Source organism: Pseudomonas sp. UBA4194 (assembly GCF_002379585.1).
Lineage (GTDB): Bacteria > Pseudomonadota > Gammaproteobacteria > Pseudomonadales > Pseudomonadaceae > Aquipseudomonas.
Map to the genome: position 1 here is coordinate 1 of NZ_DFUE01000009.1, position 41,345 is coordinate 41,345.

Below are 41,345 nucleotides of genomic sequence, written 5' to 3' on the forward strand. Positions count from 1 at the left end.
GTCCGGCACGTGGATGTCCTGCACGCTGTCGGCAGCAGGCGCGGCGGCCGGCTGTTCAGCGGGCTTCTGGGCAGCGGCCGGAGCCGGTGCTTGAGCTGCCGGAGCGGCCGGCGCAGCGGCGCCTTCGACCTTGAGCTTGAGAATCAGGTCACCGGTACCGACTTCGTCGTTCAGGTTGACGCTGATGCTTTCCACCACGCCGGCAGCCGGCGAAGGGATTTCCATGCTGGCCTTGTCCGACTCCAGCGTGATCAGGGACTGATCAGCCGTCACGGTGTCACCGACCTTCACCGAAATCTCGATGATCTGCGCCTTGCCCGACGAGCCGATGTCCGGCACGTGGATGTCCTGGCTCGAAGCAGCGGCCGCCGGAGCCGCCGGAGCAGCGGCAGGCGCGGCCTCGGCTTTCTCTTCCAGCTTGGGTGCAGCCGCAGGCTCTTCAGCCTTGGGCGCTTCTTCAGCGCCTTCGACTTCCAGCTCCAGCAGTTCGTCGCCTTCTTTCAGACGGTCGCCCAGCTTGACCTTGATGCTCTTGACCACGCCAGCCTTGGGGGCCGGCACTTCCATGCTGGCCTTGTCGGATTCGAGCGTCAGCAGGCTTTGTTCAGCCTCGATGCGGTCGCCGACCTTGACCAGCAATTCAATGACTTCACCTTCACCGCTGCCGATGTCAGGTACGCGAATGAGTTCGCTCACGAAAAATCTCCTCAGCAGTCCAGTGGGTTGCGTTTATCGGGGTCGATACCGAACTTGGCGATGGCCTCGGCCACCACCTTCGCTTCGATGTCGCCACGATCTGCCAAGGCTTCCAGGGCAGCCAGCACCACGAAGTTGCGGTCCACTTCGAAGAAGTGACGCAGCTTCTTGCGGCTGTCGCTGCGACCGAAACCATCGGTACCCAGGACCTTGAATTCCTTGGAAGGAACCCACTGACGGATCTGCTCTGCGAACAACTTCATGTAGTCGGTGGAGGCGATGACCGGGCCTTTACGGCCGCTCAGGCACTCTTCGACGTAGGTGGTCTGCGGCTTCTGCCCCGGATGCAGGCGGTTGGCACGCTCGACGGCCAGGCCGTCGCGACGCAGTTCGTTGAAGCTGGTGACGCTCCACACGTCGGCGCCGATGTTGAACTCTTCGCGCAGGATCTTCGCCGCTTCGCGGACTTCACGCAGGATGGTGCCCGAGCCCAGCAACTGGACGTGGTGCGCCGCTTCCTTGGTGTCTTCCTCGAGCAGGTACATGCCCTTGATGATGCCTTCCTCGGCGCCGGCCGGAATGGCTGGCTGGGTGTAGGCTTCGTTCATCACGGTGATGTAGTAGAAGATGTCCTGTTGCTCTTCGGTCATCTTCTTCATGCCGTCCTGAATGATCACCGCCAGCTCGTAGCCGTAGGTAGGGTCATAGGTGCGGCAGTTCGGAATGGTCGCAGCCAGCAGATGGCTGTGGCCGTCTTCGTGCTGCAGGCCTTCACCGTTCAGGGTGGTACGGCCGGCGGTGCCGCCGATCAGGAAGCCACGGGTACGGCTGTCGCCAGCGGCCCAGGCCAGGTCGCCGATACGCTGGAAACCGAACATCGAGTAGAAGATGTAGAACGGCAGCATCGGCTGGTTGTGGTTGCTGTACGAAGTACCGGCAGCGATGAACGACGACATGGCGCCGGCTTCGTTGATGCCTTCCTCGAGGATCTGGCCCTTCTTGTCCTCGCGGTAGAACATCACCTGGTCCTTGTCGACCGGATCGTACAGCTGGCCGACCGAGGAGTAGATACCCAGCTGGCGGAACATGCCTTCCATACCGAAGGTACGGGCTTCGTCCGGGATGATCGGGACGATGCGGTGGCCGATCTCCTTGTCCTTGACCAACTGCGACAGGATGCGCACGAACGCCATGGTGGTGGAGATTTCACGGTCGCCCGAGCCATCCAGGATGGCCTTCAGGGTTTCCAGTGGTGGCGTCGGGACGCTGAAGCTCTTGGCCCGGCGCTGCGGCACGAAACCACCCAGGGCGGCACGACGCTCGCTCAGGTAACGGGCCTCGGCACTGCCTTCTTCAGGCTTGAAGAACGGCAGGTTTTCCAGCTCGTCGTCCTTGACCGGGATGTCGAAGCGGTCGCGGAATTTGCGCAGGCTGTCGACGTCGACCTTCTTGGTGTTGTGCGCGGTGTTCTTCGCCTCGCCAGCACCGGTACCGTAGCCTTTGATGGTCTTGGCCAGGATGACGGTCGGCTGATCCTTGTGGTTCACAGCCTGGTGGTAGGCCGCATAGACCTTGTACGGGTCGTGGCCACCACGGTTGAGCTTCCAGATCTCGTCGTCGGACAGGTCGGCGACCATGGCCTTGAGTTCCGGGGTGTTGAAGAAGTGCTCACGGACGAACGCGCCGTCCTTGGCCTTGTAGTTCTGGTACTCGCCGTCGATGACTTCGTCCATGCGCCGCTGCAGGATGCCGTCGACGTCCTTGGCCAGCAGTGGGTCCCAGAAACGGCCCCACACCACCTTGTTGACGTTCCAGCCACCGCCACGGAACACGCCTTCGAGTTCCTGGATGATCTTGCCGTTGCCGCGCACCGGGCCGTCGAGGCGCTGCAGGTTGCAGTTGATGACGAAGATCAGGTTGTCCAGCTTCTCGCGGCCCGCCAGGGAGATCGCGCCCAGGGATTCGGGCTCGTCGCACTCGCCGTCGCCCATGAAGCACCAGATCTTCTGCTTGCCGGCAGGAATGTAGCCGCGCGCTTCCAGGTACTTCATGAAGCGTGCCTGGTAGATGGCCTGGATCGGGCCCAGGCCCATGGAAACGGTCGGGAACTGCCAGAAGTCAGGCATCAGCCACGGGTGCGGATACGAGGACAGGCCCTTGCCGTCCACTTCCTGGCGGAAGTTGTTCATCTGGTCTTCGCTGATGCGACCTTCCATGAAGGCGCGTGCGTAGACGCCAGGCGAAGCGTGGCCCTGGAAGTAGATCAGGTCGCCGCCGTGCTCGTCGGTCGGTGCCTGGAAGAAGTAGTTGAAGCCGATGTCGTACAGGGTCGCGCTGGAGGCGAAGCTGGAAATGTGGCCGCCCAGGTCTGGGTCGCGCAGGTTGGTGCGCACCACCATCGCCAGCGCGTTCCAACGCACCAACGAGCGAATGCGGCGTTCCATGAACAGGTCGCCAGGCATGCGTGCTTCGTGGGTGACGGGGATGGTGTTGCGGTACGGCGTGGTGATGGCGTAGGGAAGTTGTGAACCACTGCGGGTGGCCAACTCGCCCATGCGGGTCATCAGGTAGTGAGCGCGGTCTTCGCCTTCTTTGTCGAGGACCGACTCCAGGGCATCCAGCCATTCCTGGGTTTCGACGGGATCGAGGTCTTGCATGGCTTGCTCCAGGGCGGAAAGGCTTCCAGAATCGAAGCCTGAGTTTGCGACTGGCCTTGTGGGCAGACGATATTGAATTCTTGGATGACCGGTGAGTTTCCGGCGTCGTGTAGTTTTACTACAAATCATTGCCCTTTTCATGCCCTCGCAGGTGGCGGGCCGGGGCAAAAGCACAGGATACAGGCTTTTGGCCTCTTGTCAGGTTGTGAGATAGATCGGTACCAGAGGTTAAAAATAATTCCTTCGGGGTTGACCGTAGATGATTTCTGCCAAATTTAATCGTGATACAGCTATTAATCGCCTTTGTTCGACATTTTATGGACAGATGCACCTGTCTATACAGGCCTCTACTGGGCCTGTCACGCCGCACAAGGATAGACCATGAATCTGCCTTTGCTGGTCGAAATACCGGCCGCTCTGCTGCCTCTGGTGGCCCGCAACCGGGAGTCGTTGAGGGCGGCTGTGGGGGCGATTCAGTCTGAGAGTGAGGGTGCTGCTGCCGGCCTCATCGCGGGTAGAACCCGCTCCCACAATTCCCAGACCGACCACCCCACCCCCCCATTTGCCACCCCCCAATCCCCTGTGGGAGCGGGTTCTACCCGCGATGAGGCCCTCCCAGTCCCCACACAACCCGACTGGTCCCCCGACCGCTGGCTGCAATGGGACCGGGTCACTGCCGCCAGCGACTTCGTGCTCCAGCAGGCCACCCAGAACCCCGTCCTGCTTCTGGACCTGGCCGCCAGCGGCGATCTGGACCGCGCCTTCGCCCCCGGCGAACTCTGCGCCCAGATCGCCGCCGCCGTGTCCCAGGCTGCCACTGAAGACGAACTCGCCCGCGCCCTGCGCCGCCAACGCGCTCGCCATCAAATCCGCATCATCTGGCGCGACCTCACCCGCCAGGCCGACCTGATCCAGACCTGCCGCGACCTCTCCGACATGGCCGATGCCTGCATCGACCAGGCCTACCAATGGCTCTACCTGCGGCACTGCCAGCAGTTCGGCACGCCCATGGGCCGTCGCAGCGGGCAGCCCCAGCACATGGTGGTGCTGGGTATGGGCAAGCTCGGCGCGGTGGAGCTGAACCTGTCATCGGACATCGACCTGATTTTCGCCTACCCCGAAGGCGGCGAAACCGAAGGGGCGAAACGTCCGCTGGACAACCAGGAGTTCTTCATCCGCCTGGGCCAACGCCTGATCAAGGCCCTGGACCCGATCACCGTCGACGGCTTCGTGTTCCGTGTCGACATGCGCCTGCGTCCCTACGGTTCATCCGGGGCGCTGGTGCTGAGCTTCAACGCCCTGGAGCAGTACTACCAGGACCAGGGCCGCGACTGGGAACGCTACGCCATGATCAAGGCCCGGGTAGTCGCCGGTGATCAGCAAGCCGGTGCCCAGTTGCTCGACATGCTGCGCCCGTTCGTCTATCGCCGGTACCTGGACTTCTCCGCCATCGAAGCGCTGCGCACCATGAAGCAGCTGATCCAGCAGGAAGTGCGGCGCAAGGGCATGGCCGACAATATCAAGCTGGGTTCGGGTGGCATTCGCGAGGTGGAGTTCATCGCCCAGGCCTTCCAACTGATCCACGGCGGGCGCGACCTGAGCCTGCAGCAGCGGCCGTTGCTCAAGGTGCTGGCCACCCTGGAAGGGCAGGGCTACCTGCCCGCAGCGGTGATCGCCGAACTGCGCGACGGTTATGAATTCTTGCGCTACACCGAACATGCCATCCAGGCCATCGCCGACCGCCAGACGCAGATGCTCCCGGACGGTGATCAGGACCGCGCCCGCATCGCCTTCATGATGGGCTTCACCGACTGGGCCTCCTTCCATCAACGACTGATGCAATGGCGCGAGCGCACCGCCTGGCACTTCGGCGAATTGATTGCCGATCCGGATGAAGAAGCCGACGTGCCCAAGGAAGAAATAGTGGGCGGCGAATGGCTGCCGCTCTGGGAAGACAGCCAGGATCAGGACGTGGCGTGCCGCCAGCTGTATACCGCCGGTTTCAATGACCCGGCCAAGGCCCTCAAGCGCCTTGAAGACCTACGCGCCAGCCCACAGTTGCGCGCCATGCAGCGCCTGGGGCGAGAGCGATTGGACGCCTTCATTCCCCGGTTGCTGGCCCAGGCCGTGGAACACGTCGACCCGGACCTGGTGCTCGAACGTGTACTGCCGCTGGTGGAGGCGGTAGCCAGACGCTCCGCCTATCTGGTGCTGCTGACCGAAAACCCCGACGCCCTGCGCCGTCTGCTGACCCTGTGCGCGGCCAGCCCGTGGATCGCCGAACAGATCGCGCGCTTTCCTCTGCTGCTCGACGAATTGCTCAACGAAGCACGGCTGTTCAACCCGCCGCTGGCACCCGAGTTGGCCGCCGAATTGCGCGAGCGGCTGACACGCATCCCCGAGGACGACCTGGAACAGCAGATGGAGGCGCTGCGCCACTTCAAGCTGGCACACAATCTGCGCGTGGCAGCCTCGGAAATCGTCGGGGCGTTGCCCTTGATGAAAGTCAGCGACTACCTGACCTGGCTGGCCGAAGCCATCCTCGAGCAGGTATTGGCCCTGGCCTGGCGCCAGACCGTGGCGCGCCATGGCGTGCCCAAGCGCCCGGACGGTTCGGACTGCGACCCCGGTTTCGTCATCGTCGGCTACGGCAAGGTGGGCGGCATCGAGTTGGGTCATGGCTCGGACCTGGACCTGGTGTTCATCCACGACGGCGACCCCAACGCCGAAACCGACGGTGCCAAGCCGATCGACAGCGCGCAGTTCTTCACCCGCCTGGGCCAGCGCATCATTCACCTGCTCACTGCGCAGACCAACTCGGGCCAGCTGTATGACGTAGACATGCGCCTGCGGCCCTCGGGCGCGGCGGGGCTGCTGGTGAGTTCGGTGGCGGCATTTGCCCGCTATCAGGAAAACGAGGCCTGGACCTGGGAGCACCAGGCGCTGGTGCGCGCCCGGGTGCTGGTGGGCTGTCGCCAGACCGGTGCCGCGTTCGAGCAGGTGCGGGCGCAGGTGCTGGGCCGCACGCGGGACCTGGACAAGCTGCGCGCGGAGGTCAGCGAGATGCGCGCCAAGATGCGCGACAACCTGGGCACCCGCCTGACCACGGCCGGCCTGGGCGCCAATGCCTTCGACGCGGGCGTGCCCTTCGACGTCAAGCAGGACGCCGGAGGTATCGTCGATATCGAATTTATGGTGCAATACGCGGCTCTGGCGTGGTCGGACAAACACCCGGCCTTGCTGCAATACACCGATAACATTCGCATTCTGGAAGGCCTGGAACAGGCCGGCCTGTTGCCCGCCGCCGATGCCGGATTGCTGCGCGAAGCCTACAAGGCCTACCGCTCCGCCGCCCACCGCCAGGCGCTGCAGAAACAGGCCGGAGTCATCGCCGGCGATCAGTTCAGCGCCGAGCGCCGCGAAGTGATGCGGATATGGCAAAGTTTGGGACTCAGCACCCCCCCTGTAGGCGCGGCGTAAAAGCCGCGAAGACGTCCACCCAGACGCCACAAGCTCCAAGCTGCAAAGGTGCCCAACCGACGCCTGCGCCGCCGACCGCCGCCCACAGCCCCCTGTAGGAGCGGCGTAAAAGCCGCGAAAGCGTCCTACCAGGCACCACAAGATCCAAGGTTCAATTTCTGGAAAACTATGAGAATTCTGATCATTGGGCCCAGCTGGGTCGGTGACATGGTAATGGCACAAACCCTGTTCCAGTGCCTGAAACAGCGTCACCCCGCGTGCCTGATCGACGTCCTGGCCCCCGAATGGAGCCGGCCGATCCTGGAACGCATGCCCGAAGTCCGTCAGGCCTTGAGCTTTCCGCTCGGCCACGGCGCGCTGGAGCTGGCGACCCGCAGGCGTATCGGCAAAAGCCTCAAGGGCCAATACGATCAAGCCATCCTGCTGCCCAACTCGCTGAAATCGGCCCTGGTCCCGTTCTTCGCCGGTATCCCCACACGCACCGGCTGGCGCGGCGAATTCCGCTACGGCCTGCTCAACGACGTGCGCGCGCTGGACAAAGACCGCTACCCGCTGATGATCGAACGCTTCATGGCCCTGGCCTTCGAGCCCGGCGCCACGCTGCCCCAGCCGTACCCACGGCCGGAACTGCGCATTGACCCCGCCAGCCGCGACGCCGCCCTGGTCAAGTTCGGCCTGGCCCTGGATCGCCCCGTGCTCGCCCTGTGCCCCGGTGCCGAGTTCGGTGAAGCCAAGCGTTGGCCCTCCGAGCACTACGCCGAAGTGGCCGAGATCAAGATCCGCGAAGGCTGGCAGGTATGGCTGTTCGGCTCCAGGAAAGACTTTCCCGTCGGCGAGGCCATCCGCGACCGCCTGATCCCGGGCCTGCGCGAAGAAGCCTATAACCTCAGTGGCGAAACCGCCCTGGCCGAGGCCATCGACCTGATGTCCTGCGCTGACGCCGTGGTGTCCAACGACTCCGGCCTGATGCACGTCGCCGCCGCGCTCAACCGCCCCCTGGTGGCGGTGTACGGCTCCACATCCCCCGGTTTTACCCCGCCGCTGGCGGAAAAGGTCGAAGTGGTGCGCCTGGGCCTGGATTGCAGCCCATGTTTCGACCGCACCTGCCGCTTTGGCCACTACAATTGCCTGCGCCTGCTGGAACCCCAGCGGGTTGCCGACGCCCTCCAGCACATGGAAGGCCCGGCCACGGTCGAACTGACAGTCAAGGCGGAATGAATTGCGGGTATTGCTGATCAAGACCTCGTCCATGGGCGACGTCATCCATACCCTCCCGGCGCTCACCGACGCAGCGCGGGCCATCCCCGGCATTCGCTTCGACTGGGTGGTGGAGGAGGGCTTCGCCGAGCTGCCCAAATGGCACCCGGCGGTGGACAACGTGATTCCCGTGGCCATCCGCCGCTGGCGCAAGAACCTCTGGGAAACCATCAAGAGCGGCGAGCTCAAACGCTTGCGCCAGCGTCTGCGAGCGCAACGCTACGACCTGGTGATCGACGCCCAGGGCCTGCTCAAAAGCGCCTGGCTGACCAAGCTGGTGAGCGCGCCAGTGGCTGGCCTGGACAAGGGCTCGGCCCGCGAAGGCCTGGCCAGCCGCTTCTACGACAGACGTCTGGCGGTGGGCCGTGGTCAACACGCGGTGGAGCGGGTGCGCCAACTGTTCGCCCTGGCCCTGGGCTATGACCTGCCCAAAGGCCTGGGCGACTACGGCCTGAACCGCCTGCAATGGCGCGACCTGGTCCCCGGCCCGGCATTCGTGGTGTTCCTGCATGGCACCACCTGGGACACCAAGCACTGGCCGGAAATCTACTGGCGTGAACTGGCCGAGCGTCTGGCCGCCGCGCACATTCAAGTACGCCTGCCGTGGGGCAATGCCGCCGAGCAGGCTCGCGCCCAGCGCATTGCCGCCGGCTTGAAAAACTGCGTGGTACTGCCCAAATTGAACCTGGCAGGGGTGGCACAGACGTTGGCCGAAGCCCGCGCCTGCGTCGCGGTGGACACTGGCCTGGGCCACCTGGCCGCCGCGCTGGACGTGCCGACCCTTTCACTGTTCGGCCCCACCAACGTCGGGCTCACCGGTGCCTACGGCAAGGGCCAGATCCACCTGGCCAGCGACTTCCCCCCGTGCGCACCGTGCATGCAAAAGAAATGTACCTATCAGCCGACGCCGGAAGACCAGCGTCGGTTCGATCTCAAACGCGAGTGGCCGCTGTGTTTCACCCGGCTCAATCCCGAGCGCGTGGCAAGCCGACTGAGCGCCGTGTTACTGGCCGAGGATCTTCGTTGATGCAACTGGCATTCGTGCTCTACAAATACTTTCCCTTCGGTGGCCTGCAGCGCGACTTCATGCGCATCGCCCTGGAGTGTCAGCAACGCGGCCACAGCATCCGCGTCTATACGCTGATCTGGGAAGGCGAGGTACCGCCGGGCTTCGAAGTGCTGGTGGCCCCGGTCAAGGCCTTCTTCAACCACAGGCGCAACGAAAAGCTGCTGAGCTGGATGCAGGCCGACCTGGCCAAGCGTCCGGTCGACCGCCTGGTGGGCTTCAACAAGATGCCTGGCCTGGACGTCTACTACGCTGCCGACGGCTGCTACGAAGACAAGGCGCAGAACCTGCGGCACTCGCTGTACCGTTACTGGGGGCGCTACAAGCACTTCGCCGACTACGAGCGCGCGGTGTTCGCCCGCGATGCCAGGACCGAAGTGCTGATGATTTCCGAAGTGCAGCAACCGCTGTTCATCAAGCACTACGACACGCCCCTGGAACGCTTCCACCTGCTGCCCCCCGGCATCTCCCACGACCGCCGCGCACCGCCGAACGCCGCCTTGATCCGCGCCGAATTCCGGGGCGAGTTCATGCTTGAAGACGATGAACTGCTGCTGGTGCAGATTGGCTCCGGGTTCAAGACCAAGGGCGTGGACCGCACCCTCAAAGCCGTGGCGGCCTTGCCCAGCGGCCTGCGCAAACGGGTGCGGTTGATGGTCATCGGTCAGGACGATCCCAAATTGTTCCAGGTGCAGAGCGCGGCCCTGGGCCTGGGCGACCGGGTACAGTTCCTCAAGGGCCGCAGCGACATTCCCCGATTCCTGCTCGGGGCCGACCTGCTGATTCACCCGGCCTACAACGAGAACACCGGCACGGTGCTGCTCGAAGCCCTGGTGGCAGGCTTGCCGGTGCTGGTGTCGGCGGTGTGCGGCTATGCCCATTACATCGCCGAAGCCGACGGCGGCCTGGTGCTCAGCGAACCGTTCGAGCAGGAAGAACTCAACCGCTACCTGCAACGCATGCTCGAAGACGACAGTGCACGCGCGGCCTGGGCCGCCAATGGCCTGCTGTTCGCCGACAGCGCCGACATCTACAGCATGCCGCAGCACGCGGCCGACGTGATTCTGGAGCCGCGTTCATGAAAGTGATCCTGGCCGAGCCTTTCCAGAGCCTGTGGGCCGGGCGCGACCCGTTCCAGGCCGTGGAAGCCTTGCAAGGCGTGGTCTACCGCGAGCTCGAAGCACGCCGTACCCTGCGCACCGAGGTCGACGGGCGTGGCTACTTCGTCAAGATCCACCGCGGCATCGGCTGGGCCGAAATTGCCAAGAACCTGCTCACCGCCAAACTGCCGGTGTTGGGCGCCGGCCAGGAGTGGCAGGCGATCCAGCGTCTGACCGAGGCCGGCGTGCCCACCATGACTGCGGTGGCCTACGGCGAGCGCGGCAGCAACCCGGCCGACCAGCACTCGTTCATCATCACGGAAGAGCTGGCGCCCACCACCGATCTGGAAGTCCTGAGCCTGGACTGGGCCCGACAACCGCCCGAGCCACGGCTCAAGCGCGCGCTGATCGCCGAGGTGGCGCGCATGGTCGGCATGATGCACCGCGCCGGGGTCAACCACCGCGATTGCTACATCTGCCACTTCCTGCTGCACACCGAAAAACCGGTCACGGCAGACGACTTCAAACTGTCGGTGATCGATCTGCACCGCGCCCAGGTGCGCCCGCAGATCACCCGCCGCTGGCGCAACAAGGACCTGGCGGCGCTGTATTTCTCGGCGCTGGACATCGGTCTGACCCGCCGCGACAAGCTGCGCTTCGTGCGCGATTATTTTCAGCAGCCCCTGCGCAGCGTGCTCAAGCAAGAAGCCGCGCTGCTCGGCTGGCTCGACGGCAAGGCGAACAAATTGTACGAGCGCAAGCAACGCTACGGGGACGCCCTCTGATGGCGGGTTGGAACCTGGAACCGGGTTACGAGCACCTGCACGCCGATTTCGGCAGCCTGGACGCGGTGTTCGCCCTGACCGGCGAGCGCCTGACCCGCGATCCGCTGTCCGAGGTGGTGCGGGTGGAGCGGGGCGGGGTCAACTATTACGTCAAGCGCTACGTCGGTGCCGGCAAGGGCTTGCGCGCGCACCTGGGCAAGCCACGGGTGAAGTCCGAATGGCAGAACCTCAAGCGCTTCGCCAAGTGGGGCATCCCCACCGCCGAAGTGGTGGCCTGGGGGCTGGAGCGCAACGGCGCCAGCTACGACCGCGGCGCCCTGATCACTCGCGAGCTGCCCAACACCGAAGACCTGCATCACTTGGCCCTGACCGGCGACCCCCGGCTGAAGAATCGCGCCTGGGTCGATCACATCAGCCGCCAGCTGGCTCAGCACACGCGAACGCTGCACGACAACCACTTCACCCACAACGACCTGAAGTGGCGCAACCTGCTGGTAGACGACCACGACGTGCTGTATTTCATCGATTGCCCCAACGGCGCGTTCTGGTGGAGCTTCATGCTGCGCTACCGCATCATCAAGGACCTGGCCTGCCTGGACAAACTGGGCAAACGCGAGCTGTCCAACACCCAGCGCCTGCGCTTCTACCTGCAATACCGCCGCCGCGACCGCCTCAACCCCTCGGACAAGGCCCGCGTACGCAAAATCGTCAAATTCTTCGAGGGCCGAGAATGACCCGCTCCCTCCACCCCTCCACGCACTCCGCTTCTAACTCCCTCTCCCCCAGGGAGAGGGCCGGGGTGAGGGGACCATTCCCCCCAAATCCCGCTCCTGGCCCCCGCTCCCCCACGCAACCCGCTTCTAGCCCCCTCTCCCTCAGGGAGAGGGCTGGGGTGAGGGGACCATTCACCCCAAATCCCGTCGAGGCCCACCCATGACCGACTTCATCGCTCCCGAAGATCGGCCCCTGCTCGAACGCCACAACCTGGCCAATTTCGACGCCCTCTGGCACCTGCAACTCGACGCCGTCGACGAACCCAACACCGGCCGCGGCGGCTGGAGCAGCGTCTTCCGCCTGGAACTGGAAGGCCGCGGTTTCTACCTCAAGCGCCAGAGCAACTACCTGACCCGCACCTTGGCCAAGCCCTTCGGCGAGCCCACGTTCGCCCGGGAGTTTCGCAACATCAGCCGCTACCGCAAGCTTGGTATTCCAGCGCTGCAGGCAGTGTTCTACGGCCAACGCCAGGTTCAGGGCGACACCCACGCCATGCTCATGACCCGCGCCCTGGACGGCTGGGCCGACCTCGATACGCTGCTGCAACAATGGCCCAGCCTGTCGACCCAGAACCGCCACGCCATTCTGGTGGCCTGCGGCGAACTGGGCCGCATCCTGCACTCGGCCGGTCAGGTGCACGGCTGCTTCTACCCCAAACACATCTTCCTGCGCGCCACGGCCAGTGGGTATCAGGCGCAGTTGATCGACCTGGAGAAAACCCGTCCGCTGCTGTTCGGCCAACGCGACCGCGCCAAGGACCTCGAACCCCTGCTGCGTCGCGCGCCGCGCTGGCAGACCGCCGACATTCGCGTGCTGCTGGGCGCCTACCTGGCCCAACCCGACACCAGCCCCCAGGTCGACACCTGGCTGCAACGCCTGAGCCGCCGCCGCAGCCACAAGGAAACCCGGTAGATGTGTGTCGCCCATGCCGGCCCCTTCGCGGCTGCACGCCGCTCCTACAGGGGGTTTGCGTTATCTCCAGGATCAGATGTGGAATGCACCGGCCCCATCGCGGGCAGAGCCCGCTCCCACAGGGGATTGTGGGACGCCTGTGGGGTTTGTGGGGCGGCGGCCGGCCCCATCGCGGCTGCACGCCGCTCCTACAGGGGATCTATGGTGCACGATAAACCCCCTGTAGGAGCGGCGTGCAGCCGCGAAGGCGCCGGCAAGGGCGACACCATATCGACAGCTGTACCCCAATCCCCTGTGGGAGCGGGCTCTGCCCGCGATGGCGCCCGCGCAAACACCGCCACACCTACGGCCACCCCCCACCAGGAGCCCCAATGATGCGCCTGTCCGAACTCACCCAGGCCGGCCGCGCCCCGGCGCTGCCGCTGAACATCCAGCTCGCCGATGCCGCCGGCCCGGCCGAGCTGCAACTGTTCACCCTGCTGCGCGTGCTGCCGGGCCAACGCTACGTCGGCGCCGGCGTCTGGCGTGGTCGCACGGTGCTGGCCAAACTGCTGGTAGGCGGCAAGGCCCCACGCCATTTCCAGCGCGAACTCAACGGCGTGCGCCTGCTCGCCGAACAAGGCCTGACCACCCCGCAACTGCTCGCCGACGGCCTGCAGGAAGGCGAGGGCGGCTGGCTGCTGTTCGAATACCTGGAAGGCGCCCGCAGCCTGGCCGATGACTGGGCCGACGTCGAATCCCTGCCACCCCTGGCCGACGAACAAACCGCCGTACTCGGCCAAGCCCTGGGCGCCATCGCCCACATGCACGCCAAGGGCCTGTGGCAGGAAGACCTGCACCTGGACAACCTGCTGCAATACGCCAACCGCCTGTACCTGATCGACGGCGCCGGCATCCAGGCCGAACAGGCCGGACGGCCCCTGTCGCGAAACAAGGTGCTGGAAAACCTCGGCGTCTTCTTCGCCCAGCTGCCCAGCAACCTGGCCCCGTTCACCGAAGAACTGCTGGTCCACTACCTGCTGGCCAACGGCGAGCATGGCCTGCCCATGGAAGCGCTGCAAAAACAGATCGACAAGGTCCGCGCCTGGCGTCTGCGCGACTACCTGGCCAAGGTGGGCCGCGAGTGCAGCCTGTTCTGCGTCCAGCGCGGCGCATCGCAATTGCGCGCCGTGCGCCGTGACGAAACCCCAGGCTTGCAAGGAGCGCTGGACAACGCCGACGCCTTGCTCGACCAGGGCCATGTCTACAAGACCGGCGGCGCCGCCACCGTCGGCCGGGTGCAACTGGACGGCCGCGACCTGCTGATCAAACGCTACAACATCAAGAATTTCCTGCACGCCTGCAAACGCTTCTGGCGCCCCAGCCGCGCCTGGCATTCCTGGGTAGAGGGCAACCGCCTGCTGTTTCTCGGCATCGCCACGCCCAAACCCCTCGCAGTACTGGAAAAGCGCGTGCTATGGCTGCGCCGCGAAGCCTATCTGGTCACCGAACACCTGAACGCGCCCGACCTGATCGAAAGCTTCGCCCCCTACGTCGACAGCGGCGAAGTCCCGGAAGAGCAGTTGCAGACCTTGGAGCACCTGTTCGCGCGGCTGGTGGCCGAACGCATCAGCCACGGTGATCTCAAGGGCCACAACCTGTTCTGGCACGCCGGCCAGTGGGCGCTGATCGACCTGGACGCCATGCAACAGCACGGCAGCGACGCCAGCTTTGCTGCCGCCCATCAGCGAGACCGCGAACGGCTGTTGCGGAACTGGCCAGAGGGCAGCGGGTTGCGTGCAGTGCTGGAGGCGCGGTTGGGGTGATGGTTGTGGGGTCCGGGGCGAAAGGGCGCCTCACCCCCGCCCTCAAAAGCCATACTCGACCCCAACCCCCGCATACCACGCCCGCCCCGGCGCGGCCTCGTAATACCGGTTGTTGCCATCCCCCACAATCACCGACCCCACATACTGCCGGTCCAGCAGGTTATCCAGCCGCAGCGTCTGATGGAACGTCCAATGTTCCACCCGCTGCTCGAACCGCGCCCGCCAGTTGAACACCGCATAGGCCGGTGCCGGCTTCGCCGCGTTGGTGTCCTCAACGAACACTTCGCTGCGATACATGCCTTCCAGCGCGGTACTCACCCAGTCGCGCGGCTGCCACTTCAGCTCACCAAACAGCGTGGTGCGCGGCACCCCCGGCAGATAGTTGCCCTTGTCCACCGCCTTGGCCGTCGCGCCGCTGCCACTGACGAAGTCATCGTCATAACGCGCCTGCAACCAGGTGTAGGCCAGCTGCGTGCTCCATTGCTCGCTCAACTGGCTCTGCACACCCAACTCGAAACCGCGGCGCAAGGTGCGCCCGGCATTCTGATAACTGGTGCGCCCGCCATTGGATTCCGCCACCACCAACTCATCCTCGGTGACGATCTGAAACAGCGCCGCATTGACCCGGGTCCCTTCGCCCAGCAGCGCCTTGACGCCCACCTCGATCTGCTTGCTGGTGGACGGATCCAGCGCAAAGTTGAACCCCTCGACACTCCCCGGCGCATACGCCAGTTCCGCCTGAGTCGGCGTTTCGAATCCGCTGCCCATGCTCACATAGCCATTCAGCGTCGGCGTGAAGGCATACATCGCGCTCACCGAGGGCGTGGTCTTCTGGTAGGTCTTGTCACCACTGGCGTCGCCGTTGCTCAGGAACTTGTCGTCCACGTCCAGCTTCATGCTGCTGTGGCGCACGCCCGCCTGGAAGGTCCAGTTCCCCAGCAGCCAGTTGGCCTGCACGAAGGGATCGAGGCTGGTCGCGGTGTCGATTTCATCCCGCTGCAACGAGCCCTTCACCCCCAGGGTGTCGCCCACGAAGTTCTGATAACCATGGCGGTCATCCTGGCTCTGGTCGTAATCCAGCCCGGCGATCATCGTCAGTTCGCCCGGCGCGCTGCTGATCGGCTGCAACCAACGCACACTGCCGCCGTAGAACTGCCGATCGAAGTCCACCACGCCGCCACCGCGGGCATTGGCCGGGGTGCCCTTGGGGATCGACAGGTACTGAATCACACTACGTCGCCCGCCATAGGCATTGACCTGCAAGGTGGCCTCGCCGACAGAGCGCTCGTAGTTCATGCCCAGTTGCTGATGGTCAATGCTCTTGCGGGTGTTGTAGGTCAAGGCGTTGCTGGCCACCCAGCGCGGGTCGTCCTTGTACGCCTGCCAGGTCTGGCCCAATGGGTCCTGGGTACCGTTCTGCTCCAGGCTGCTGTAGATCAGCGCCAGCTTGCTGTCGTCGTCGGGCTTGAGGTTGACCTTGGCAAAGGTCTGGTCACGCCGCGCGGCGCTGTGGTCGCGGTAACCGTCGGTGTCCATGCGCGAGGCATCCAGCACGAAACCTGCGCCCTCCACCGCACCCTCGGCGGTCAGGTGGTTCTTGCTCATGCCGTCACTGCCGATCAAGGTTTCGGCGCCCACACGCGGCGCGCCCTCGCCGTCGCGGGAGAACATCTGGATCACCCCGCCGGCATTGCTGCCATACAGCGTCGCCGCCGGCCCGCGCAGCACCTCGATACGCTCGGCGGTGTCCAGGTTGAACGTCGCCGCCTGGCCCTGGCCGTCCGGCGTGCTGGCCGGAATACCGTCGGCGATCAGCTTGATGCCCCGCACCCCGAAGGCCGACCGGGCGCCAAAACCACGGGAGGAAATCTGCAGGTCCTGGGCGTAGTTCTGGCGGTTCTGCACCACCAGCCCCGGTACCCGTTGCAGCACTTCGGAGGCGTTGATACCCAGTTGTCCGTCGCTGATCTGCTCGCGGCTGATGCTGTCGACGGAGAAGGGCAGGTCGAAGGTTTCACTGGCACTGCGCGAGCCGCTGACCACGCTGGAATCGAGCACGATCACCGGCGTATCGGCAACAGCCAATCGCACACTGGCAACACTGGCAACACTGGCCAGCGCCAGCAAGGTAAGACAAGAAGGTGGACGCACGCAGGCTTTCCCAGGCAAAACAAACATGCCCCAGTGTATCCAACCCCGGCACCCTGCGGGAGCAAGCTTTCGCGGGAGCGAGCTCCTGTGTGAACAGGCTCTTGTGTGAACTGGCTCTTGTGGGAGCGGGCTCTGCCCGCGATAGCGTCCGAATCGACACCACCATTTTCAGATCATGCAAGGCACCCAATGAAGCTTTCGCGGGCAGAGCCCGCTCCCACAGAGACTACACCCTACCTGCGCAACAACGCCTCCACCACCGCCTGCGCCCCCTCGATGCAATGCACCGTCACCCCCACCAACTGCCGATCCGGTAACGCCGCATCACACAACTCTACCGCCGAGGCCTGCGCGCACCTCAACAAATGCGCCAACTGCCACAACGCATCCTCCACCGGAATCTCCGGATTCACCCTGAACAACGGCTGCTCCTGGGCCTCTCCATCACCCACCAACACCTTATGCGTCTCGAAACTCTTCACCATGCTCAAACTCCTTGTATTCACACTCAGAAACGCGAGCGGTCATACCGCTCGCGCGGTACGTCCTCAGCCTCTACGCCAGCATTGCCACCAGCGTCGCGGCGGCGCCAGCCATCGCTGGGCATTGCGCCGGGCCTGCGCCATTTCCCAGCGATGCCGATCAAAACGCTCGGCCAGCTCGGTGCCGTCGGTGATCGACAGGTCGTGGGGGAAATGGAATAGCGGGGGATCGGGCGGAAGGTTGATGATGGGTGGATCGGGGGTCGGCTTGACCATGGCGGAGCTCCCTAACGTAAGTGAAGCCGCCACATCTCGTGACCAAACGATAGGTGGCAGCTGTACGCAGGTTGGTCAACCGGGACGTTAGGCACCCGGCGCATCCGAAGATGCCCCGCGCACAGCCGCCATAGAGCATCGCGCAGACGTAAAAAAACGCCCGCATGATCCATGGTGGCGCTGTGCGCCTAAACGTAATCGGGTGACCAAACCCGGCCGCTGATTTGGCAGCGGCTCGGGTAGGTTAGCTCACCATTCTGACCACGGCAATGTCATTGCCGTTGCTGTGTCGTCACCGTCGATGCTCATAGACCAGTTTCGGCAGCAGCCAGAATCGAGCTTTTACTTCACTGGAAGCTTCCCTGCCTCCAGTAGCCACATCCAACTCAAGGATTCACCAGCCTCACACGCAGGTCATCAATACTGTAGTCGTTCCCACTGTTTGAAGGGTTTCTGTTCGCCAATTGAACCGTCATTTGTCGAGCCTCTGCGCGAAACGTTCCGCTTATAGGGGTCCACGTGTTCGGCTGGGTGATAGTAGCGGTCAATATCTCCCTCCCGGACGGTAAGACTTTCGCATAAATTTTTGAGGCATAGATTCCAAGGGTTAGATCCTTCATTCTGAACGAAAAAGTGTAATCGTGGCCCACGCGCAAATTATTAAAGGTCTTGTACAACACCACGCCTGCTGAATTATTTGTGGCTGTGACATTGTACCAATATCGGTTTCCGTTACTTTCTTGCGGTATTCCCTGGTCATGAGGATGCTGTGCGGCAGGGCCAAATATCCAACCATTGAAAGTCCCATCCTGGAAGTCCGTCAAGTCTTCTTCCAAGTAGTCCTCTCTTAGAAAAGTCCTATTCTGTGAAACGAGTCCGCTTCCGTATTTCGCTACTGCCGTTAGAGAATGTGAGCCGTAGTTTAGGCCGGAGACAACACCCTGCCAGTCACCATTCGCATTGGTCAAAACTTCACCTTTATAGCCGCTGCCATTGTCATAAAGTTCCAGCTTCTGCCCTGCCGTTCTTATGGCTGTCCCTTTTACGGTAACGCTACTGTCAAGGGTGGATCCTCCCTCTGGAACGACACGGCGCGAATCCCTGATCTCGGAAATTACAGGCCTAGTATCTGCTACGCCCCTCACACTGAAGCTCCTTGCCTGCGAACTCTGGTTAGCGCCGTACATTCCTACGGCCTCAATCACATGGTCGCCATCTGTCAATGCGCTGACCACATAGCTCCACGTGCCATTGCTAGCGACCCGGGCTGTACCTAAGCCACGATAGTTGTCGTATATCTCCACCATCTCACTGGCCTTGGCGATACCGATCACCGTCACCTGGGTGTCCGACGTTTGGCCCCCCTCGGGCACGCTGCCCCTGGAATCGCGCACGTCACTGATGACTGGGCGCTCACCAACCATCACGCCGAAAGTCCTCGGCGTCGACTCTTTTTCACTGCCGTACACCGCCTTGGCCGTGATCGAATGAATCCCGCCTGTCAATGCGCTCACCACACGGCTCCACGTGCCATCGCTGCCGACTTGGGCCGTACCTTGGTCAAAGCCGTTGTCGAATAACCGCACTGTGGAGTTGGCCTGGGCCGTCCCGTTCACCGTCACCTGAGTGTCCGACGTTTCGCCCCCCTCGGGCACGCTGCCTTTGGAATCGCGCACGTCACTGATTGTTGGGCGAGCATCGGCCCCCCTAAGGAAAGTCCACGGCGTCGACACCAATTGATTCCCATACAGCGCCTTGGCCGTGATCGAATGATTCCGGCCCGTCCCTGCCAATGCGCTCACCACATGGGTCCACGTGCCATCGCTAGCGACCTGGGCCGTACCTTTTGACACGGATCCGTTGTCGAATAGCTGCACCTGTTGATTAGCGGCGGCCGTACCCTTCACCGTCACCTGGTTGTCCGATGTTTCGCCACCCTCAGGGACGATTCCTTCGGAGTCGCGCACTTCACTGATGGCTGGGCGCACGTCAGCCGTAACGTTGAAAGCCCTCGGCGTCGACACCAGTTGACTCCCATACAGCGCCTTGGCCGTGATCGAATGGTTCGACACTGTCAATGCGCTTACCACATGGCTCCACGTGCCATCGCTAGCGACCTGTGCCGTACCTTTGACAGACCCGTTATCGAGTATCTGCACCTGTTGGCTGGCCGCTGCCGTGCCTTTCACCGTCACTTGGGTAAACACAGTGCTGCCACCCTCAGGCACAACGCCATTAGAGTCGCGCACTTCACTAATTGCCGGCCGGGTATCCGCCGCCGATTTGACGGTATAGGTATTGACCGGAAATTCAGTCGTCTGGCCATCCGTTCCAAAAGCCACTTTCAATTTCAATGTCAGTGGCGACCCATCTTTCAATTCTCGCAGCCGAGCCAGTGCAATCGTTTTTTGTATGCCTGCCACGCCTCCGACGGCCTCATTGCTCCCCAGATCAAGGGTCGTTGTTCCGCCTGCCGTCAGCGTTCCCGTGGCCTCCAACCAGAAATGCTGAGCAGCATGGATCAGTGGCCAGGCCGCCACTTTGACTTCCGCATCGGCTGTCAGCGCACTCACGTCCAGCGTGCCTGGATTTCCCTCCGTGGCTTTCGTTATTTTTGCCGCCGGCAACACCCCCGCCGGAAACGGCGACACCACCAAATCCAGCACTGCCGACGCAGGTCCTGGCAGGTTGTTTCTCAGCACTGCATAGGAAACTTGTACGGTTTTGCCTACCGAGGCGGCCAGCACCGTGACAGGAATGGCAGCCTGCGCCTCGCCGTCGACGGTGACGCGTATCCAGCTGATAGCCAGATCCTGTCCCCCGGGTAAGCGCCAAAAAGGGGCTACAACGTCGTTGATCTTCAGCCGCGCATCACGCAACACGAAGTTGGCCGAGTTGGCACCGGGCGACCCTGGTCTCACCGGAATCCACGGGTTCACCGGGCCGCCACTGGCATCGTGCACCTCGGGCGCCGGCCATGGTTGGCTGCTGGCATTGCTGACGTTCACCAGCACGGTTTGCGAGGACGCCCGTTCACCTGTGTCCTTCACCAGGTCGTACCAGACCTGCACCGCCTTATCCAGGTTGGGGTCCACAAACTGCGCCTTATCCACCCAGAACCGCCGTTCACCTGTTGTCGTAACGGGCAACTCCAGCGGCGGTGTGATACTTGCCCCGGTCCCGAGCCAGTGCAGCACGGCTTTACCCGGTACGTATTGGGTAGAAAGCACTTTTACGATGACGTTGATGCCGCCGGTGGTCAGGCTGTCTGGGTCCAGCACATCGCCTGCTGCCAACTCGGGGTCGAACTCTGGCGGTGGCAGGGCAGCACTGCTGCCGACGACATTCAGCGACAGGTGCGGTGCAGGCAGCACCGCGCCGTCGGCCAGGGTGAGGGTGTAGTAGAGGTCCAGGGTGCTGCCGATCAGCTTGGTGGCTTTTTCCTTGGGCACTCGAAAGCTGACCGGGCCACCGGCGCTGGCGCTGTCGATGCTACGGCTGTCGGTGTGATAGACGGTGCCGTCCACGCCAACACCGGTCCATGTCAGTGTCACGGTAGTGCCGGGTGCCAGCAGCACATTGGCTGGCACGACGACTTCAATGGTTGCTTCACTGATATTTTCCGGATTGAGCGCACCGCCGCTGGCTCTGGGCACTTGCGGCGCTTTGAGCTCGTTGCGCGTGCCGATCACGCCGAAGGTGGCGCCGGCGGAAAGCTTCGTGGCTCCTCCGCCGGCGGGGGCTACGGCGTAATACACATAAGCTTGGCTGTCGATCAGCACCTGGGCGATGTCCACAGGGATCTGGAAGACCAGGTAGCGATCTGTGCCGATCTGTAGGGGGCCTACAGTGAAATCCTGGAAGTCTCCGGCAACGGGGCGTCCGGTCCAGTGCAGGGTGACGTTGTCGGCTTGGCCGATTTCAGCATGACGGTTGACGTGCACTTCCACCAGGCCATCGGTGATCTGATCGATGTGCAGGTCGCCGCTGGCTGTGCCTTCAACGGTCGGCTCCGGCAGGCTACCGGCTGCGTACACCGTGGTCAGCACGCTGGGGCTGTAGCGCGAATAGTTTTGCACGCGGTCGCGAATGCTGTAGCGCACCACCAGGTCCATCCCCGGCCGGGCTACCAGGGTGGCATTGGGCACCACGATGCGCACATCCCGATTCAGGTCGGCGGTGACCAGCGGGCCGTATTGAAACACTTCGCCCGCCCAGAACAGGCTGATCACGTCGCCTTCTTCCATGTTGGCGTACTGAAGCACCAACACTTCCAGGTCGCCGGCGCTGGCGGCGTTGGGGATAAGGGGCGGTATGTTGTGGGGCGGTTGCAGGTTCGGGTTGAGGCTAGGGTCGGCAGGGTCCGGCGGTTCGGGCGGATTACCGGGTACGGTGAGCTTGATGACCACATTGGTGGAATACGACACGCGCTCGTTACCGGCCAGGTCTTTGGTGTGGTAGTGCACCTGGGCGGAGGTGGCATCCAGAGGGATGTAGAAGCTGTCCACGGTCATGGGGAAAGAGACGGTCTCATCAACGATGATGCCGTAGTCGATGTACTCGTTGTTCCAGTACAGCGTGACATTGTCGTCGGCGGCCATGCCGAGATACACCGGAATGCTCACTAGCACGCTGCCACGGTTGTAGTCGGTCTTGTTGATGCCACCGTGGGCATCGGCGGCGGGCAGGGTGGGGGCGTAGGTGTTGGGATCAGGGCTTTGGCCGGGGTGGCGGGCATCGTGGGACGTGTGGGCCTGGCCGTAGAGCGCTTTGCGAATGGCGCGCGTGAGGGCAATGGGTGGGTTTTTCACGGTGGATCACCTCGTGGGTTGAAGGCGTCGCGGTGAGGGGGTAGTGTGAACTTTTATTGCAGGTGTTGAGAGGATTAAGTTAGTGGAGGTGACAGGAAGTTGCAAATGAATGCGGAGGTGAGTTGTTGGTTTTAATTAAGAGTGTAGGAGGTTGATTTATAGGGGAATTTTGGGAATATCGATGTAATAGAATTACAGTTGTCTAGTTAGTATATTTTTGTTCATTAGTTGGGGTGGTGAATATTAATTATCACAGGGGTGGGATGAAAATATATGTTCATACTTGGTAAGTCGGGAATGATGAACATATACGGGCTGAACGGCGATGCATGGTTTGGAGTGTGTGGGGGATGTGAGGGCCTCTTCGCGGGCAGAGCCCGCTCCCACAGAGTTCGCTCTCACAGAGTCCACTGCCACAGAGTCCACTGCCACAGAGTTCGCTCTCACAGAGTCGACTGCCACAGAGCCCGCCCCTGAGGGGGCGAGCTGGGCGGTCAGGGTGGGTTAGAAGCTGTAGCGCAGGCCGGCGTTGATGCCCCAGGGTTGTTCCATGTTGCGGCCCTTGGCGTAGTCGAACTCGGTGTGCAGTTGCAGGCGATCGGTGACTTGGGCCGCCAGGCCGATGCCGAATTCGCCGCGGGTGCCGGAGAGGTCGTTGGTGAAGCGGTTACCGTTGACCTTGACGTTGTTGCTGTTGGCGAACTCATGGGCCAGGGCAGCCTTGGCGTAGTAGTCCAGGGTGCCGCCACTGTCCAGTTTCACGGTGTGGCTGACCTTGGCCCCGGCCTTGGCCAGCAGGGAATCGGCGTGGTTGCTGCTGGCTTTCATGCCGTTGTCCAGGCTGTAGCCTTCACCTTGAACCTTCAGGACCGACAGTTGGGTGAAAGGGGTGACGGCCACAGTCTTGCTCACTGCAATGCGCTTGCCGGCCTCGACCGAAGCGCCGATGCCGTGGTTGGCGTAGTCTCCGGTGCTTTTGGTGCCGTCGCTCATGCGCACGTCGGAGCTGTTCTGGAAGCGGTTGAGCTTGGCCAGGGCGTCCACGTAGTAGCCGCTGTCACTCAGCCAGGTGCCGTACAGGCCCAGGTAGTAGCTGTCCACCTCACCCGAGGTGCCGGCTTGCAGGTCCAGGTTGGAGCGGCTGTAACCCACCATGGCACCTACCAGGGCGGTGCCATCGGCGACCGCTACCGGCAGGTCGGCGCCCAGACTGAAGCCGCTTTGCTGCTGCTGGTAAGCCACGCCGGCGCCAGCCGAGAGGTTGAGCTTGTTACCATAGGCGCGGGTCCACAGGCCGCCTTGGGTCTTGCCCATGCGCAATTCACCCATGCGGCTACGCAGGGAAGTGAGTTCGCCATACCACACGCTGGGAGCGGCACTGAACAGGCCCAGTACCGAACGGGTACCTGGAGTTACCACCTCGCCGGGGCGCTGCACCAGTTGCCAGTCGTTGCCTACCTGCTTGAGGTCGTAGACGAAGGTGCCCAGGTCGACTTGGCCGCCCAGTACGCCGAATTTCCCGGTGCCGCCGCCGGTTTGCACCACGGTGAGGGGGTCCTGACCTTCGGCGACATCGGTGCCGGTGTTCTGCAAGGCCAGCAGGTGGTCGCCGCTGACGTCACCCTTCACCACAAGCAGGTCACCCTGGCCTGCGGCCAGGTCGGTGCCCAGGCCAAAGGTGCCGCTGCCGGCCAGGCTGTCCAGGGTCAACTCACGGAAGGCGCCGGAGGTGCCGCCCAGATCGATGCGACCGCCGTTCATGCTCACGGCGCCGACGCTGGCGTTCTGGGTCATGCGCCACAGTGCGCTGCTGTCCACGGCCAGGGTGGAGACGCCGGTCATGTTGCCCGTCAACGTGGCATTGTCTTGCAGGGTGATGGCCGTCGCCGAACCTGCGTCGATCTGGATATCGCCGCTCAGATCGGTATTGGCAGCAGTGAAGTCCACCGTGGTATTGGCACCGGCCTGGAGAATGACGCCGTCGCCGCCCACCAGCGTCGCGCCATTGCGCACGATGATCGAGGCGTCGACGGGCGACGTATTGCGGGTCTGCACCGCGATTGCCGCGCCGGTCTGGCCCTCGACGCGGGAGTTGTCCACGATCAGGTTGTTGGCCCGTGGTACGGGAACGAACGTGTCCATGCTCAGCAGGGCGCCATGCTTTTCACCGACCACGTTACTGCCTTGGGTGACATTGATGTCGCCACTGAGCAGCCGAATCCCATTACCGCCGTTCAGCGCGTTGCTGCTGGCCGCGCTGCCCAGCACCTGGGTGTTGATCAACGTAATGGCATTGTTGTAGTTGGCGCCAGCACCGGTACCACTGCCTATGAGCACGCTGTCGGTGACGGTGATCCGGGCGCCTGTGGTTTCACTGCCGTTGCTGCCGAGCAATGCGGTGCTGCCGGTGCTGACTACCATGCTGCCGGTGATGTTGGCAGTGCTTTCACTTACCCTGATCCCCACACCCGATCCGCCATTGATCTGAGCGTTCTCCGCGGTTAGAGAAGAACCTCCGTCCACCTGGATGCCCAGGGTGTCAGCCCCGTTGACGTAGAGCGAGGCGCCTTCGCGCAGGCGCCAATCGGTGACCGCGGCACCGGCGTGGATTACCAGGTCATTTCCTGGCCCGACCAGATCGCGCGCCGCAGCCACCTGGTTGCCGTCCAATATGAAAAGCCCTGCAGCCAAGCTACCGGGCACGATGAAGCGTGAAACGAACCTGCTCATGTATGAAAACCTTGCGAGACGACCATGGAATTTGCCGAGGGGCAAAACTGGGTCGCAATCTTAGGTCCATGCACTCTTCTTATCTGTAGGACGCGTCTGAATCACACGTAGGGCTCATCTACCCTACAATCACATCCCTACCAGGCATAACGTACGCCGAGGCTTGCGCCCCAAGGCTGCTCGATGTGTTCGCCATTGCTGTAGTCGAAGTCGGCATGCAGTTGCAGGCTGTCGGATATCTGCGCGATGACCCCGGCGCCAAGCTCGCCGCGCGTGCCGGAAAGATCGTTGGCAAACGAGTTGTCGTTGACTTTGACGCGGTTGCCATTGGCAAACTCGTGGGCTGCCGCCACCTTGATGTAGGGCTGTACCACGCCGCCCCCGGCTAACGGGAAATTACGCCCCAGGTGCGTACCTACCTTGCCCAGCCACGAGTCGGCGCCATTGCTGCGCGCCTGCATGCCGTTGTCCAGCGCGTAGTGGTCACCCTGCACCCATAACGCAGACAGCTGGGCGAAGGGCTCCAGGTACCAGTTGTCGGCGAGCTTGATGTGCTTGCCCACTTCCAGCGAGGCGCCCACGCCGTAGTTGTCGTAATCGCCGCCGGTACGGCTGCCATCGCTGACGCGTACATCGGACTGGTTCTGGAACCGGTTGAGCTTGACCACCGCGTCCACGTAGTAACCACCTTCGGACAACCAGGTGCTGTACAGCCCCATGTAGTAGCTGTCGACGTCGCCGGAAGTGCCTGCCTCAAGGTCCAGATCGGAGCGGCTGTAGCCGCCCATCAGGCCCACCAGCCACTGACCATTGCTGGCCGGCAGCGGGGCATCGACGCCAAAGGTCACGCCGTGCTGGCGCTGCTGATAGGCCACTCCACCACCGGCCGACAGGTCGTAGCGGCCACCGTAGGTGCGCACCCAGGCGCCACTGATGCCGCGCCCCAGGCGCAACTCGCCCATGCGACTGCGCAGCGTGGTGAGTTCGCCGTACCACACGGTAGGCGCGGCGCTGAACAGGCCGATGACCGAGCGCGCACCGGGGGTGACGACCGGGCCGCCGCCGTCGCCTGGGTCCACGGGGTCTACCGGATCGATCGGGTTTACCGGATCGACTGGGTCAACCGGATCAACCGGATCAACCGGATCGACGGCGCCTCGCTGGACCAGCAACCAGTCCTGCCCCTGCTTGCGCAGGTCGTAGACGTAGGTGCCGGCATCGACCTGGCCGCCCAGCACGGCGAAAGTGCCTGGGCTACTGCCGGTCTGTACCACGGTCAGGGCAGTGCCCGGCGCCGGATCGACCCCGCTGCTGGCGTTGTGGATGGCCAGCACATGACTGCCGGCGGCTTCGCCTGTCACCACCAGACGATCCCCCTGTACAGTGCCCAGATCAGTGCTCAGGTCGAACACGCCGCTGCCGCTTAAACTGCCTGTCTGCAAGGTCCGATAGGCGCCGCTGCTGCCGCCCAACGCTACCCTGCTGCCGTTCATCGCCAGGCTGGCGACTTGCGAGTCGCCGGTCATGGTCCACAGTGAGCCGTCAGCCAGGCTAACGTTGCCCGCCTGGCTCAGTTGGCCATTGAACGTGGAGGCCTGGGCCAGATTCAGATTGAGCGGGCCCGTGCCGTTGCCTGCCCACGTGCTCGCGCTCAGGGTCATGTCTGCCGTGGCGGTATCGTTGACAATGACGCTGCCGACCAAGCTGCTGTCGCCCAGGTTCAGCTGTGCCTGCGAGGCTTCGCTGACGTTCGTATCGCCAACCCAACGACTCGCCTGCAGGGTTAGATCGAGCCGCGAACCACCGGCCAGCAGGGCATTGCCGGTCAGCGTACTGGCGTCGCGGGCAGCCAGGGTCAGCGCGCTGGCACCACTGAGCAGCAGGTCGCCGGTCACGCTGCTGCCTTGGGTCAGCTCGCCGGTGACCTGCGAGGCCTCCGTCAGGGTAAGGCCACCGTTCAGCGTGCTGGCAGATACTTGCATGTCAAGGGTCGAGGCTTGCGTCACCTCCACCGCAACGCCATTGCCTCCGGTCACGCTGGAGCCATTGGCCAGGCTCAGGCTGCCGGCGGTGGCCAGCGGATACAAGGTCGCCCCCACCAACACGGCGCTCCCGCGGGTGCTCTGCAAGCTTGAGCCATCGAGCGTCAGTTGGGTGGCCGCACGGGGGGTGCCGCCACCACCGCCGTTTGCAATCAGTGTGGCAGCGTGGTTGGCCCCGCTGGCGCTGCTGCGTACCAGGTTCATGTCCGATGACAGCACCGACAGCCCTACTCCCCCCAAATACGGCTGCGTGCGGCCGTCATCGATGCCGGATATCTGCGAGCCAGTGATGTTCACCACGGCCCCGGTACTGCTCTGGATGCCTCGCCCGAAGCCGGTCACGGCACTGTTGGTCAGGGTGAGCACGGCAGAGGTCTCGGCCACCAGGAAGATACCGTTAGCCGACGGTGCGCTGAGTGCGCTATTGGCCACCGTGGCCGTGGAGGCGTCCAGAAGCAACGCCTCCGCGAAGTTGCGTGCGTTGACGGCCGCGCCGTCCAGTTCAGCCGTACTCCCGCTGCGTACTCCGATATCCAGGGTCGCACCGCCCGGGTCGACGATCAGGGTGCCGCCACGCACTACCGACCACTCTTCGATCGCGGAGCCTGGGCCAACCCTGACGCGGGCGAAAGGGCCATCTACCACGGCTGCTGCCGCGACACCAGGCAGTGTCAATACCGCGGCACCCAGCAACGCGGTCCAGCGCACAGGGCCGTGAATAATATTATTCATGACGAACTCCTTTGAATAAACTTTTTTGAAAGTTAAAAGGATGCTTCAACTCGAGTTGTTATAGTAGCTAGGGTTTATAGCGCGTCTAGTTGAATTTTAATTTTCACGCATATTTTGTTTTTATCATTGCAGTCGCTGTGAGCGGTGCTAGCGTTGAATAACGCGCCGGATCATTTCGGCTCGCCAAACCGTTTCCCGAACTTGCAGTGCGTCAAATTATTTTCACGCGCTGCTGTCGTGAAAATAATAAGTGGTATCGAATGCTGAATTTAACTTTCATTCGTATTGGAGATTCAGAATGGCAACTTACAAATCATCGTCTCCCGCCCCGACTGCGCCCGTGGCCGGTACATCGGCGAGGGTATACAAGGTCCAAAAGATCATGCCGCCTGGGTTGGCTCGCTCGACGCCGAGCTCAACCGTACGCGACGCTTCCGGCAGAGCAACGGTAGACGGTGGACCGGCGACAGTGCCTGAGGCCATTCCGGGCCACCCACAAAACCTGATTCCCGCCAGCAAGAACAATGCGCCCTTCAAGATTGCCATTCCGTTCCATACCAGTATGTCCGATGGTGATGCGATTCAGCTGATGCTCGACGATGCGCCGGTCAATGTCCCGCCTTTGGAAGTAGCCGAGCTGGGCGGAGAATTTGTGCGCGAGTTCCCGGCAGACCTGGCTCACGGTATATACAACGTGACGTATGAAGTGAAGGATCCCGGCGGCAACGTGGTAGCAGGCACTCCGCAGATAAAGTTGCGCATCGACCGCGTAGCGCCAGGTGGAACGCGCATGCCAACATTGGTGTTTGCGCCCGAGGTAATCGCGCAGGGCATCACGCGGGACAAGCTTGTGCCGAATGCTTCAGGCGACCCTGTGCTCAAGGTGACACTGCCGGACTACTTCGGTATGGAAGATTTCGACGAGGTCAAACCCCACTACAGAGCGACGTCAGGAGGCGCCGAGTTGATCATCGCGGGGGCACAGAAAATCGTTCCTGCTGGCGGGGCGGGCACGGACCTGGAGCTTGAGATCCCCTTGGCGGGGCTGCAAGCCATGAACGACGGTGTGCGCTGGTTCGGCTACACGCTCACCGATCTGGCAGGCAATATCAGTAGCGGGCGCGCCGACGAGGTTGAGCTGGCTGTTGTGATCAGCGATGCACCCGTGGACGCCGATCTGGCGCTGCCCGACATCGCGTTGTTCAGCGATGACGGCCTGATCAGCGAGGCTGACGCTCGCACACCAGTGCGCGTGAGAATTCCGCAAATCCCCAAAGCGCTCGGTGGCGACGAGGTGATTTTCTACCTTGGCACTTCCAGCACCAGCAGGCTGCGCATTGACACCGCCGACCTTGCCAAGCCCTTCGTGCTGGAGTTCGATCTGCCATACGACTTCGTTGCCAATGGCGGCGGTACGGGCTCACCCCAGCGGTACACCGACGAGGGGTACTACGAGATCTACCGCGGCGTCACGCATATGGCCTCCTCTGGCGCCAACCCGGTAGCGGTGGACATCACCGTGGCCCCCGGCCCAGACCCTAACCCGGGCACCCCGGAAAATGAGCTGTTAAGGGTGCTGACGGTGGTGGCAGACAGTGGTGCTACCGATATCATTGATAGTACCGACTTGGAGAAGGACGCCAAGGTCATCATTCCCTTCTTTGCCGACACTGCCACGCCGCCGGGTGATAACGACTACCTGCGGGAACGCGACGTCATCACTGTCTATTGGAACGGTGTAGCCCTTGCGGACAGATATACGATAGCCGCCGGCGATGAACTCGCCAAACTAGATCTGCAAGTCACCGCAACGTCAGCGGAAATGAAGGCAGGCAGGCCAGGTATGAGACCCGTCCACTACACCGTGACTCGGGCCGTCTCCACCACACCGCCGGTGAACAACGTAGCCTTGGCGTTCGCCAAGGATGTACAGGTTATTTCCATGGATTTGCTGCCCGGTGGGCCAGGTGGATTGCCGGCGGCAGAATTTACCGAGCGCACCCCAGCGAGCAATTCGTTGAACAAGGCACAGTTGGAGGACGGCACACCATTCCGGGTACTTCTTGACTACGCCAACGTGGCCGTGGGCGACAAGATCAAACTCACGCTTCAGGGCTATTATGGTATGACCGGTTCGGGGACCCCAACGCCCAACACCACGCTCGTGCTGGATTACGACCTGACGGAGGACGATATGCAGCACCTGCCGGGTGGCCCGGTCAAGGTCCACGACTTCGATATCGCGGTCTCGTACTTCTCCAAGAAATGGGTCCTTGAGCCCGTTGGCCGGGGATCAGTAACGGCCGTCTATTCCATTGATGGTGAATACGGCGAAGGGGGTCCCTCTACTTCGATATTCGTGCGGATCTACGCGGTTGATTTGTAGAAAGTAAAGGCTTCACCGCCAGAAAACTGTGCTGATGCCCATCGTCGGCCATGGAGACGCTCGACAGGATGGGCAAGGTGCAGGCTCCCTGCAGGAGCGGGCTCGCCCGCGAAAAGGCCCGGCGCACGCCATTACAGCGTGCGCCGGGCCGCGCCCCACTGCTGCTGATCCGGAGCAAGAATGCGCTCCATGAGGTGCTGCGCGGTCAGCATGCCAGGCCCTGGGCTTTGATAGAGTTGCACGCCGATATCGATGGCCAGGCGATCAGCGGCATCGACCCCGCGCTGCAATGCGTGCTCCATGGTCGTGACAGGCTTGTAGGGGGCGTTGATGGGGCCAAGGATGGCCGCCAGGTCCAGTTGATCACCGTCCAGCAGCGCCCCAGCGCTGAACCCCGCTGCCATGCCCACGTACCCATAGTGGATGCCTACCCAGATGCGTTGGTGAAACTGGTACGCGTCATTTTCAAGCCACGGGCTCCCACTGCGTCGAGCCAGCTGGGCGGCGTAGTTCCAATTCGAGTCGCTGCCAAAGCATTCATTCCACAGCTTCAACGCCGCCGCTTGGTGCTGCCGTGCCAGGACTCGAGGGTGCCGCGTCCAGCATTTGGCAAACCATGGCCGGGCGATGTAGCGGCTGGTTTCTGCGCTGAGGTCGTAACTGTTTAAAAGCGCCAGCCGCCGTACGCGCGCATCGCGTACGTTGTTGTTCATCTGGCCGGCCATGTAGGCGGCAATCCAGCGCATCTGGTGCGGTTTGCGAGGCTTGGCCGCCAGCCCCCGGTCTGCGGTGCGCGAAGGCGAGCACTTTTGAGGGTGGGCCGAGTGGTAGTGAATGTTGAGGAATGAAGGAATCAGGCGTGCACCGCAGGGGCAATCGCTGCGGCTGTCCATGCTGCCCGCAACGCGCCGACCGCCGCTTTTCAAGTGGACGATTCCCCCGCGGATAGGGTACGCCGCGTACGTGACGCCGCATGACACCAGGTCCCCCTCGCGAGCGCGAAACAGGCTACCCAACGTCACCTCGCGCTCGCCCTCCAGCACGCTGCCGCCACAGGTTGTCTTATCGCCCACCCGAATGAAGTAACCCACCGCCATAGCCTTGCCTCTTCATGAAATGCAAAGCCTCGAGGGCCGCAAAGGGTGTGTAGTCTCAATAGAACATGGCGCTATGTCTGTAGGGCAATTCCCAAAGTGAGCTAGGACGGCTCGCTATTGGCTCGGCCCCTGATGCCCGCCATGCGCATGTTGATTTCGCGGTGTGACCGCTCGCGTTTCTGAGCCGGTTCGGACGCCATCGCGGGCAGAGCCCGCTCCCACAGGGGGTGTGCGTTGGGCCGTTGGGGGTTGGTCGGAAAAGTCCTACGTTGTTATAGGAAACGCCTTGCATAGATTGTTGGCCGGGTTGGGGAGAATTCGCGGTCATTCTTTATGTAGGAAGGTGCTCCCTCAAGAAGGGGTGCGCCGGGGCAGCATTTGACGATCACTACTTCTATTTCTTCAGCAGCCGACGGTGCCGACGGTTTGCTTGCGTGTGTGCGCTTGTTGTGCGCGCACCATGGTCGTGGGCAGTTGGTGACGGCGTCACGCACGGGGGAGCGATTGACATCGGCGCGGGCGTTGCAGCTGCTGACCCAGGCGGGTTTTTGCGCCGGTTTGGTGCGCCGGCCACTGGCGCAGTTGCCCGAGGTGTTGCTGCCGGCCATCTTGCTGGGCAAAGGCCAGATGTCGATGTTGCTGGTGGCGCGCAGCGGCCATCCGCAGGCGCCGCAGTACAGCGTGGTGGTGCCGGGTCGAGGTGAGGCGCCGGTGCAGTTGTCAGCCCAGGAGCTGGCCGAGTTGTACGTGGGCCAGGCCATTCTGGCCCGGCCCGAGCTGGACAAGCCACCAGGAGGCGGCCGGGTGCCGGTGCAGCCGGGGCATTGGCTGGCGGCGACCTTGTGGCGCTATCGGGGCAGCTACTGCAGCGCTGCGGTCAGTGCGGTATTGATCAACCTGCTGGCGCTGGCCGGTGTGTTCTTCACGTTGAGCGTCTACGACCGGGTGGTCCCGCACCGGGCCTACGGGACGCTGTGGTCGCTGGCGGCAGGGGTCGGCCTGGCCATGCTGCTCGAAGCGCTGGCGCGCTGGGCCCGTAGCCGGATTCTGGAGACGGCCGGGCGCCAGGTCGACCTGGTGGTGGGTGCCGCGCTGTTTCGCCAGGCGCTGGCGGTGCGCATGGAGCATAAGCCGGCGTCCAGCGGTGCCTTTGCGCATCAGGTGCGGGAGGTGGAGGCGGTACGCGAATTCATCACGTCAGCCACCTTGGCGACGCTCTCGGATCTCCCGTTCTGCGTGCTGTTCATTGGCGTGATCTTCGCCGTGGGTGGTGCCTTGGGCTGGGTGCCGCTGATCAGCGCAATGCTGATTCTGCTCGTCAGCGCCGCCTTGCAATGGCCGCTGGCCGAGTGGCTGAAGCGGCATCAGCACGAAACCTCTTACCAGCACGGTGTGCTGATCGAGGCCATGGACGGGCTGGAAACGATCAAGGCGCTGGGCGGCGAAGCGGTGTTGCAGAACCGCTGGGAAACGCTGAGTGCGCTGGCCTCGCGTTCCGGGTTGCAGGCGCGCGGCCTGGCGGCGGTGGCCAGTGGTGCAGCCGGGCTGGTGCAGCAGTTGCAGACGGTGGCGCTGGTGGTGCTGGGGGTGTATCTGATCGACGCCGGGGCGTTGGGCCTTGGGGCCTTGGTGGCCACGGTAATGCTGGCTGGGCGCGCCACGGCGCCGCTGGGCCAGGTGGTGGGCCTGGCGGTGCGTTGGCAGCAGATGCGCGCGGCCCTCACTGCGCTGAATCGCTTGATGGCATTGCCCGTAGAGCGCCCGGCGACGCGTGAGTATCAACTGGCGCCGCCCTTGAGCGGGCAGTTGAGTGTCGTGGGGCTAAGGTTCGCCTACCCGCTACCGGGGGAGCCGCGTGCGCCGCAGGTGTTGCAAGACGTGAGCCTGGACATTCGGGTCGGTGAGCGGGTGGCGATCATTGGTGCGGTGGGCTGCGGCAAGTCGACATTGCTGCGTGTGCTGGCGCGCCTGTATCAGCCGCTGGAGGGCCGCCTGAGCGCCGACGGCGTGGATGTGCAGCAGATCGATCCGGCCGATTGGCGTGCTGCGGTGTGCTACGTGGGACAGCAAGGGCAGCTGTTTCAGGGGACGCTGCGCGACAACCTGTTGCTGGGCAAGCCGGAGGCCACTGCGGCCGAGCTGCTGGAGGCCATGCGCCTGTGTGGCGTGGACAAGTTGGCCGCGCGCCATCCCCTGGGTATCAACCTGCCAGTGGGCGAGCAAGGTGAAGGCTTGTCGGGCGGTGAACGGCAGTTGGTGTGTCTGGCCCGCGGCTTGTTGAAGAAGCCTCGGGTGCTGCTGCTCGATGAGCCCACCAGCACCATGGACACCCAGACCGAGCGGGTTTTTCTGCGTCATCTGCGCAACGCCAGCGCCGGGCAGACCCTGGTGCTGGCCACTCACCGGCCGGCGGCGCTGGCGTTGGTGGACCGGGTGATTGTGTTGCAGCACGGCCGGGTGATTGCCGACGGCCCGCGAGACCAGGTACTGGCCAATGCGGCGGGGAGCAAGCAATGAAGGGGCGTGATTGGACCCAATGCTCGATGGGGCGCAACGTCGGCCGTGTCATTCGGATGCAGCGCTCATCCAGGGGGCGCTGGGCGTTTTATCTGCTAGCAGCGGTGTTGGGCCTGGCGGTGCTCTGGGCCAGTACGCGGGCAGCCGAGCCGCTGGCGCATGGGCCTGTGCGCGGGGCCGGCGCGGTGCAGCCCAGCGTGTTGCACGCTATGCCTGCCGTGGGGCCGCCAATGGCCGCCGGCGGGCACCCGGCGTTCAGGCACCGCCATCGGCAATGGCCGGCGAGCCTTGGGCCGCTGAGCCGGCGCCTGCAGGTGACCCTCAAGCAGATCCAGCAGACCTTGCTTCTGGTGCGCATGGGGGTGGTGGAGCCAAGCGAGCTGCAACGTCTGCGGCAGGTGGCGGGAAAACTGCGCCAGCAGATCGAGCAGCGCCGCGCCCGCTACCGGACTCAGTCGCGCCCGGCGCGGGTGAAGCATGGGCGGCTCAACCGCTGCTGATATCGTCCAGGAGCGTCGAGCAGTCCCATGCAGGCAAGCTCACCGAGGCTGGGGCCGTGCAAAAATGGCTGGGCGGCGACGGCGTCTGCAGCGAGGCGTGCAGGTTGGCCCACTGCTGGCTGTCCGGTTCGACCTCTGGCGGTGCGGCAAACAAGGGCTCGTGGCCGGCCAGCAGCATGGGCTCATTGCTTTCCTCTACCAACAGTTCGAAGGGGTCGCTGCTTTGACCATTGGCTTTGGCCAATAGCCGATGAGGGCCCGGTTGCAGCGAGGGGATGTATTGCCAGTGGCCCAGAGGGTCGGCCGTGGCGGTACCCAGCAGGCCGCCGTTGTCGTACAGGCTTACTGTAGCGTTGGGGCTGGCGTTGCCCCACAGCTGGGGTGTGGCATCGTCGGTACGTGCGCCATTGGCCAGCACACCGGTGTCGGCGCCACGGTTATCGCAGACGTGGGTCAGGGTAGGGCCGTAGCCGGCGTGGCCGCTGTGCTCGGGGGGCAAGACCAGGTCGATTTGCAGGGCGGCGAATGTGTCCGTCAGTGCCGATGGGGGAGTGAATGTGCTGTGTTTCATGATGATCCTGAGGTGCGGTCAAACGATGTGATTCATGGCGAACCGGGAAATATCCAGCATTTGCCTGCGAACAGGCATGGGACGACACCGATCCAGCTTGTGGGAATCTTCCTACTCTGCTCTATCGCCAGGGTCTGTAGGGGCGGTGTTGGGTGGTGGGTTATTACGCTATAATCCCCGCCTTTCGCCGTCTGCCGCTATCGCTGGCCGCGCGCGCACCTATTCCGTTCAAAGAGGCTAGACCCTTGGCATTGACGATTCTTGGCCTGTCCGGCGCCCTTAGCCATGACCCTTCCGCGGCCCTGTACATCGACGGCAAGCTGATTGCCGCCGCCGAAGAAGAGCGCTTCGTGCGCGACAAACATGCAAAGAACCGCATGCCCTACGAATCGGCCAAGTTCTGCCTGGAACACGCCGGCATCAAACCTTCGGACGTCGACGTGGTGGCCATTCCCTTCGCCCCCATCAGCCTGTTCGGCAAGGCCCGCTGGCATTACGCCAAGCGCTACTGGTACGCCCCGGATCGCGCTCTGGACGCGTTGCTGATGGGCAACCGCCGCTACAAGCGCTACCGCAACAAGATCGTCTGGTGCCTGGAGCAACTGGGCTTCGATCCGAAGAAAATCAAGATCGAACCCGTGGAGCATCACCTGGCTCACGCCTCCAGCGCCTACCACTGCTCGGGCTTCCAGGAAAAAACCGCGATCCTGGGCATCGACGGCAAGGGTGAGTACGCCACCACCTTCTTCGGCTACGGCGAGAACGGCAAGATCCACAAGATCAAGGAGTTCTTCGATCCGGACTCGTTGGGTGGCCTGTATGGCGCTATCACCGAGTTCCTCGGCTTCGAAATGCTCGATGGCGAATTCAAGGTCATGGGCATGGCCCCCTACGGCGACGCCAGCAAGTACGATTTCTCGCGCCTGGCCTCGTTCGAGAACGGCGAGCTGGTCATCAACACCGACTACGCCAATGTCATCGGCCTGCGCCGCTATAAAGAGAAGGGCAAGGGTTTCTACTTCTCGCCCAAGCTGATCGAGTGGCTGGGGCCCAAGCGCGAAGGCGACATTGCCGACGAGCCGTACATCCACTACGCGGCCAGCATGCAGGCATTGTTCGAAAAGCTCGCCCTGCAGATGATCGACCACTACCTGGGCGACGTGCTCAAGCAAACCGGCAAGCTGGCCTTCGCTGGCGGCTGCGCGCTGAACGTCAAGCTGAACCAGAAAATCATCGCCCGCCCGGACGTCAAGGAGCTGTTCGTGCAGCCGGCCTCCGGCGATGCCGGCACGGCGGTCGGTGCGGCGGCCTATGTGTCCCATGCCCGCGGCGTGCCCGTGGAGAAGATGGAGCACGTGTACCTGGGCCCGGCGTACAGCAACGAAGACGTGATCGCCGCCTGCGCCCGCCATCCGAACAAGCCCAAGGGCCGCAAGCTGGCCAACATGCCCAAGCAGATCGCCCAGATCATGGTGGACGGCAACCCGGTGGCCTGGTTCCAGGGCCGCATGGAATTCGGCCCGCGCGCCCTGGGTGGCCGCTCGATCATCGGCTGCCCGAGCGTGCCGGGCGTGGCTGACCGCATCAACCACCAGATCAAGTTCCGCGAGCGCTGGAGGCCGTTCTGCCCGTCGATGCTCGACACCGTGGCGCCGCAGATGATCAAGATCGACCATCCAGCGCCCTTCATGACCTTCACCTTCGAAGTGGCCGAAGAATGGAAAACCCGTGTGCCGGAGGTGGTGCACGAAGACGGCACGTCCCGTGCCCAGGTGCTCAAGCGCGAGTACAACCCGCGCTACTACGACATGATGAAGGCCCTGGAAGAACTGACCGGCAATGGCGTGTCGCTGAACACCTCGCTCAACCGCCGCGGCGAACCGATGATTTGCTCGCCGACCGATGCGCTGAACATGTTCTACGGCTCGGACCTGCAATACCTGATCATGGAAGACATTCTGGTGGTCAAAGAAGGCGCGAACGCTTATGACACGCTCGGCTGAGCGGCATGTCCTGCAGTTCTGCCACGGCTATGACGGGCCTTTCCTCGATTGCGCCCGTCAGTACGCCAGCCTGTTTGCGTACCGCGGTTATCGGGTGACCACGGTGTTTCTGACCGGCAAGGCCAACCCGGAAGTGGCCGCCGGCTGCGCCAGCGATGAAGTGCTGTTCATGGAATTCAGCTCCAGGGCCATCCGTGGCCTGAAGCTGGGCGCCATTGGGGCGCTGCGCAAGATAGCCGCGTCGCGGGACTTCCAGTTCTGCATTGCCCATCGTTTCAAGCCGATCTATATCGCGCTGCTGGCGACCTCGTTGCCGGTGATTGGCGTGCACCATGCCTTCGGCGATTACCAGCGGCGTTCGCGCCGGCTGTTCGCGGGCATTTTTCGCAAGCGTTTGAGTGTGCTCGGGGTGTCCAATGCCGTGCGCGATGACATCCGCAGCTGCCTGCCGAACTGGGCGCCGGAGCGTATCGAAACGTTGTACAACCGCATAGACACCTTCAGCCTGCAGCGCCAGCAGCTGCCACGCTTCCAGGCTCGCGAGGCGTTGGGCCTGCCGGCCGACGCCTGGATCATCGGCAACGTCGGCCGCCTGCACCCGGACAAAGACCAGGCCACGCTGCTGCGCGGCTTCGCCTTGGTGGGCAAGGATTACAAACAAGGGCATCTGGTGATCGTGGGTTCGGGTCGCCTGGAGCAAAGCCTGAAGGCCCTGGCGGTGGAGCTGGGCGTTGCCGAACGGGTCAGTTTTCTCGGCCAGGTGCCCGACGCGCGGCGTTATTTCCGTGCCTTCGACGCGTTCGTCCTGAGCTCGGACCACGAGCCGTTCGGCATGGTGTTGCTGGAGGCCATGGCCGCTGGTGTGCCGCTGCTGGCCACGGCCTGTGGGGGGGCGCCGGAGATCGTCGAAGGCGTGGGCCTGCTGTTTCCATTGGGTGACGCCGAGGCTCTGGCCCGTGGTCTGGAACAGCTGACGTGGATGAACATCTACGAGCGCGCCCAGTGCGAAACGCTGATGGCCGAGCGCTTGCAGGCGCGTTTCTGTGACCGGGCGGTGGGCGAAGTGTTCTGGGCGCTGCCGATGGTCACCGCGCTGACGGCGGAGGCCTGATGCTCAACCGATTGCAAAGTGTGCGCGAGCGCGGGTGGCGGGCAGTCGATGCCCACACCTATGCCCAGGCCTGGCAGCAGTTTGGCGGCAGCGTGGCGACGCACCCGTTGGTGGTGGAACGCCTGGCCGCGTTGGCTGGAATTCCGGTGCGCTACCTGGCGTGGGAGCAGCAGGGCGACATCAAGGCGGCGATTCCTACCTGGGGCCGCTACCTGGCGCTGTCCAAGGACGTGCTCAAGCAGGCGGGCAAGAAGGGCCTGTTCGACCTGGGCAACGCCGAGCTGATTCTGCCGGGGGCCGCCGATGCCCAGGCGCCGCTGCGCCATCATGGCCGCTACCTGTCCGAGCTGAACCAGGGCCGCTTCAGTGGCCTGAAGCCGCAGACCGAAAGCCTGGCGATGGCGCGGACACCGGAAGACCTGTCGAAGAAATTTCGCTACAACCAGCGCCGCGAACTGCGCTTGCTGGAAGAGGCCGGTGGCGTGGTCAAGCCGGTGGGCGAGTTCAGCAGCACCGAACTGGCTGCCATCTACTGCGACCTGTTCCAGCGGCGCTGGGGCTTTGCGGCCACGGGCGCCGAACGCATGGCTGAAGTCATCGAGCTGTTGCGCGAGCTGCTGATGGGCTCGGTACTGTTGCTCAACGATGCGCCCATCGCCATTCAATTGGTGTACCGCGTGGAAGCACCGCAGTGGGTCAGCGTGGAGTACGTCAACGGTGGCGTCGACCCGCAAACCCGGGCCTTCAGCCCAGGCAGCGTGCTGAGCTTTCTCAACACCCAGGCCGCCTGGGAGCAGGCCCGTCTGTTGAACAAGCCGCTGCGCTTCTCGTTCGGCCGTGCCGATCGCGAGTACAAGGACCGTTGGTGCAACCCCGTGCCGGTGTTCCAGGCATGAGCCGCAAGCAGGCGTTGCTCAGGCAGCACCGACGCAACAAGCGGCGAGTGCTGCTGGTTGGGCTGGTGCTGCTGGTGGCGCTGGGCGTGCTGGTGGCGTGGTGGCTGCCCTTGCCGTTGTTGCTGCTGGCCTGGGTGGCTCACGAGGCGTGGTTTGCCGATCACCTGTTCTATTCGCCGGGTGACGATTACCAGTATCGGTTCAGCCCGGATGCCGAACTCACCGGGGTCACGCTGCAGGGCGACCGCCTGGTGCTGCCTGAGGGCCATGGCTTGGGCGCCGATGAAACGGTGGTGCTGGCCGTGGGCGTGAAGGCGTCCTGGCTGGGGCGTTTCTTCGATCCGCTGGTGGTGATCGGCGGGAGTGATCAACAGACTTTCGAACGCGGTGCCAATGGCCTGCGCTACCTGAACCTGAGCGGTTGCGCTGAACTGCTGGCGCAGGGCGCGGTGTCGCTGCGTGGCCGCTATTGCACGCTGGTGGGCGAAGTGCGGCTGTGGCGCTTTCGCCATCCCGATTTCGCCACCCAGAACGTCATGGTTATCGCCCCCCATGCCGACGATGCCGAGCTAGCCGCCTATGGCCTCTATAGCCGCGCCCAAAAGCCGTGGATCGTGACCCTGACGGCGGGCGAGATCGAGGCCGAGCATTATCAGGCCATGGGCCTGGGCCGTGCCGACGCCGCACGCCTGAAAGGTCGCCTGCGCGCGTGGGACAGCCTGGCCGTGCCGCGCTGGGCCGGGGTGCCCGCCGAGCGCTGTGTGCAACTGGGCTACTTCTGTCTGCAATTGCCGGCAATGCAGGCTGCGCCCGATCAACCGTGCGGCTCGCGCGAGGCGGACATGAGCGATATCCGTCCGTTTCGCCAGCTCAACCCATTTACGTTGCCGGCCGATGCCGACGGCGCGCCGACCTGGAACAACTTGCTGGCCGACCTGCGCGCCTTGCTGGAGCGGGCGCGGCCCGATGTGCTGGTGATGCCCCACGCCCGTATCGACCCGCACCCGGACCACATCAGTGCCCAGGCGGCGGTGCTGGAAGCCTTGCAGGGCCTGGCTCATCAACCGCGCTACGTGCTGGGCTACGCCAACCACCTGCACGACAACGACCGTTGGCCCATGGGCGAAGCGGGCGAGGGCGTGGCGCTGCCGCCGTTCTTCGATGCCGAGCAGGTGCTGGTGCCGTGCAGCCTGCCGGTGAGCGCCCAGGTGCAACTGGACAAGGCCATGGCGCTGGGCATGATGCACGACCTGCAACCGCCCGCGCCGTTCAAGCGGCGCCTGCGCCGTTGGTTGCAGCAGGTACTGGCGCGGCGTCGCTGGCCGGCCACGGGTGACAACGAATTCTTCCGCAAGGCGGTGCGCCGCCATGAACTGTTCTGGCGAAAAGACTTATAAGGTGCCGTGAGCCCGATGATGAAAGTTCTGTTTCTGGTACAGAAAGAGCAGCGCGCCATTCTTGATCGCCTGTACGACGGCATCGCCGCGCACTGTGACTGTGACCTGCGGTGGCTGGACAGCGCCGAACAGCGCAACCTGAGCAAATATTTCAAGCAGCACGTGGACGTGACGAAGTACGACCGCATCCTGTTTTTCCTGCGTTTCAAGCAGGAGATTCGGCAGGTGGCGTTCATTCGCTCGGTGCCCAATCTGGTGATACTGGAACACGACGCCTACCAGAACTACATCCCCTGCAAGTACACCGGCAAGTTCAGCGCGCACTACCGGCAATTGCCTTGGGTGCGTGTTATCAGCTCGGGGTTCATGGTCAGCGAGCGGTTGCGCGGCGAAGGCTTCGACGCGCATTTCGTGCCCAAGGGCTACGACCAGGCACTGCTGACCCCGCAGGTGCGCGAGCGGGATATCGAACTGGCGTTCGTGGGCAGCACCAAGAGCGTGGCCTACAGCGGGCGCAAGCAGATGCTCGATGCCATCGGCGAAGTCGAGCCCTTGCTGGTGACCCGCACCAACAGTGGCCAGGAATACAGCGACACGCTCAATCGCATCCGTTTCTTCGTCAGTGCCGATGTGGGCATGGGCGAATACATGATCAAGAACTTCGAGGCCATGGCGTGCGGCTGCGTGTTGTTCACCTACGACCAGGGCGAAGCGGAGAACCGTGCGCTGGGGTTTGTGGACATGCAGACGGTGGTGTTGTACAGCAGCGTGGACAGCCTGCAAACCAAGCTGGCCCAGCTGCGCCGCGAACCGGCCCTGGCCGAGCGCATCGCGGCGGCGGGGCAGGCGTTGGTGCTGGGCGAGTACGGGTTCGACCGGATCGGCCAGCGCATTGTGCAGGCCATGGCGGAGCCGTTGCGGCAACAGCCGGCGTTGGGATGGTGGGCGCGGATGAGGTCGAGGTTGGGGGGTTAACGGTGGTGGTGGGGGGCGGGATTATGCGGTGAATGGTCCCCTCACCCCAGCCCTCTCCCTGAGGGAGAGGGAGCCGTACGGAGGCGTTGCGGCTATATGCGGTTCGCTTTTAGCTCCCTCTCCCCTAGGGAGAGGG

26 protein-coding genes are annotated in these 41,345 nt (G+C 63.4%); 16 read left to right on the forward strand and 10 right to left on the reverse strand.

Annotated features, from left to right (window positions below):
* Positions 1-696 (reverse strand): biotin/lipoyl-containing protein (locus B3397_RS01330; protein WP_296246556.1); only part of this gene is annotated, 696 nt, incomplete at its 3' end.
* A gap of 11 nt (positions 697-707) precedes the next feature.
* Complete coding sequence (aceE, locus tag B3397_RS01335) at positions 708-3,353, reverse strand: pyruvate dehydrogenase (acetyl-transferring), homodimeric type (protein WP_296246557.1); 2,646 nt, start codon at positions 3,351-3,353, stop codon at positions 708-710.
* A 381-nt stretch (positions 3,354-3,734) separates the two neighbouring features.
* On the opposite strand from aceE, the gene glnE reads away from it, so the two are divergent.
* The 8 genes from glnE to B3397_RS01375 all read left to right on the forward strand — a co-directional run bounded on the left by glnE (position 3,735) and on the right by B3397_RS01375 (position 14,532).
* Positions 3,735-6,833 (forward strand): bifunctional [glutamate--ammonia ligase]-adenylyl-L-tyrosine phosphorylase/[glutamate--ammonia-ligase] adenylyltransferase, encoded by a 3,099-nt coding sequence (glnE, locus tag B3397_RS01340; RefSeq protein ID WP_296246559.1) that lies wholly within the window; start codon positions 3,735-3,737, stop codon positions 6,831-6,833.
* A gap of 168 nt (positions 6,834-7,001) precedes the next feature.
* A complete protein-coding gene (gene waaF, locus B3397_RS01345) occupies positions 7,002-8,051 on the forward strand; it encodes a lipopolysaccharide heptosyltransferase II (protein WP_296246562.1) in 1,050 nt (349 codons plus the stop codon).
* 1 nt (position 8,052) lies between these two features.
* Positions 8,053-9,117 carry a lipopolysaccharide heptosyltransferase I gene (waaC, locus tag B3397_RS01350; protein ID WP_296246564.1) on the forward strand — a complete coding sequence of 355 codons (1,065 nt, stop codon included), beginning with the start codon at positions 8,053-8,055 and terminating at the stop codon, positions 9,115-9,117.
* The gene (locus tag B3397_RS01355; protein WP_296246566.1) at positions 9,117-10,238 is read left to right on the forward strand and encodes a glycosyltransferase family 4 protein; all 1,122 of its coding nucleotides are present in this window, start codon (positions 9,117-9,119) and stop codon (positions 10,236-10,238) included. Before waaC ends, B3397_RS01355 begins: the two co-directional genes overlap by 1 nt.
* Positions 10,235-11,041, forward strand: a complete 807-nt coding sequence (rfaP, locus tag B3397_RS01360; protein ID WP_296246567.1) for a lipopolysaccharide core heptose(I) kinase RfaP — start codon at positions 10,235-10,237, stop codon at positions 11,039-11,041. Before B3397_RS01355 ends, rfaP begins: the two co-directional genes overlap by 4 nt.
* The gene (locus B3397_RS01365; RefSeq protein ID WP_296246570.1) at positions 11,041-11,775 is read left to right on the forward strand and encodes a lipopolysaccharide kinase InaA family protein; all 735 of its coding nucleotides are present in this window, start codon (positions 11,041-11,043) and stop codon (positions 11,773-11,775) included. Before rfaP ends, B3397_RS01365 begins: the two co-directional genes overlap by 1 nt.
* A 199-nt stretch (positions 11,776-11,974) precedes the next feature.
* Complete coding sequence (locus tag B3397_RS01370; RefSeq protein WP_296246572.1) at positions 11,975-12,727, forward strand: lipopolysaccharide kinase InaA family protein; 753 nt, start codon at positions 11,975-11,977, stop codon at positions 12,725-12,727.
* Positions 12,728-13,101: 374 nt separating this feature from the next.
* Entirely contained in the window at positions 13,102-14,532 is a 1,431-nt protein-coding gene (locus tag B3397_RS01375) for a lipopolysaccharide kinase InaA family protein (RefSeq protein WP_296246598.1), read from the forward strand.
* A gap of 42 nt (positions 14,533-14,574) precedes the next feature.
* On the opposite strand, the gene B3397_RS01380 is transcribed toward B3397_RS01375, so the two are convergent.
* The 6 genes from B3397_RS01380 to B3397_RS01405 all read right to left on the reverse strand — a co-directional run bounded on the left by B3397_RS01380 (position 14,575) and on the right by B3397_RS01405 (position 27,756).
* Positions 14,575-16,623: a TonB-dependent receptor family protein gene (locus B3397_RS01380; protein WP_296246599.1), complete on the reverse strand. Its 2,049-nt coding sequence runs from the start codon at positions 16,621-16,623 to the stop codon at positions 14,575-14,577.
* Between the two features lie 293 nt (positions 16,624-16,916).
* Positions 16,917-17,168, reverse strand: coding sequence for a DUF3077 domain-containing protein (locus B3397_RS01385; RefSeq protein WP_296246575.1), 252 nt, complete (start codon positions 17,166-17,168; stop codon positions 16,917-16,919).
* Between the two features lie 63 nt (positions 17,169-17,231).
* Positions 17,232-17,441 (reverse strand): hypothetical protein, encoded by a 210-nt coding sequence (locus B3397_RS01390; protein WP_296246577.1) that lies wholly within the window; start codon positions 17,439-17,441, stop codon positions 17,232-17,234.
* A gap of 386 nt (positions 17,442-17,827) precedes the next feature.
* Entirely contained in the window at positions 17,828-22,252 is a 4,425-nt protein-coding gene (locus B3397_RS01395) for a hypothetical protein (RefSeq protein WP_296246579.1), read from the reverse strand.
* A 504-nt stretch (positions 22,253-22,756) separates the two neighbouring features.
* Positions 22,757-24,982 carry an autotransporter outer membrane beta-barrel domain-containing protein gene (locus B3397_RS01400; RefSeq protein WP_296246581.1) on the reverse strand — a complete coding sequence of 742 codons (2,226 nt, stop codon included), beginning with the start codon at positions 24,980-24,982 and terminating at the stop codon, positions 22,757-22,759.
* A 137-nt stretch (positions 24,983-25,119) separates the two neighbouring features.
* Positions 25,120-27,756 carry an autotransporter outer membrane beta-barrel domain-containing protein gene (locus tag B3397_RS01405; RefSeq protein ID WP_296246582.1) on the reverse strand — a complete coding sequence of 879 codons (2,637 nt, stop codon included), beginning with the start codon at positions 27,754-27,756 and terminating at the stop codon, positions 25,120-25,122.
* A 469-nt stretch (positions 27,757-28,225) separates the two neighbouring features.
* Here B3397_RS01405 and B3397_RS01410 point away from each other — a divergent pair, with 469 nt between their 5' ends.
* The gene (locus B3397_RS01410; protein WP_296246583.1) at positions 28,226-30,142 is read left to right on the forward strand and encodes a hypothetical protein; all 1,917 of its coding nucleotides are present in this window, start codon (positions 28,226-28,228) and stop codon (positions 30,140-30,142) included.
* Positions 30,143-30,273: 131 nt separating this feature from the next.
* On the opposite strand, the gene B3397_RS01415 is transcribed toward B3397_RS01410, so the two are convergent.
* Positions 30,274-31,239, reverse strand: coding sequence for a PAAR domain-containing protein (locus B3397_RS01415; protein WP_296246584.1), 966 nt, complete (start codon positions 31,237-31,239; stop codon positions 30,274-30,276).
* A gap of 438 nt (positions 31,240-31,677) precedes the next feature.
* Here B3397_RS01415 and B3397_RS01420 point away from each other — a divergent pair, with 438 nt between their 5' ends.
* Positions 31,678-33,756 carry a type I secretion system permease/ATPase gene (locus B3397_RS01420; RefSeq protein ID WP_296246600.1) on the forward strand — a complete coding sequence of 693 codons (2,079 nt, stop codon included), beginning with the start codon at positions 31,678-31,680 and terminating at the stop codon, positions 33,754-33,756.
* On the forward strand, positions 33,753-34,256 hold the full coding sequence (locus B3397_RS01425; RefSeq protein ID WP_296246585.1) for a hypothetical protein: 504 nt from the start codon (positions 33,753-33,755) through the stop codon (positions 34,254-34,256). Before B3397_RS01420 ends, B3397_RS01425 begins: the two co-directional genes overlap by 4 nt.
* Here the strand turns inward: B3397_RS01425 and B3397_RS01430 are convergent.
* Positions 34,243-34,827 carry an Ig-like domain-containing protein gene (locus B3397_RS01430; protein WP_296246587.1) on the reverse strand — a complete coding sequence of 195 codons (585 nt, stop codon included), beginning with the start codon at positions 34,825-34,827 and terminating at the stop codon, positions 34,243-34,245. The two genes, B3397_RS01425 and B3397_RS01430, sit on opposite strands and share 14 nt — an antisense overlap.
* 245 nt (positions 34,828-35,072) lie before the next feature.
* Between B3397_RS01430 and B3397_RS01435 the strand changes: the two genes are divergently transcribed.
* The 5 genes from B3397_RS01435 to B3397_RS01455 are packed head-to-tail and all read left to right on the forward strand — an operon-like array spanning position 35,073 to position 41,209.
* Positions 35,073-36,830, forward strand: coding sequence for a carbamoyltransferase family protein (locus tag B3397_RS01435; RefSeq protein WP_296246590.1), 1,758 nt, complete (start codon positions 35,073-35,075; stop codon positions 36,828-36,830).
* Entirely contained in the window at positions 36,814-37,941 is a 1,128-nt protein-coding gene (locus tag B3397_RS01440) for a glycosyltransferase (protein WP_296246591.1), read from the forward strand. The genes B3397_RS01435 and B3397_RS01440 overlap by 17 nt, the downstream gene beginning before the upstream one ends.
* On the forward strand, positions 37,941-38,837 hold the full coding sequence (locus tag B3397_RS01445; RefSeq protein ID WP_296246593.1) for an antimicrobial resistance protein Mig-14: 897 nt from the start codon (positions 37,941-37,943) through the stop codon (positions 38,835-38,837). Before B3397_RS01440 ends, B3397_RS01445 begins: the two co-directional genes overlap by 1 nt.
* On the forward strand, positions 38,834-40,234 hold the full coding sequence (locus tag B3397_RS01450; RefSeq protein ID WP_296246595.1) for a PIG-L deacetylase family protein: 1,401 nt from the start codon (positions 38,834-38,836) through the stop codon (positions 40,232-40,234). The genes B3397_RS01445 and B3397_RS01450 overlap by 4 nt, the downstream gene beginning before the upstream one ends.
* An 18-nt stretch (positions 40,235-40,252) precedes the next feature.
* Positions 40,253-41,209 carry a glycosyltransferase family protein gene (locus tag B3397_RS01455; RefSeq protein ID WP_296246597.1) on the forward strand — a complete coding sequence of 319 codons (957 nt, stop codon included), beginning with the start codon at positions 40,253-40,255 and terminating at the stop codon, positions 41,207-41,209.
* Positions 41,210-41,345 lie beyond the last annotated feature (136 nt).

Excerpts from the sequence above, each read along its gene's own strand:
- aceE (WP_296246557.1), bottom strand. The coding sequence starts at position 3,353 with ATGCAAGACCTCGATCCCGTCGAAACCCAGGAATGGCTGGATGCCCTG.
- glnE (WP_296246559.1), top strand. The coding sequence starts at position 3,735 with ATGAATCTGCCTTTGCTGGTCGAAATACCGGCCGCTCTGCTGCCTCTG.
- waaF (WP_296246562.1), top strand. The coding sequence starts at position 7,002 with ATGAGAATTCTGATCATTGGGCCCAGCTGGGTCGGTGACATGGTAATG.
- B3397_RS01355 (WP_296246566.1), top strand. The coding sequence starts at position 9,117 with ATGCAACTGGCATTCGTGCTCTACAAATACTTTCCCTTCGGTGGCCTG.
- rfaP (WP_296246567.1), top strand. The coding sequence starts at position 10,235 with ATGAAAGTGATCCTGGCCGAGCCTTTCCAGAGCCTGTGGGCCGGGCGC.
- B3397_RS01365 (WP_296246570.1), top strand. The coding sequence starts at position 11,041 with ATGGCGGGTTGGAACCTGGAACCGGGTTACGAGCACCTGCACGCCGAT.
- B3397_RS01370 (WP_296246572.1), top strand. The coding sequence starts at position 11,975 with ATGACCGACTTCATCGCTCCCGAAGATCGGCCCCTGCTCGAACGCCAC.
- B3397_RS01375 (WP_296246598.1), top strand. The coding sequence starts at position 13,102 with ATGCGCCTGTCCGAACTCACCCAGGCCGGCCGCGCCCCGGCGCTGCCG.
- B3397_RS01385 (WP_296246575.1), bottom strand. The coding sequence starts at position 17,168 with ATGGTGAAGAGTTTCGAGACGCATAAGGTGTTGGTGGGTGATGGAGAG.
- B3397_RS01390 (WP_296246577.1), bottom strand. The coding sequence starts at position 17,441 with ATGGTCAAGCCGACCCCCGATCCACCCATCATCAACCTTCCGCCCGAT.
- B3397_RS01400 (WP_296246581.1), bottom strand. The coding sequence starts at position 24,982 with ATGAGCAGGTTCGTTTCACGCTTCATCGTGCCCGGTAGCTTGGCTGCA.
- B3397_RS01405 (WP_296246582.1), bottom strand. The coding sequence starts at position 27,756 with ATGAATAATATTATTCACGGCCCTGTGCGCTGGACCGCGTTGCTGGGT.
- B3397_RS01415 (WP_296246584.1), bottom strand. The coding sequence starts at position 31,239 with ATGGCGGTGGGTTACTTCATTCGGGTGGGCGATAAGACAACCTGTGGC.
- B3397_RS01425 (WP_296246585.1), top strand. The coding sequence starts at position 33,753 with ATGAAGGGGCGTGATTGGACCCAATGCTCGATGGGGCGCAACGTCGGC.
- B3397_RS01430 (WP_296246587.1), bottom strand. The coding sequence starts at position 34,827 with ATGAAACACAGCACATTCACTCCCCCATCGGCACTGACGGACACATTC.
- B3397_RS01440 (WP_296246591.1), top strand. The coding sequence starts at position 36,814 with ATGACACGCTCGGCTGAGCGGCATGTCCTGCAGTTCTGCCACGGCTAT.
- B3397_RS01445 (WP_296246593.1), top strand. The coding sequence starts at position 37,941 with ATGCTCAACCGATTGCAAAGTGTGCGCGAGCGCGGGTGGCGGGCAGTC.
- B3397_RS01450 (WP_296246595.1), top strand. The coding sequence starts at position 38,834 with ATGAGCCGCAAGCAGGCGTTGCTCAGGCAGCACCGACGCAACAAGCGG.
- B3397_RS01455 (WP_296246597.1), top strand. The coding sequence starts at position 40,253 with ATGAAAGTTCTGTTTCTGGTACAGAAAGAGCAGCGCGCCATTCTTGAT.